56 protein-coding genes and 1 pseudogene (1 of these 57 running past the window's edge) are annotated in these 57671 nt (G+C 41.1%); 13 read left to right on the forward strand and 44 right to left on the reverse strand.

Translation table 11 applies throughout. The features are described from left to right. Positions 1–151: pseudogene (locus tag G589_RS22465) on the forward strand (IS110 family transposase); the annotation flags it as partial. 172 nt (positions 152–323) lie between these two features. On the opposite strand, the gene G589_RS0115180 reads toward G589_RS22465, so the two are convergent. The 23 genes from G589_RS0115180 to G589_RS0115290 all read right to left on the reverse strand — a co-directional run bounded on the left by G589_RS0115180 (position 324) and on the right by G589_RS0115290 (position 26673). Continuing rightward, on the reverse strand, positions 324–2606 hold the full coding sequence (locus G589_RS0115180) for a hypothetical protein (RefSeq protein WP_026522721.1): 2283 nt from the start codon (positions 2604–2606) through the stop codon (positions 324–326). 13 nt (positions 2607–2619) lie between these two features. After that, complete coding sequence (locus G589_RS0115185; RefSeq protein ID WP_026522722.1) at positions 2620–3297, reverse strand: hypothetical protein; 678 nt, start codon at positions 3295–3297, stop codon at positions 2620–2622. After that, positions 3294–5150 (reverse strand): hypothetical protein, encoded by a 1857-nt coding sequence (locus G589_RS0115190; RefSeq protein WP_026522723.1) that lies wholly within the window; start codon positions 5148–5150, stop codon positions 3294–3296. The genes G589_RS0115185 and G589_RS0115190 overlap by 4 nt, the downstream gene beginning before the upstream one ends. A gap of 2 nt (positions 5151–5152) precedes the next feature. Next, a complete protein-coding gene (locus G589_RS20205; RefSeq protein WP_035776291.1) occupies positions 5153–6958 on the reverse strand; it encodes an SH3 domain-containing protein in 1806 nt (601 codons plus the stop codon). A 12-nt stretch (positions 6959–6970) separates the two neighbouring features. Next, entirely contained in the window at positions 6971–8113 is a 1143-nt protein-coding gene (locus G589_RS0115200; RefSeq protein WP_026522724.1) for a protein kinase domain-containing protein, read from the reverse strand. A 2-nt stretch (positions 8114–8115) separates the two neighbouring features. After that, positions 8116–8613 carry an FHA domain-containing protein gene (locus G589_RS0115205; protein ID WP_026522725.1) on the reverse strand — a complete coding sequence of 166 codons (498 nt, stop codon included), beginning with the start codon at positions 8611–8613 and terminating at the stop codon, positions 8116–8118. Positions 8614–8618: 5 nt separating this feature from the next. Next, complete coding sequence (locus G589_RS0115210) at positions 8619–10112, reverse strand: VWA domain-containing protein (protein WP_026522726.1); 1494 nt, start codon at positions 10110–10112, stop codon at positions 8619–8621. Next, positions 10109–11731, reverse strand: coding sequence for a protein phosphatase 2C domain-containing protein (locus G589_RS0115215; RefSeq protein WP_026522727.1), 1623 nt, complete (start codon positions 11729–11731; stop codon positions 10109–10111). Before G589_RS0115215 ends, G589_RS0115210 begins: the two co-directional genes overlap by 4 nt. A 171-nt stretch (positions 11732–11902) precedes the next feature. Further along, entirely contained in the window at positions 11903–12178 is a 276-nt protein-coding gene (locus G589_RS0115220; protein WP_026522728.1) for a helix-turn-helix domain-containing protein, read from the reverse strand. A 220-nt stretch (positions 12179–12398) separates the two neighbouring features. After that, positions 12399–13544, reverse strand: coding sequence for a hypothetical protein (locus tag G589_RS0115225; RefSeq protein ID WP_026522729.1), 1146 nt, complete (start codon positions 13542–13544; stop codon positions 12399–12401). 10 nt (positions 13545–13554) lie between these two features. Beyond that, the gene (locus G589_RS0115230) at positions 13555–14430 is read right to left on the reverse strand and encodes a hypothetical protein (RefSeq protein ID WP_026522730.1); all 876 of its coding nucleotides are present in this window, start codon (positions 14428–14430) and stop codon (positions 13555–13557) included. Between the two features lie 5 nt (positions 14431–14435). Beyond that, a complete protein-coding gene (locus tag G589_RS0115235) occupies positions 14436–14732 on the reverse strand; it encodes a hypothetical protein (RefSeq protein ID WP_026522731.1) in 297 nt (98 codons plus the stop codon). Between the two features lie 3 nt (positions 14733–14735). Then, positions 14736–14960 (reverse strand): hypothetical protein, encoded by a 225-nt coding sequence (locus tag G589_RS0115240; protein ID WP_155832559.1) that lies wholly within the window; start codon positions 14958–14960, stop codon positions 14736–14738. Then, entirely contained in the window at positions 14932–15921 is a 990-nt protein-coding gene (locus G589_RS0115245; protein WP_026522733.1) for a hypothetical protein, read from the reverse strand. Before G589_RS0115245 ends, G589_RS0115240 begins: the two co-directional genes overlap by 29 nt. 292 nt (positions 15922–16213) lie before the next feature. Continuing rightward, the gene (locus G589_RS0115250) at positions 16214–16957 is read right to left on the reverse strand and encodes a DUF4230 domain-containing protein (RefSeq protein WP_026522734.1); all 744 of its coding nucleotides are present in this window, start codon (positions 16955–16957) and stop codon (positions 16214–16216) included. A 5-nt stretch (positions 16958–16962) separates the two neighbouring features. After that, a complete protein-coding gene (locus G589_RS0115255; protein WP_026522735.1) occupies positions 16963–17685 on the reverse strand; it encodes a DUF4230 domain-containing protein in 723 nt (240 codons plus the stop codon). 9 nt (positions 17686–17694) lie between these two features. Beyond that, positions 17695–20235: a hypothetical protein gene (locus G589_RS0115260; protein WP_026522736.1), complete on the reverse strand. Its 2541-nt coding sequence runs from the start codon at positions 20233–20235 to the stop codon at positions 17695–17697. Between the two features lie 101 nt (positions 20236–20336). Beyond that, entirely contained in the window at positions 20337–21983 is a 1647-nt protein-coding gene (locus G589_RS21710; RefSeq protein ID WP_242826462.1) for an EcsC family protein, read from the reverse strand. Positions 21984–22113: 130 nt separating this feature from the next. Beyond that, complete coding sequence (locus tag G589_RS0115270; RefSeq protein ID WP_242826463.1) at positions 22114–22374, reverse strand: Mor transcription activator family protein; 261 nt, start codon at positions 22372–22374, stop codon at positions 22114–22116. 230 nt (positions 22375–22604) lie between these two features. Then, positions 22605–23192, reverse strand: coding sequence for a hypothetical protein (locus G589_RS0115275; protein WP_026522738.1), 588 nt, complete (start codon positions 23190–23192; stop codon positions 22605–22607). Between the two features lie 123 nt (positions 23193–23315). Next, complete coding sequence (locus G589_RS0115280) at positions 23316–23987, reverse strand: SIMPL domain-containing protein (protein ID WP_026522739.1); 672 nt, start codon at positions 23985–23987, stop codon at positions 23316–23318. Positions 23988–24183: 196 nt separating this feature from the next. After that, positions 24184–25275, reverse strand: a complete 1092-nt coding sequence (locus tag G589_RS0115285; protein WP_026522740.1) for an aldo/keto reductase — start codon at positions 25273–25275, stop codon at positions 24184–24186. A gap of 81 nt (positions 25276–25356) precedes the next feature. Continuing rightward, on the reverse strand, positions 25357–26673 hold the full coding sequence (locus G589_RS0115290) for an ATP-binding protein (protein ID WP_026522741.1): 1317 nt from the start codon (positions 26671–26673) through the stop codon (positions 25357–25359). A 474-nt stretch (positions 26674–27147) separates the two neighbouring features. Here G589_RS0115290 and G589_RS21375 point away from each other — a divergent pair, with 474 nt between their 5' ends. Genes G589_RS21375 through G589_RS0115320 form a run of 6 tightly spaced genes read left to right on the forward strand, consistent with a single transcriptional unit; the run spans position 27148 to position 31424 of the window. Continuing rightward, a complete protein-coding gene (locus G589_RS21375; RefSeq protein WP_081669080.1) occupies positions 27148–27708 on the forward strand; it encodes a TetR/AcrR family transcriptional regulator in 561 nt (186 codons plus the stop codon). Between the two features lies 1 nt (position 27709). After that, entirely contained in the window at positions 27710–28639 is a 930-nt protein-coding gene (locus G589_RS0115300) for a hypothetical protein (protein ID WP_026522743.1), read from the forward strand. Between the two features lie 24 nt (positions 28640–28663). Continuing rightward, positions 28664–29512 carry an SDR family oxidoreductase gene (locus tag G589_RS0115305; protein WP_026522744.1) on the forward strand — a complete coding sequence of 283 codons (849 nt, stop codon included), beginning with the start codon at positions 28664–28666 and terminating at the stop codon, positions 29510–29512. A gap of 37 nt (positions 29513–29549) precedes the next feature. Beyond that, positions 29550–30356, forward strand: coding sequence for a DUF1295 domain-containing protein (locus G589_RS0115310; protein WP_026522745.1), 807 nt, complete (start codon positions 29550–29552; stop codon positions 30354–30356). A 24-nt stretch (positions 30357–30380) separates the two neighbouring features. Next, the gene (locus tag G589_RS0115315; RefSeq protein WP_026522746.1) at positions 30381–30998 is read left to right on the forward strand and encodes a hypothetical protein; all 618 of its coding nucleotides are present in this window, start codon (positions 30381–30383) and stop codon (positions 30996–30998) included. Positions 30999–31055: 57 nt separating this feature from the next. Continuing rightward, positions 31056–31424 carry a hypothetical protein gene (locus G589_RS0115320; protein WP_026522747.1) on the forward strand — a complete coding sequence of 123 codons (369 nt, stop codon included), beginning with the start codon at positions 31056–31058 and terminating at the stop codon, positions 31422–31424. A gap of 342 nt (positions 31425–31766) precedes the next feature. Here the strand turns inward: G589_RS0115320 and G589_RS0115330 are convergent, their stop codons facing one another. Further along, the gene (locus G589_RS0115330; RefSeq protein ID WP_026522749.1) at positions 31767–32378 is read right to left on the reverse strand and encodes a hypothetical protein; all 612 of its coding nucleotides are present in this window, start codon (positions 32376–32378) and stop codon (positions 31767–31769) included. Positions 32379–32633: 255 nt separating this feature from the next. Beyond that, the gene (locus G589_RS0115335; protein ID WP_026522750.1) at positions 32634–33830 is read right to left on the reverse strand and encodes an ATP-binding protein; all 1197 of its coding nucleotides are present in this window, start codon (positions 33828–33830) and stop codon (positions 32634–32636) included. Between the two features lie 135 nt (positions 33831–33965). Between G589_RS0115335 and G589_RS0115340 the strand changes: the two genes are divergently transcribed. Both G589_RS0115340 and G589_RS0115345 read left to right on the forward strand, forming a co-directional pair. After that, entirely contained in the window at positions 33966–35318 is a 1353-nt protein-coding gene (locus G589_RS0115340; protein WP_081669081.1) for a phosphodiester glycosidase family protein, read from the forward strand. Between the two features lie 34 nt (positions 35319–35352). After that, positions 35353–35730, forward strand: coding sequence for a hypothetical protein (locus tag G589_RS0115345; protein ID WP_035776302.1), 378 nt, complete (start codon positions 35353–35355; stop codon positions 35728–35730). Here the strand turns inward: G589_RS0115345 and G589_RS0115350 are convergent. Together G589_RS0115350 and G589_RS0115355 are read right to left on the reverse strand one after the other, a co-directional pair. Beyond that, positions 35690–36529: a damage-control phosphatase ARMT1 family protein gene (locus tag G589_RS0115350; protein ID WP_026522753.1), complete on the reverse strand. Its 840-nt coding sequence runs from the start codon at positions 36527–36529 to the stop codon at positions 35690–35692. The genes G589_RS0115345 and G589_RS0115350 overlap by 41 nt on opposite strands. Before the next feature lie 67 nt (positions 36530–36596). Further along, a complete protein-coding gene (locus G589_RS0115355; RefSeq protein WP_026522754.1) occupies positions 36597–37520 on the reverse strand; it encodes a prephenate dehydratase in 924 nt (307 codons plus the stop codon). Between the two features lie 93 nt (positions 37521–37613). Between G589_RS0115355 and G589_RS0115360 the strand changes: the two genes are divergently transcribed. Then, the gene (locus G589_RS0115360; RefSeq protein WP_051192439.1) at positions 37614–38339 is read left to right on the forward strand and encodes a DUF4272 domain-containing protein; all 726 of its coding nucleotides are present in this window, start codon (positions 37614–37616) and stop codon (positions 38337–38339) included. A gap of 38 nt (positions 38340–38377) precedes the next feature. Here the strand turns inward: G589_RS0115360 and G589_RS0115365 are convergent, their stop codons facing one another. The 7 genes from G589_RS0115365 to G589_RS20220 form a co-directional block, all read right to left on the reverse strand. After that, complete coding sequence (locus G589_RS0115365; protein WP_155832561.1) at positions 38378–39046, reverse strand: hypothetical protein; 669 nt, start codon at positions 39044–39046, stop codon at positions 38378–38380. A gap of 177 nt (positions 39047–39223) precedes the next feature. After that, on the reverse strand, positions 39224–39403 hold the full coding sequence (locus G589_RS0115370) for a hypothetical protein (protein WP_026519942.1): 180 nt from the start codon (positions 39401–39403) through the stop codon (positions 39224–39226). 280 nt (positions 39404–39683) lie between these two features. Then, on the reverse strand, positions 39684–39923 hold the full coding sequence (locus tag G589_RS0115375; RefSeq protein ID WP_026522757.1) for a CopG family antitoxin: 240 nt from the start codon (positions 39921–39923) through the stop codon (positions 39684–39686). Then, positions 39920–40240, reverse strand: coding sequence for a BrnT family toxin (locus G589_RS0115380; RefSeq protein ID WP_196811897.1), 321 nt, complete (start codon positions 40238–40240; stop codon positions 39920–39922). The genes G589_RS0115375 and G589_RS0115380 overlap by 4 nt, the downstream gene beginning before the upstream one ends. 179 nt (positions 40241–40419) lie before the next feature. Continuing rightward, positions 40420–40956: a histidine phosphatase family protein gene (locus tag G589_RS0115385; RefSeq protein WP_026522759.1), complete on the reverse strand. Its 537-nt coding sequence runs from the start codon at positions 40954–40956 to the stop codon at positions 40420–40422. A 30-nt stretch (positions 40957–40986) separates the two neighbouring features. Continuing rightward, positions 40987–41703: a metallophosphoesterase gene (locus tag G589_RS0115390; RefSeq protein WP_035776305.1), complete on the reverse strand. Its 717-nt coding sequence runs from the start codon at positions 41701–41703 to the stop codon at positions 40987–40989. Between the two features lie 25 nt (positions 41704–41728). Beyond that, a complete protein-coding gene (locus tag G589_RS20220; protein WP_051192441.1) occupies positions 41729–42340 on the reverse strand; it encodes a hypothetical protein in 612 nt (203 codons plus the stop codon). A gap of 685 nt (positions 42341–43025) precedes the next feature. Here G589_RS20220 and G589_RS0115405 point away from each other — a divergent pair. Next, positions 43026–44813, forward strand: coding sequence for a lysozyme inhibitor LprI family protein (locus G589_RS0115405; RefSeq protein ID WP_026522762.1), 1788 nt, complete (start codon positions 43026–43028; stop codon positions 44811–44813). Positions 44814–45450: 637 nt separating this feature from the next. Here the strand turns inward: G589_RS0115405 and G589_RS0115410 are convergent. The 5 genes from G589_RS0115410 to G589_RS0115430 all read right to left on the reverse strand — a co-directional run bounded on the left by G589_RS0115410 (position 45451) and on the right by G589_RS0115430 (position 50580). Continuing rightward, positions 45451–46443, reverse strand: a complete 993-nt coding sequence (locus tag G589_RS0115410; protein ID WP_026522763.1) for a DUF362 domain-containing protein — start codon at positions 46441–46443, stop codon at positions 45451–45453. A 72-nt stretch (positions 46444–46515) separates the two neighbouring features. Then, entirely contained in the window at positions 46516–47298 is a 783-nt protein-coding gene (locus G589_RS0115415; RefSeq protein WP_026522764.1) for a hypothetical protein, read from the reverse strand. Further along, entirely contained in the window at positions 47295–48638 is a 1344-nt protein-coding gene (locus G589_RS0115420; protein WP_026522765.1) for an MATE family efflux transporter, read from the reverse strand. Before G589_RS0115420 ends, G589_RS0115415 begins: the two co-directional genes overlap by 4 nt. 86 nt (positions 48639–48724) lie before the next feature. Beyond that, entirely contained in the window at positions 48725–50101 is a 1377-nt protein-coding gene (locus tag G589_RS20225) for an exo-beta-N-acetylmuramidase NamZ domain-containing protein (protein ID WP_196811898.1), read from the reverse strand. Further along, a complete protein-coding gene (locus G589_RS0115430; protein ID WP_026522766.1) occupies positions 50101–50580 on the reverse strand; it encodes a hypothetical protein in 480 nt (159 codons plus the stop codon). Before G589_RS0115430 ends, G589_RS20225 begins: the two co-directional genes overlap by 1 nt. A gap of 519 nt (positions 50581–51099) precedes the next feature. On the opposite strand from G589_RS0115430, the gene G589_RS21995 reads away from it, so the two are divergent. Both G589_RS21995 and G589_RS0115440 read left to right on the forward strand, forming a co-directional pair. Continuing rightward, complete coding sequence (locus tag G589_RS21995) at positions 51100–51252, forward strand: hypothetical protein (RefSeq protein WP_155832562.1); 153 nt, start codon at positions 51100–51102, stop codon at positions 51250–51252. 10 nt (positions 51253–51262) lie between these two features. Then, a complete protein-coding gene (locus G589_RS0115440; protein ID WP_026522767.1) occupies positions 51263–51739 on the forward strand; it encodes a pyridoxamine 5'-phosphate oxidase family protein in 477 nt (158 codons plus the stop codon). Positions 51740–51744: 5 nt separating this feature from the next. Here G589_RS0115440 and G589_RS0115445 read toward each other — a convergent pair whose 3' ends face one another. The 5 genes from G589_RS0115445 to G589_RS21380 form a co-directional block, all read right to left on the reverse strand. Beyond that, positions 51745–52503 (reverse strand): J domain-containing protein, encoded by a 759-nt coding sequence (locus G589_RS0115445; protein ID WP_026522768.1) that lies wholly within the window; start codon positions 52501–52503, stop codon positions 51745–51747. Between the two features lie 32 nt (positions 52504–52535). Further along, positions 52536–53366, reverse strand: coding sequence for a deoxyribonuclease IV (locus tag G589_RS0115450; RefSeq protein ID WP_026522769.1), 831 nt, complete (start codon positions 53364–53366; stop codon positions 52536–52538). A gap of 123 nt (positions 53367–53489) precedes the next feature. After that, positions 53490–55100, reverse strand: coding sequence for a sensor domain-containing diguanylate cyclase (locus G589_RS0115455; RefSeq protein ID WP_026522770.1), 1611 nt, complete (start codon positions 55098–55100; stop codon positions 53490–53492). Between the two features lie 128 nt (positions 55101–55228). After that, positions 55229–55966: a YwaF family protein gene (locus tag G589_RS0115460; protein WP_026522771.1), complete on the reverse strand. Its 738-nt coding sequence runs from the start codon at positions 55964–55966 to the stop codon at positions 55229–55231. Positions 55967–56071: 105 nt separating this feature from the next. Then, positions 56072–57671, reverse strand: partial view of a rhamnogalacturonan lyase family protein gene (locus G589_RS21380; RefSeq protein ID WP_051192442.1) — the end only. 6632 nt of this gene lie beyond the right edge of the window; 1600 of the gene's 8232 nt are visible here — the last part of the coding sequence; its start codon lies off the right edge, out of view — the gene reads right to left on this strand; the stop codon is at positions 56072–56074.

Here is a 57671-nt window from a genome sequence, read left to right on the forward strand (position 1 = left end):
CCATTGGGATTCGACATTCAATGCTTACCTTGCAAAAAAGCGAGCCGAAGGAAAGCACTACTATGTTGCTGTATCCCATGCAACGAAGAAGCTCGTGAGACTGATATATCAGCTTGAGAAATCTCATCAGTCATACAACAAAGCAGCTTAACTAATTCCATACAAATCTTCTTTCAAGAGCATCTAAAACGATGCTCTATTTGTCATGCAGTTTTCAAGGTGCTGAATACGATGAATAAGTCATCGTCGCTATATTTAAAACATTTCTGTTTTAAAACATTTTTATTGACTTTCTTTAATAGTTAGTCTTGTTAATAATATTATTAGTGATACATAAACGTCATAATAGAGCTTAACTCCTTATACCGTTCATCTCCATTATTAGAGAAATCTCTATTCTTAAAAAAATCAAAATTGTTTTTTAGGTAGGAAACTAGCTCAGATGTAGTTGTATCACGTTCTGCAATATGATTATAGTTGTTGAATAGCTCTGCCTTACCAAAAAGTTGTATGGAATCTATGGTGGCACCTGTATATGTCATACAGGTCTCCATAGATTTCTTACTGGCGTTATATGCATCATTGTTCTCTGCATTTTTTGCAATTAGAGCGATGTACTTGAAAATAAGCTCAGATGGATGTCCCATGAGTTTTTCAAAGGTCGAATTGCGCTTCCCTTTGGCTTTTTGATCATATTTTTTTATAGTTACTTCAATGTTAAGAAGCGAATTAAGTAGAGCATCTGATATTCTGTCTTGCTCAAAAAGATATACCCCTCTGACATAGACATATAATGCATATTTGTAGTTTATTATAGAGTTTTCCTTCAGCCCTTCTGTAAGCACATATTCAAAGCGCTTCTTTGCACTAGTCTCCCCACCAAAATATTCAGTTGCTTCACTTTCATATGCGTTAATATCTTTTATATCTAGATAGTAGTGCAACAAGTATGACTGTGTAATCTTATAATCCACTGAATTATTAGGAAGATTATCCAGCGCGTGTCTAAATGCCTCCACGCATTTATTATCCTGCTTAAATGCATATACCTGGGCAAGTTGACTATATGCTTTACAAAGGCCTAACGACATATCTTCTTTGTTTTCACGATAAATAGGCAAATCATTTCTAAGATCCAATAACAGCTTTTGATATTCAACATTTTCTTTAGCAATCTTCAAAGCTTTATCAATTTCGAAATTATCAACTAATGTAACTACAATTCTGTTTATCGTAAACATATACGCATCCAGGCTTGTTTTATAGGCATTTTTCTTACATTTATTGAAATATTTTAAAGCATTTTTACTGTCTCCAATGTGACAATATGCAGAAACTCCAATGTCATACAAATTATAAATTGCTGCTTGACTATCAGCTGATAAAAGTGTCGATTCAACATTGGGTAGCATTTTTTCTAATATTTGGAGAATATAAATAGTTCTTTCCTGATTTAAGTCATTTGTTGTCAATGTCTCATGCAGCTTATTAACTGCTGCTATAAATCTATTTGGATTAGTATTGTTAACTATTTTCTTCTCTATTCTGCCAAACCATTTCTGCTGATAAAACTTAGAAAACTCTCCATCAATGAGCTTTGCATCGTAGCATCGCTTTAATGCCTCATAATAATCATGTTCTTCAAATTTCTGCCATGCGCGCTGATAATACACGTCAATTTCATCGTACGCCATAATTACATTGTTCGATGAATTATTTATTGCATCCACTTTTAACTGTATCTTTCGTAGCCATTCCTCAGCAGAATCCCCTTTAAGTTGCCACCCCAATATAGAACAGATTGAATCAGCAAGATAGAGAAACTCCATCTTTTTATTTACATGATAATTGATAGGTTTTACCTTAAAGTTTGATATTTCCATCGAAGTCTTTCCCGAGCGTAGCATCTCTTCAGAAAGAGCAGTTCTGTAAATATCAGCATTTGATATCGAAAAATATACTTTTCCAGTATCACCGTGTGATGATTGACTAGCACTATATCCTTGCCTTTGATATTCAACAGCGCGAGTACTGTTTTGATCAAGGTCTTCACTTTTACGAGTAGCAATATCCAAAGAGACCTCTCGAATACTATCAATTCTTGGATTATGAAAAATCATCCTAGATATAACTGAAGTTGCCATATGAAAATAAAGATTACTAGCATAATTATCTCTCAGCAAAAAATTCACACTATCTGTTAATAGCTGTGACATTCCTGCATCACTTTTCAGTATGGCATAAATGTAATACTCACCTTGACGAGATTGCTTTATATTTAAAAGCTCCTTACCTTGGAATGTTCCGTTACATAAAAACTCTTTTATTGTCTTCCTAACCATTTCTTTAACCGGCTTGACAATGTTTCGATCATCATCCTTGCTCCCTACTGAATGTAGAGCAGCAGGAAAGGAAAAACCTTCTTTTCCTGCAGAAGCTTCTTTAATAACTGACTGATAATATGATGCTATTCTTTTTCGCTCATTTTCAGTATCAGTCCTATTGTTGTGATCATCATAAAGCACCCCAGCAATAAACACTGGTTCATTTTTCTCATCAGTTATCGATTCAAATTTCCCATACTCATCCAAAGAAAGTGTAATCATACAATCTCCTATCTTATGATATAAGCTCACTAATACTAGAAATAAGTGCTCTTGATTCATTAATGAAACTGTTATAACCAACAACACTAGTGTATTGGTTAAACATCAATTGATAATTCATAATTCTTTCATTAACAATTCCTCTTATCATTGGGAAATTGCTTGAGTTTCTTTCATTTTTTACGCATTCTCTTACGCTTTTCCAGTATTGAATATAGTACTTACTGCCCTCAGAGAGAAATTTTCCAATATCAGACATTGGATATTTAGCAGTCAAACCGAGATAAGCATTTAATATATAACTATGATCATTTTCAATTTTCTTGAGGCCTATATAAAACATTACCTGAGAAATCAGATTGCCATATTGGGGATCTTCTCTATAATATGATAGTTTTTTTATACTATCATAATCCATCTCTGTTACTGCTTTCTCTAAGGCATTAGCAAAGTTAATCTCATCTCTGTATTGCTTGGTAACATCATCATAATACGCCATTTCAGATGCCCTATTAATTTCTTCAGTTACCAGTTCATTTTTTTGATAATCTGCGCCAATGCTATCAAAGAATCTTTTCACTGATTCATTTTTCAGTCTTGGCTCTGTGGCCTCTTTTAATTCTTGCTCTGCTCTAGCTCTTCCTTCTATTATCATTATGTAGGAGTCGTACCATGGCATATCATTAATCATGATTTCACCTCCTCTAAGCGTTTCTTATTCATTATTTTTTTCCACTGCTTAAAGTACTCAGATTTACTTGTTTCATCAATAAACGTACATAGGTCAGTGAAATCTCTAAAATTGTTACTATCTTCCATGTATCTCTGAGCATCTTCCAACGACGACCATTTTTCCGGTTTTCTGTTTCTTCGCCCAAACCAGTAGTCATTCTTTTTTGTCATATAAAAGTATAGCAATGCAACAGCCCTTATAGTCTTTTTGAATCGAGAGTACATCTGCTGGCCTTTTGCATTCATAAATGAAATAACCATTGTTTCTACCTTGTCAGCTAGTTTTCTTCCCTCTTCATTATCACGAGTCTTGTAATATGTCTCTGCCAAAAGATGCTTTTCGCACCATGTTATTACATCTAATCCCTCAAATTCAGATTCATACTGTTCAATCTTTGATCTTAATGTTAGTGGTGAACGACAACGCAACATCACATATAAGAATTTTCTGGCAAATTCCGACTCTGAATACGCTTCTCCTTTCCAATAAATTTTGGCTAATTCTGGGTTTAGTGAATAGAGCAGGTCAAAGTAAATGCTATCTACGTTGCGTTTATCACCTTTCCGATACAGGTTGCGTAGCTCATTCCTATTAACTAGGTACGAATCTACGTATTTATCTGTTCCAGATAAACACACCTTGAAGAACTCATTTAGCTCTGGCATATCATCATTTGTGACAATTGTTAAATACTTTATGCCAGTATCCCAGTTAACAGCCATTCCCCTTATAAGAGCTTTGAAGTTATAATCTGGATCATTTCTATCATATAGTTCACCAGCAAATTCTAGAGATACCCCTGACTGATTAACATATAGAGAGTTAACTTGCTTTTGTACAAAAATTTTACAGCTGTCAAAATTATCTTTGCCCTCTTTTGCCTTGTAATATGGATCAAATAAGGCATTTTCTAAATATCTTAAGTCCATGACTTGAAGGTAATACTTAATATGCTCCGCCCATAGCAACAAAGGAACAGGATCAGGTTCCCATGTTCCAATTTCTGATATATCTATCTCGTCTTCAGTTCTATGGCCATATGCATCATTCCTAAGTATTCTCAAGCCGTCTAAAGCACTTCGTTCGAGTTTCTCTTTCTGCTTTGCTTTTCCATTAGCCTCAAAGTCAACCATGTTATTTATTTCAGTCTCTAGACGTTCCTTATATTGAATTGTCTTATCAAGTTGTTCTGTTATAGCATTTATATTATTAATTTTCTTAACGTGAGCCCTGAATAAATCCATTTCAGACATCTCTTCAACTATTTCTTCATCATCGTCGTCTTCGACATACTCACTTTCGTTATCTACCTGATCTATATCTATTCCTGTCAAATCATCATCGGTTTTTTTATCATCAAAAAACCGAGTGTCGCCATCCTGGTTTTCATAAGTTACATCTCCTGCCTTGAGCTCACACTCTCGTTCTTGCAAAGCTGCTATCATCACTTCACATTCAGCTATCTTATCCTTATTTTCTCTTTTTTTTGCTTCAATTAATTCTTTAGATTTAGTAAATGCATCACTAATAACAAAACCATTAAGAGCAGAATAGCAATTAGTAATATCCATTAAGCCAATAGATCCTTGCTCAATCTCAATTACCGGTATTCTTATCTTCCCTGATGTTTCTTCGGATTTTTGCCTCAAATCAGTAAGCATCCAGTCTCTTAGCTCTTTGTGAGTATACATTTCAATGGCATATTGCATTACCTTAGTCGTAGCCTCATATAAGTTCTCTTTTACAGTTTTTAACTTCATTCTTCCTATTTCAGAATCATTGTTATATATCTGTCTGTAATCTTGTCTCATATCTACTCCTGTATCTCAGCAATTAAACTACTAACCCATCCAGTTTCTGTTCTCTCTTCATCAAGATATATCTCATACCAAACACGTGAACTAGGTTTTTCATGATTTCCGGTATAAATATATTTTTCATTTTCGTGGACAACTGATATAGCATCATAACCCGTACCAGGGCCACTGCGAACATTTCCGTCTGGTACAATAATACTAATATATATATCAGTATCAGGATTTTCATCTTGTATATTTTCCTCAACACTCGCCGCTTCATCAGCAACTACGTCTTCTGTCTTTCCAAGTTTATTTACATCTAAATACTCTTTTCCTACAAAGAATCCTATCCCAAGCAAAATAACTAATATTATTGCAATAACTGGTTTGACTGTAGAAACAGAACTATTCTCCCCAACTTGATTAACAGGTCTTGGAGTATAATCCGGAGTTGGCGGGTTTGGAGTAGGTATTGGTGATGGAGTTGGCGCCGGGGTAGGCTTGGGACGTGGCACTCGAGGAGATTTTTCCGGCTCAGGAAGCGAGGGCTTTATGGGACAAGCATATTCAGTGAGTATGAATCTGCTCACAAAAAGGCTGCCATCTTCTCTGCCGCTCCCAATGAATGAAGCGATGCTGCCTTCATACAATCCAGGTCCGCGCCCCACTGGCATTTGGTCTATTTTGAAATAGTAAGAGCCGCCATAATCATCATCTATGAAACCAAAGCCTCTATCATATAAAATTTTTCTGATTCGTCCCCGAATTACTTTAGATACATTTTTCTTTGAATCAACTATCTCTCCAGAAATAATCAGTAATTGATTCTTAATCTCTGCAAAATCACAAAGTCTATTGCCTTGATCCAAGTTTAATAATTGAGTAAGTAACGCATCTAGTTGTGCGCCATGCTGTGGAGAGGATTTCTGTACGTATTCCCTAGTTTTTTTGTCATGCAAATAATCATATGCGCCATCTGTAATCAGGTTTTCATCAAAGGTATTTACCCCCGCTAAAATACTGGCAAGAATGACCCCGAGGTTAAACGCCATCACTTTTTTTACGCTAGCACTTTCTCCGAATCCAGTTTTTTCATTGTTCATTTCTGGAGCACTATAACCCAATAACTGTCGTCCAAAATTCGGATGTTTTATATCGAAACGGTCATTACGCACCTTACATATTCTGCTGAGTCCTACAAATCTTGGTTTATTATCAAGAAGTAGTACTATATGATCGGTACTTAGTGAAGTGTATGCATATCCCTTAGAATAGATGTCCTCAAAAAAGGCAATAATGTCCAAAGCAAGGCGCATTAACATAGGCAAATTAAGCCTTTCGCCCTTATCATCTTTAGTATAAAATGCTTTATCTTTCCTATATCCTATTCGTTTGGCTAAAACCTCTCCTGGTATGTAATCCAATACAAGCACCGGTTCTGCCTCGCGCACCTTCCTTTCAAATTTTGAAAAATCATCAACGTTATTAGTCACTTCAAAGTAATCCAAAGGTTCCGGAAGCATGCTCGAAGATATATCATTTAGAATTTGAACCTGTGTATTTATGGTTTCTCTGTAATTGAGCAACAGATCCAAATTGTCAGAACAATCCTTACTATAGTTTATGGACTTATAAATGACTGATCGTTCAATCCATTCATCATAGCCGATTACTGTGTTGGTTTTTCGTAATGAAGAATCCCCGCATTTTCCCTGTTGCTTGCGAAAATCCTCTTGAGGCACTATTTTCCAGCGATCATTTGTGTCAGAACTGTTTGGGGTAATATATTTAATTTGCTGTCCATTTGATTCAAATTTCATGTTAATAGTCCTTTATGCGTAATAATTGCGAATATGGCTTTTAACATCAGCAAAGCACTTGGTTATAATATCTGTCCTAAGATCTTGTACATTTGAATATCGTTTCTCCCTGTCACGCTGTAAACATTTTCTTAGGACCTCATACGTAGCATCTGAAACAATTCCTTTTAATGATTCTTCCAATGGAATCTCAGAGTCTTCATCAGCTAAAATATCAGCAAAATCAAACCCTGTAAGCAGCTGATACATTGTTGCGCCAATAGTATAGATGTCACATCGTCTATCTAACGCTTTAATTAGCGCGCTATTTCTTGCTTCAGGTGCTTGAAACCCAAACGTTCCAAGACCTGGACTTCCCATTCCAGTTTCAGTAACTTCCTGCATCTGCCCAATTTCGTTGTGTTTTAAGTGAACTTTAATCTTGGTGATCCCACCAAAATCCAACAAGGTTACAAATCTTTCATTAGAAACAATAATGTTATCCGGCTTTAGATCCTGATAAATGTAATAATATGAGTTTCCCTCAGATGTCCTAATGTTATGAAAGCTTGAAAATATGGTACAGATCTCTTTGATATATTCGAGTACTTGTTGCTCCCATTCGTAATAGCATTTATAGCCTTTATTAGGAACCATAAGGCTCATAGATTGTCCAGTTATTTCTCCAAGATTAATACCATTAATAACCTGCATAACTATGTAAGGCTCTTCATAGACATAATCATCGTCTATATAGTAGTCATTTCCTTCCATGTCTTTATGAGGGCCATAAATTGATGGAGAAAAACCCCAAACAATATCATTAAGAATCGGCATTCTAGATTCTTTTTTTTCTTTAAACATTTTTAGACATTCTGCTTCAAACAAAGTTTTTTCTCTTATTTTCTCTATTTTTGTTGCCCTAGACACATCTCCTTGGAAAGAAAAAAGCCCCGGCTCATTATCATATCGCCTCGCTTTAATCAGAACCTCGTGATTACCAATACGTCTATCTTTCGCTTTGTAAATGATGCCAAAACCTCCTGCGGCTGAAAGGATATCGTATAATTCATACCTTTCTTCGCCCACATACAACGGCGCCATAAAACTATTACCTTTATTATCTGTAAAAAGCTGGCGCTTTTCTTTGCTATCAACTTTCCTTTTGTATGGCATGATTACACCTCTTCAAATTGAAAAACAAGTTTTTTGCTAAGCAGTACCATGTCTCCGGATATCAGTTTTATCGGTGCATCTGACACTGCTTTTTCATTGACATGCACCGAATGTTTTTTTGTGATTTTGGTAATGTAATATGTATTGTCCTTTAAGTAAATCTGAGCATGTCTCCTGCTGATAAATTCTCGCTGGGTATATTGAGTCAGGTCAATGTCGACAGGACCTTTATCTGTTGACATCCCGATAGTATTTGATTGCTTCAATTCAAATGCTATTTCTTGGTCATCATCTAACAGTAATACAAGCTGTGCCTTTTTATTAGTTCTTGGCTTTTGCGGTCTGTTTTCAGGTTTGTTGATTGGCACAACCTTCTTCTCTGGAGCTGTATCGGAATCAACTAATAGTGCACCACAGTCACAGTATTTTCTAACTGGCGTTATACTATAGGTAGTCCCACATTGAGGTCTAACACATTTCTTTCCTTTAACATTTCCCATAAATCTTATCCTTTGCGCCTTATCTTTAGCCTTGCTGCAAATCCTGATAACTCCCCGTCATCCAAGTCATCTAGAATTCCTGCATCTTGTGCCTGTGAAGAGCTACTTGTTGCCTTGTTAAGAACAGCTTTGGAAATACTTCGATTCTCCATGAAATCTTTAAGCATTTCCTCATAAGCACTAGTTTCAATGGGTTTTTGAAGATCAGTATATATCTGAATAATCTTTTTGATTTCCCTTATAACGCCTTCGTCATCTCCGATGTTATAAGCTTCCTTTCGTTTTTCATCAAATTTTTTGACCTCTGCTAACCTAAATAGTACGTTTATATCTCCATTAATCTGTTTACTCAAAGCTGTATCTGATGTAAAGGTAATTGGTATATCAACTTTCTTGGTTATTATTGAATTACCATATTTCGATGGAACCTGATATGACAAGGTCACTGATGCCGTATTTATTAGTCCTTCATAATCAGAGGCTTGCCCAGGAACAGTCATATCAAAATAATACTTATACATCTGATTCTTTTCTATTTGCCCAATGTTAAAGTCAATGGAATTACCTTCGTTCAATCCTAAATAAACATTGTCTGGAGTGCCTCGGTAATAATCGCCCACTTTCGCCCCGGCTTTAACAGTCATTGAAAGACTAACATTTGTGATAACAGTTGTTTGTGCCCGCTGGAACATAGCATTAAATACAGATGCAAATTGATCGGGGTATTTAATTAACTGTGTAACACCCCCAGTTGGTATCGAAATTTCAGACAGATTCTCAAAATTTACATCTTTCTCACCAAAACCCATCGACTCTACAACAATATTTTTTTCTGCTAGCCACTTTCCAGTGCTTGCATTAGCCTCTACTGTATCTACACCAGTTGGCTCTCCATCGGTAAAAAACAATATTACTTTTGGTGAGGCATCCTGATACTTTTCAAGCACCTCTCCTGCCATCCTCAGACCGGCTGAGATATTAGTATTATTTCCTTTGTCAGAAATATGATCGATACGATTACAAATCTCCTCTTTGTCATTAATACCTAATGATTCAAAAAGTATAGCGGCTTCATCTGCGTAATATACACAGTCAACGGTATCTCCGCTCCTAAGCATTTCAGCAACTTTTTTTGCTGATGCACAAGCTATGTCAAGCTTGGATATTCCACCACTACCCAAGTTTCTCGTCACACCATCTTCTCCAACAACTTTTTTACCCGAGGCAACAAATCCTGTGTCATCCACAATCCAATACATAGAATCAGATGTATCAATAACCAAACATACATGGGAGTTCTGGTATTTATCTGAGCCAAACTCTTTTCTAATCTCGTCGCTTGGCTTGACTGAAAGGCATAGTTTTACATGCTTTTCTGCCCCATCGTTAAGTAATTGAGGATAATCAAAAGCGCTTTCTATAACCAAATCGTTATTCTGTATGTCGTTTTTTACATCTTCTTGAACCGAATCCAATCCAAAGAAATCTATTTCACTCATTGTTTTTCTCCTTTTATCAGTATTAAAGACATATTGTCTCCGCCACCATTGGCATTTCCCTGTCTTAAAATAAGTTCAGCTGTGTGTTTCAAGTCCTCATTATGCTTAATGATTTTACGTAATAGTATTTGCTCCTTATCCCATAGTGAGTCATGTAAGTTATTTGCCATATAATCGATAACACCATCTGAAGCAAGTAATAAACAGTCTCCTTCAACAAAGGGCAGGCATTCAACTTTTTTATTGTATGGTCCCCCCTCTATGGCATATTTACCGCCAACATACTGAGTTAGAGCCTCAGATCTATTACTCAAATCATTACCTGTATTTGAAATTAACGCATCGGTTATCACATTATCAGGAATAAGCAATGACGTAATGGTATTATTCCGTATCAAATACAAAATCGAATCCCCCAGGGAATAGTAATATAAGTTCCCTTGATAGATAATCAGCAGAATTATAGTACTACCCATGACTCCGTGTAGATTGTCTGAAATTCTTCTGGCTTCCTCCGCAATACGCTTATTACTTTCTTGAACAATATCAAGGAACACCTTGCTTATACTGGAAAAGGCATCACCCTGGCCCACATCAAAGGTGGAAATATATTCAATGAAGACCTCTTTTACAATGGAAGAAGCCTTATACCCGGATCCTACATCACAATTTGAGATGCCATCCGCAAGCAGATAGGCGCATAATCCATTATCTTTTTCTACTAGTTCAAGCGCATCCTCATTCCATTCTCCTTTGTCACGCTGCATTTCCTGCATAAGTAGTTTTTTCCCGCTTCCAATTGATGTCTTTTTAGCAGATTTAACAACGGTTGCTACATCAGGGCCAACGCTAGCATACTTTAAATACTCATCAAATGAGGAAATGCTATCCTCTATGCACTTATAACGCTTGCTTGGATACATGCTTAACGATGACCCAAACCAATAGTGGAGAAATAAAATCTGTTTATCATCATTTATCAAGCCTTGATAATATGACATCTTTAATTGCATATCTAGGCTTAAATCCCCGTACTTTGCTTTAAGTAATAGTTTGTTGGCTATAATTGCAAGTAAATATACATCACTTTTTTGTGAAACGCTGTCATAGTCTTGATTTTTGACTTCGGGAGCATAAATCTCAGCACATTCATACTCATAAGCATTTGATTTGGGCGTAAGCAATGGTCTTCTGATAATTAGCTTCATGAGTGAGTAATCGTCATCAATCGCAAAATCAGATAGATTGCAGCTACCAACAACAAACCCAGCTTGGTTGATATGGGCAAAAATACCAGCTATCCTTCTAATCAATTGTATTATTTGGTCATTAGTAAATGCTTCATCACAAGATAACATATCCAATGTTTTAGCAAATTCATCTTCATAAATCAGATTAAATTTATAATTTGAGTATATTTGTGCTTTGGGCTGAATAATAAACTCATCCAAGTTTTCATATTGGGGAATCTGAATAGAGGAAGTGACATTTGCAGAATCAAGAGGTTCACTAGCTTGCAATTGCGCACTACTACCAGCTGAAGACAGCGGTCTTCCACATTCACCACAAAACGATTCCGATTCCGGATTATCTGTCATGCAATATGGACACTTTATCATAAGCAAGCCACCTCTCTGGCAAAGAAGACAAATCTAACAAAAAGAGCACGCATATTAACGCATTATAAGAAAATTATATACTGCAAATAGAGATTCTTTTTTAATAAAAAATTAAAATTTCCTTAATTCAGGATACTATTTTTGCATTAATAAAGGGGAGTTCGCTATAAACTAATAGTTTAGTACCATTAATAACGGAAGGAGAGGACTTTCGTCCTCTCCTGTCCGTTCCATTATGATACTGTCCATAGGCGTATCAAACAGTCTCGCTAAAGCAAACAAATTGTCCACCTTAGGGAGGCTGTCACCTCTGAGCCACTTATAAACAGATTGCTCAGATTCAAAGCCCATATACTCAACGATGTCCTTGGTACGGACATTGTTGAGTTTCATGAGCTCACGGATACGCTTTCCGGTTTTAACCATATCTACTACTGGATAATTCATGATTTCCCCCTTCTGAAAATGATGCTATAATGCTTTTCTTGGCCTTGTGGGGAAACAATAAGAAATCAGTTAAATAGGTCAGATCCCCACATGTTACTTATGAAGTTGCGTACCATGTAGTCGTCTCCTTGTCATGCAAATTTAGAATTAAAAGATGGTACCCTGTTTTTGGGCAGGAAAGTAGATTATCATTAATCAATCATAAAAGTCAACATATTTTTCAAAAATTTTTCACCGTATTATATAGTCTTACAACTTTATCCATTGTTTGCCTTGGAAGGAGCATCAAATCGTTCTTACGTATAAGCTCATCCGCCTTGGTATTATTTTTCCTATCTATTCTGAGTACTTTCACCGACTCGAACGATTCAGTAAGTAACTGTAGTTCTTTCCTCTTTTTCCACGTACCATATGCAGCCGCGTTATCGGTATATATTATTAGATGTTTATCAAATCCTGACGCCGCCGCCTTTAAAAGTGCTGTTCCTATAGCCTCTACTGCAGTATCAGTTGTTTTCGGGGTTCGTCTTGCTATGCAAATAAGCTTTGCTACTGTATTTCCTTTTGTTATTTGCGCTTCATGGTGTATCTTCCCTTTACAGAGTATTACACTTAAAAGGTTCTGATTATTATCCTGAGTATCGTCAATCAGACAACCAGGGTTTAATCTAATGGATTCATCCACAAAGGCAGTCATATAATGAGCATCTTGATATTTTGGTAATGCCGCCTCAATTTCGCGCTTTCGCATTCTGATAACGCACGTACAGGGCTTAACCCCTCTGTCCATATGTCCCATTTCGGTATCAGCGCACAGGATTTTTCCATTACAATACGGACAGTCTGCAAGATGAAAGTGCCTGCCAGATCTTGTTGAATAGTACAGTTTTTGTGTCCCTATAGCGCACAGTTTCTTATTTTTCACGGCATTATCTATTACAAACGTAACAGGATGCTTCATTAGTTCTTGCACGTATTGCTTTACTGAAAAGATTTTTTCAATATCCAGATACTCATCTTCCTTTAGCGTCCAACAAAATCTTACTATCTTCTCAAGCTCTATCTTTACAAGTAAGTTGACCAATTCTCCAACCCTATCTATGAGCTGGTCTGTGTTCTCCTCTGGATGAGCTTTCATGAAAGCGCAGTAAGCCCTGTAAGCAGCTTTCCCTTTGACCAGTATATTGTTTTTTTCTCCGTCAGTGAAATACACATTCCCAGATACTAGAAGCGCTTTATCAATCTGTCGGGTGATATCCATTCTGACTTCCATGCGGTCTGCCTTGGCAACAGAATGCATATTCACCCAATGGATGCCTTTTTGATATGCTTTTCTTAATTCTTCTTTATAATATGCGTCAAACATAGTTTATTCCTCAATCCTCTGCACCGTCTGCAATATGTAACACTCCATCAGACAGGATGGCTCCTTGTGAATACATTGATCCTGTAATCTCAAATTTAATAAATGTTGCATCAGTTGTATCTATGTCTATAGGAACCTTTGCCATAAGTCGCTCGACGCGGATACTTTGAAGACAGGACCCATCATCCAGGTAAATATTTACGTTAAAGCCTCCTTTGCAGTCTTCGTGGCAGCTAATATTTCCCGTAAAGTGGTCATATTCTCCATTCAAATAGAATCCCACAGTCTCGTTGTAAAAACCTCCGGTAAGATAATAGACATTTTCAAGTTCCTCACCTACTGTGTTTATTGCTTTTACTCTTTTTTCTGAATTGGTTCCTCCTACAATGCGCAGATCATACAGTTCTTTTTCTGTCACAGGCTCTTCTGCTGCTGTATCTTCTACTATAGTTTCTTCCGTCCCGGGTTCTAGGGTCTCTGATACTATCTCTTCCATAGCGGAAGATTCAGTTTTTTCCTGGACAAATTCTTCTATTGGCTCGTCAGGCTCCGATTCGTCCTGTACTATTACTTCTGCTGCTTCTTTCTCTGATTCTTTTTCGCGTATGATATCCTTGTACCTGGCCACTGTCAACATCATAACAAGTAGTATAACCGTGTATAACGCTAGTATCCCTCCAACTATTACTTGAATTATATGATCATGGATCCACTCTTTTAGAAACTCAAGGTCAATCTTATCCAATAAAGAGCGATTTCCCATTTCGATGTTAACGACGTTGATGTTCTGCTCTACGTTTACGGTATTATTTGTCTGTTTATCCGTTTCATGGATAGTCCGGACAACTTCAGTATGGCTTTCTTCTATATAGCTGTTATCACTCATTATCCTTACCTCTTTTCTATATCCTGAAGCATTCTGCAGGCATCATCGTAATCGCGGTATCCCATCAAAATGGCGCCATTTCTGATCTGTACAACCGCCTTTTCAAATTTTTCTCTGTCTTTCTTTAGTATTCTGCATATGATCAGCATTAACCCGGATCCTTCTTTGGCATATTCCCAGGTCTCTTTTATTCTTACCCCGGCCTCTCTAAAAATCCGTGTATAAAGAAGCTCATTTACATCGACAAAAACGTACTTCTGAGAAAATATGGAAAAATCCTTAAGCATCAGGTAATTCTTCATTTGTCAGTCCTTTGCCTCACATAACTCGTCTTCTTCATCAATGGTATCTTTTATATCCTTACCGACAATCAGCAGCTGACAGGCTACTGCCATGGCTGCCAGGATATACCCTAGTATTTGCACCGGTTTACTTCCTTCGCACTTACCAGTCAGCATCCCCACTTCGAATAAAAGTATGCTGGACCAGTAGTCCAACGTCTTATTTGTCTTTTTTTGCTCTCTTACCATTTCCTGTAACTCTTTTCTTATCTTTTCCATCATGTTCTCTCCTTCTGTAATCAAATCTGTTTCCTGTTGCCATGATCACTATTGCTACTGCTTTTCTAATTGAAGGTAATATCCTGCTGCGAAAATCCATCTGCATCTCATCGCGAGAACAAATATTGTCTTTTTCTGCATCCAGTATTACAGAAAAAATAAAGACCTTCTGGCTAAGATGAGCTGCTTTCTCGTGTTCCATGTTGTCGAATAGCTTTTTCCTTGAGATTCCACTGATGACATCCATAGTGTTTACGAGGTCGTAATCAGACATCCCTTCTATCAGCTCTTTCGTTTCACCGATGGTCATCTTCTTTACAGCTTCATCTACAAACCTTGTCAGATTAAAAGCTTCTGACTGTGGGGGGATGGATATCTCGTTTCCATAGCTCAATGACTGGAGCCTGTCGTCAATCCTCTCATTCTCAAAATCCATGAGTACTTTAAAATGCATACCATTTAGATAATCAGCCGATATCACATCAGGTATCATAGTCATCAGCTTCTCATGCCTCTCCTGTAATCCTTCCCTATTCTTTAGGGAAATAAGTCCTATGAAGTATATCAGCAGGGAAAGCTGCAGCGCCGGGGACCTATCAGCGGTAAAGAACTTCAACAAGAAGATCTCCATAAGCCTATCATCACTTATATCTTTTGCTCCATTCAGCCTCTCGTGCTCGACAGATTGGGCATATAGACCTACAACTTCCTCAAAATCCTTATATCCCTGACGTCCTTTGTAGTCGCAGATCTTTACAAATACATCCAGAAATGAATCTTGCATAGCGACTATAGATATGGTCTGCAGCATGTCTATGGCGTCCTCTATGATGTTCATCGAACTTTTTTTTTCCTCGATGTCATCACCGTTCAGAATGATGCTTATGTCGTTATTGGCTTTTCGTAGTTCATAGTAGAATGCGTCTATCATATCCGTTCCTTTCTAGCCATGCCTTTTCTTTCTCTGTAATTTGTAAATTCAATGTACATCACTGCAAGAGATAAAACTATGAACTATAAGTTCAGTGTTAAAGCCACATAAAAAAGCCCTGAATAATCAGGGCTTTGGAATCTCTCTTCCTAGTTGTCCTCCTCGCCATACTCACTTATTCTACTGCCAGATGCAGTGTTAATTGTTTTCCAAATACTGTAAGCAACATTAAACAGCCCTCAGTAATTGAGATATCACAATACTGAGGGCTGCTAACTACAGACTACCATATCTAGTTTTCAAAGAATTCTACATCAACTAAAATATCATTCCTACCCGGATTAAATTTCTTTACCAAGTACTCTATCTCAGTTTTTGCTGCATCCTGTGCAGTCACATAAAAGTTCTGATTTGCAAACAATTCTTTTTTTATTAATAAGTCGGCCTCTTTTAATTGCTTTATCGCCTGCTCTTCACCAATTTTATAACTCTCATTGAATACGTCATTATCAAATAATAATTGCTTAACATTACTATAATCGATGGTTATATTGGTAAGCTCTGGATATGGAACCCTCACAAGGACATAATTCCTTTGAGAATCAGTGATAAACTCTGCTTCTTGCATGTCAACAACAAATGTCCCCTCGCCAGGGACCTCTAACCAAGAAGTAATGTTATAATCATTGTCATTTTTGTCATCAATGACATATTCAACATCACTAACGCTTAATACTTCCAGTTTTCCTACTTCTTTCATATCACCAATAGATATCTGAGCAACATTAGTTACAAGGTATTTATCTTTGGCAATATCAAAATATTTCTCATACAACTTCTGGTATGCATCATCTCGTTCATTATTATATGCAGCTTCATACCCATCAGCCAAAGCTTCAGCGCCTTCTTTAATAATTCTATTTGCTAAAAACACAGAAAGTAAAATCATTACTACCGCGGCAATATATAGAATCACTGTGGAGAAACTATTCCGATCTGCATTTGCTTTAATATTCTTAGTCTTATCTGCTTTCATTATTGTTAATCCTTCGATTCTAAAAATTCAACGCTAATAGTTTTATCATTTAGTGAACTTGATTCTGCTAGTCGTGCAACTTGTTTAACCGCAGACTGCTTAGCAGCATTAACAAGCGAATCGTAATTGTTTAAGGTTTCCGCAGTAGCATCTTGCATCTTCGCTAGTGTATTAAGCATTTCTTTCATTCCATCTTCAGCACTCCCCGCGCGTAAGTACCTTTCAAACTCAGCTTTCTTTTCAATTTTGTCTGGGTCAAAGATTAGTTTCCCTACTGGCTGAGGGATTGAAATAATCAGCGTATCATCTACTTCCTTGACTTCTGCTTTGCTTAAATCAACGGAAAATATCACTTCACCCTTTACTAAGTAGAGAGCCTTATAATCTTGTTTTACTCCAACGGTATGAACATCACTTACTTTTACGCTTGCAACCAAAACTTCCAGATTCTGCAGTTCTTTCATTTGAGTTGCAATTTCCGCCGTAGTATTTTCTGCACTTAGTCCCTCTTCTTTTCCGGCCTCTGAACCCTCTATTCGTCCAGTAGTCAGCCCTTCAAAAGATCCCATGATTTTTCCTGTAATTGCACCGATACTTTCTCCCGCACTACCACCAATAGCAACTGCATTACTCTTTAAATAAACGACATACACGAGGACTATTGAAGCAGCCAAGCAAATAAGAAACGGAAGTATTTGCTTTGTTATCTTTTTTGACATTTTTCTCATAACATATCCTCACTTTACTTCAATGCCAAAATTCTTTTTATCAACATTTTGGCCATCCAAATCCGAAGTAATAGTAATTGATTTTGATATCTTTTTATCTGTTTTTCCGATTCCCAAAAAACCACCAGCAGATTCTGATAAATGATGCTCATCATCAGTAATCTCATACGTAAGTTCTAATTTTTCATTGTGTTTTGCTTTTATCTTTCCGGAAACAACATCTCCAGCTAATTTGTATGAATACTTAGCAAAAGAATCACCTTCAAGAAGCGTAATCTCAACATATTTTTCTATACTGTGGTTAGCTATAATATCGCTTATATTCTTTTCAAAATCAGAGTATTTCATCTTATCAGTATAGATATTGTTACTTACCTTTTTTCCAGAAATATAAAAACCATCGTCCGGTGAAATAATCACCGTTACTTTTTTATCTACTTCAACCAATGATCCATTTCTCAGTGGCTTATTGTTTTCTTCATAGCGTACTTCTAATGAAGAATGTGCATTGTTTTGTGGTACAACAAACTCCTTTACTTGAACTTTTGATACTTTTACTGCAATTGTTTTGTACCAAGTAGTATCTTTGCCCAACGCATTTGGTGCATAAACATTTATCGGTGCTATATCTTCATCAGGATCATCAACGTATATCACATCTTTTTCGCTTTTTCCACTATCAGTCTCTTTAATAATCAATAATTTTATTGCAAATCCTTTTTCTATTGCCTTGTTACTAATATCAATCTGAATTGGCTCTGCTGTTCCAATAGGCTGATCCCTTATAATATCCTGACTATTATTGAGATTGTAATTTTTATTGCTTTCTTTATCCTTTCCAAAGACTTTTGTTATGTCCCATCCGCCCGAATGGGATTCTGCATCAATATTTACTCCAGCAGCCGAGAGGGAAAACTGCATATCCGTTCCAACATTTTTATCAATATTCAAAGTGAGTTTAGGTTTGTGTGCATCATCTTCAATAAAAATATTATCTTCATTGAGTGTGATGTCTTCAATCTTTACATCCTGGCTCTTCTTTTCAGACACCACATACTCTGCTGTCGCACTGTCATTGAAAGTTCTCCACCCTTCCCAGTGCTCCATCTTCACCTCGATCTTTGTTCCACTATAGGTTTGGTATATGGAATCTTTAATAGGCTTTCCATCTACAAAATATTCAACTTTTCCACCGTACTGAGGGTGAGGAAGATTAACTGACACCTGCATAATTTCAGAAAAATGAATTTCTTTGAGCTTTTTATCTGTTTTATCCGGATCTTCAACCTCAACAAAGTGATTATCGCCCGCAAGCCAATATCCTTCTTCTGCCTTTCCTACCTCATATTCTATCTTGCGGCCCTTAGCAAGATATTTTGGACTAGTTACAGGTTTTCCGTGATATTTAAACACAACGGTTCCATGTTCATAAGAATAATTACTAGGATCAAACAAAAAGCTACCATCTTTCTCAGGAACAACCAATGTATACTTAAATGGCAAATCAGCATTCGGATCATTATTCTTCACTTCTGAATTGGTCAATACCAACTCTTCATTGTTTTCTAATTCAGGCCACTCTTTATCCGTTTCGATTCGAATTCTATCACCATATTTTAACTTAGGAAGCTTAATCTCATCACTCTGTCTTACACTTTGAATGCTCTTTTCATCATTTACCCTTATTCTTCTTTGCTGATCCGAAATAAGTGGAACATCCAATAGTTTATGTAACTCAACAGAATAACTATTCGTGCCATCTGTTGCACTCTTTTGTTTAAAGATTATTATTCCATCGTCGTTATTGGCATAATATGCCTCTGGGTCTGAAGATGTACAAAAGTATTCCTTGCTGTCATACTCATAGCTTATTATGTATGAAGATATAGGGTTGATTTCAAAAGTAGCATCTTCACATTGCTTATCATTAATAGTCCATACACCTTCAAGTTCATGCTTGGTTCCATCATCATCTGTATAATAATCATCCAGTGTTATATCACGCATTTTAAATGCACCGCATGGCTCGATAGAAAAATCGCCACTACCCACATCATCGGGGATGTTTAACACAAGACCATCATCACTAAATTCATGTTCCAAGTCCACTCTTTCGACTCTATTAGCTTCATCATCGTATTCATATATCTGGAAGCCAGAAAAATCATATTCTGTTGTAGCAATGTCACTAGAAATCTGTATCTTCGCATAGATGCTTTCACCAGGATTGACCATTACATAATCTTCTTCAATCTTTTCAGCTTTTTTAGCATCTAAATAATACTCAACATCTAAGTTGTTATTTCTGGCGAAAGTAACCCTTACCGTTCCAATGCTTCTTTCCTCGATATTCTCCGTTTCCTGATAATACCCATCTGAATCCACGAGGCCTTGATCTAAATACTTTTTTGAAGTTACATATTCTTCATTAGTAGTTATTCCAGATTCATCAAGCATTTTTTCAGATAGAAAACTATCTATTGATGCACATCCTGTAAGGCTGCATATTGAAATAAAAATTGCGGAGAATGTAAAAGCTTTCGTTTTCATAACATATTCCCTTCAAGAATAAACACAGATGTAATAATTGTATCACTTTATCCTAATATATACTCTCAGTGTATTCTTAATCATCCGACGATAAACATTAATCATAATGTTATATTTTGACCTTGGGCCTTTATAAGATTAGAAAAAATATCCTTTGTTGTAACACCTTTTTCTGGTCCTCTTACTTCTGTATAAGAAACTTTGTCTCCATTTTCAAAGCTAATAACAAGCAATCTAGACATTCCATCTTCAGGATCGAATGGTCGACTTTCACCATCAACGATGCAATTCCTAAGTTCTTCAAACGTCTTTTTTGCTGTTTTCATACCCAAATCATATCTCAGCATTGAGCTTGTTTTTTTATCAACAATCAATGTTCCATCCTTATCGAGAGTAACTGTTATTTCTGCTGTTTCGGGCGAAACATCCTTGTTTTCATTGATCATTTCATTCAATGTAACTACTGTCACATAATATTCAACTCTTACTATGCCACTATCAGGTAAAGCTTTTTTCCACTTATCTTCACCTGCAAATAGAATAGTTCCAGCCGGAAACTCAATACTTTGATCTTCGAATTCAACAAGATATTCATAACCTTTTTTCTTATCTCTTGCAGGATTTCCAACAGCATCATAAATTGAATACTGATTACCATGTTCATCTATGAAATAATCCCAACTTAATAAAATGTTCGTTGGCGATGTAATTACATGACATTTTTTACCCGGATTGATTTTGTCTGATATCACCTCTTTAACTGTCATTTTCACACGCTTCTTTTCTGCCTGTGATTCATCATATTTTGTCCTAATAGTTGATGAAAATGACGAAATACCTCCAGTTACCTTATCTTTTGCTCCCAGCAATCCAGAGATAGAATTTTTTGCTAACGGCTTTGCTTTTTCACCGACAAATGCCATCGCCTTATTTATTCCATCTGCACTCTTTTCAGCAACTGGTTGAGCAGCATTTTTAATATTCTTTGCCGTTTCACCAACTTGTTCTCCAAAAGATTTGCGTTCTTCTGGTACTTCTCTATCAATAAAGATTGTTATAGCATTCTCAGCAATTATCTTTGTCGAAGCTACATCTATAGTTCCTCCAATTAAGCCTCCTGCTACTGGTACAAGCTGTACAAGATTTACAGCCCCCTTGCTACCAAACTTTGTAATCATTCTGAAGCCGACCTTTTGGTTTATTGCTGTAAGAACCTTGCCGGGAATCTTCGAAATTGCAGCTTGTGATATCTTGGTTCCGATTTTTATACCTGTTTGCTTGATAATGTCAGCAACAGCAGTTCCTGTCAGACATGCATATGCCATTGTTTGCACTTGATCTGAACGAATATCAAAGCCTCCCATCTGAGCAATAGCCGCAATCATACGTAGCTGAACATACAGAACGCTACCAACATTTGCAGGTATAGCTATCGGGAGAGTAATAATACCGCCCAGACCAGAAAGAAACCCAGAGGTACCACATTTTGCTATTTGATACTTAGCAAGTTCTTTCGCCGCATCCTTAGGATTATCGTATCGTGACATGTAATCTGATACCGTTTCTTCTACTGAACGGCTGACTTTAGGTATTCCATTTATAGCTTTACTGTATAGATCATCCATTATCTCCAGCATTTTTGCGGAATCCACATCATCCATTTTTTCTTTTTCAGAAAACATTTCTTCTTCAGAAATCGACTCTTCATTTAACTGAATATCATCTTCTTTATATTCGTCTCTTGCCATCTGATAATCTCCCTTTTTGTTTGCAGGCCACATCGTCCAACATTAATTCTATCATGATTGCGTTATATCAATTCCAAAATAACAATAAACAATCTCTATAATAATCATGCTGGATTTCCTTACTTCATAGTTACCTATCACTTTTTATCTCAACAATAATCTGCCTAATCCTTCTTTCAGAAAGTCCAAGCATCTTTGCCATTTCTGCTGGCTTAGTTTTATCCATATTTTCACGGATAAAATCCTTTTGAAATTCTTTTGAATATAGCTTCTGCGGAAATGTGACATTCAGACCTGAAAAGCGTTTCCAGATTTTCACTGTCGCAGCGTCTCCTAATAATTCGGCCAACTCTTTGTATATACCACTGTAACGCTCCGGATTACTGTTCATGTCCATCACCTCCTCAATATTCAATTGTAATGAACTCTTTTTGAAAATATCACTTGTTAAATGCCCTGTATTTTTCATGTGTAATTTACACTGCTGTTTTTCCGATAGACTTTGCAGTGCAATCCTCCTTTCACAATAGGGCATGAAATTTTCGCGAATTATTGAAAGCATGTCAAAAAGAAAGAGATCAAGTATACCTGATCTCCTTTCTAATATGCTCTATTCATGATTCATTGCTTTATTTCTTCCCACCTCTTTGCTTTACTACTATCTGTATACCCATTCCTTACCATAAATGGTTTTATTCTATAAAATGGATCATCCCATTTGTTTAGCACACACGGAGGATAAACTATTTCTTTATCGTTATCCATCAACGTCCTTATTTCCGAGTACAAAAAACGCTCAATACTCTCCCATCGGCTTTTAATCTTGTCGTAATCACTCTTGCTTTTGTATGTTATCGTTGCAAAAGCATCAAAATTATTATCTGACACTTCATGTGAAGCTCGTAAATATAATCGTGCCAAAAGCTTTTCTGATTTGTGAGTCAAATAGTATTCGATTATGTCATCATATAACTGTGGTAAGTACACTTCCTTCTCCTCAAAATTGATGTCTTCCCGGAGAAGCATATCAATGAGATCCAACGGCGCTCTATATTCAATTTCTCCAGAATCTTTCCTTATTACCGTAAAACCTTTATCTTTAACATATATATCTGACTTGTAATAATGTGGTGTTTCACTAAACATTAGCATTGGTGGTTCACTATGCATTTGTTTAAATACTTCATATGCTTCAAGCATGCTTACCATTGAGATTCTCCATTCTTAAATTTGACCATTAAGCTTTATTGTTTCACTTAATATTTCTTCAAGATAAGCTGAAATTTCAATATGAAAATTTCACTTTCACTCATTTTCCTAATAATCTGCTTTTCACCCAATCTCCCACACAACCGTCACAGTATCAGAAACATCAATATCATCCGGCTCAATATCCATATCAAATGCCCCAGCCCCATCAGACATGATTTTATTGCAGAACATATCTCTGTGCATTGGAGCATACTCAAACTGAATCTCGCCCCAGGAATAGTCGATGTTCTTGATGTCTTTTAGACTAACACCTGCTGCCTGAGTAAGAACTTCTGCTTTAGTCTTGGCATCTGCTACAGCTTTGCCGAGGAGCTGATTCTTGGATGCTTCAGGATCCTTGACTGTGTAACTGAGTCTGAAGTCCGGATGGATGTCTTTTGCGTTAGCGAGGGAAAATAAAATCTTGCCGAGCCTTTCATTGTCAGAGTCAAATTCAACCTTGACCATGTGCTTGAACTCATAGCCCACAAAGCGCTCTTTCCAGCTCTTGTCCCTGGCCTTGTAGCTCTCATATCTCGTGTCTACATTGAACATAAGAGTCTTGACGGCAGTTCTATCAAAGCCCTGCTTCTCCAGGATGTCTTTTAACGCTTCCGTATCCCTTGAAGACTGCGCAAGAGTCTTGGCGTATTCCTTATTCTGGCCCTCAAGGGTGATTGTGATCCTTGTCATATCAGGCTTTATCTTTAGATTGCCCTTGCCGGTTACTTTGATTATTCTTTCGTTTGTCATGTTCTTAGACCTCCTTCTGACGGGTTCGTTTTATGATCTTATGATAACGTTCAGGGCAATAAAAAAGGTCGCATGGCGGGCGACCTTAATCACTACTATTCATTTTAATCTCCTTTAGGGAACTTTTTTGCAATATAGCAATGCAAAAGTTCCCTAAATAATACTCCATTAAATGGAATTTAATCGCTCTACATTACTATTTAATGTAAGCTGCGATCTCTTTCATCCTTCCAATCTGATCTACGCCGAACGGACACCTGCTATTGCAGTGACCACATGAGATGCAGTCGGACGCATTCTTTTCCAAAGTTTTGTAATGCTCTATGGCAAGCGAATCGCCGACCTTGGCGAGGTCATAGTACTTGTTCACAAGGCCGATATCGATTCCTACAGGGCATGGCTTGCAGTGATTGCAATAGACGCACTTGCCTGCTGCCTGGGACGGAGCAAAGGATCCAATGATTGAGTAATCCAGTTCTTCCTCGGTTTTGTCGTAATACGAAAGCAGCTCATCAACTTCCGCTACGCTCTGAGCTCCCGGAAGAACCGTAAGCACTCCGGGCTTATCGAGGCAATACTTTATACATTGAAATGTAGTCAGCGCCTGCCTGAAAGGAGACCTCTTTGCATCAAGGAGCTGTCCTCCGGAAAAGGGCTTCATGACAGAGATTCCAACACCCTCTTTTTCACAGCGCTTGTATACTTCGGCTCTTTCATCCACACCACCATGAGCATAATCGCCCCGGCCATAGTCATAGCCCGGATTGATGGAGAACATGAGCATATCAATTTCAGCATCATCCATGATCTTCTGGATCACTGCCGGGGTGTGGGACGATAGGCCCACATGCCTTACGACGCCTTCATCTTTCAGCTTCAGAAGATAGTCATATACGCCATTTCTCTGATATGTTTCCCAATCCGAGAACTCGTCCTGGCAATGGATGAAGCCATAATTTATGTAATCGGTCTTCAGATCATGTAGCTGCTTGTCTAAAGATCTTTTAACCGTATCAAGGTCAAGTGACCAGCCATAGGTACCTTTGGAGTAATCTGCACCGAAATGGATCTGATACAGGATGTTGTCCCTGACATCCGAAAGAGCTTCTCCATACATGGGAAAGGCACTTCCGTCGCCGGCGGCCATATCAAAGTAGTTGATGCCACCTTCATATGCGTGGCGGATTGTTTCGACGGCGGTTTCGAAGCCGGACTCGAAGATGTAGGCGGAGCCGAAGCCTATTTCGCTTATTTTGTCATGGGTACGGTGGTTTGAACGGTAATTCATGGGTGGTCCTTTCTGGTGGGGGATAATCGTCAAAAATCTTTCGACCTCAGCACAATAGAAAGATTGCAAAAGAGACGTTTTTTAATCATATCTATCTATATTCCATGCAAGATACAGCGGGATGTTATATGTCGCAGTTTTTTCGCAGGCGTTCTCAGCGATGTTTTTCTCTGACATCTTAAATCCAACTCTGGGGGAATACTTTTTGCAGAACTGCTTATAGCTCTTTGCCTGAGTATTATCTGCCGCTTTAACTTCGACAGGAATAATTCCCCCGTCTGATTCGTAAATGAAATCTACTTCTGCCGAATTTCCTGAGCGCCAGAAAAACGGCACTTTGCCTATGGATTTAAGTTCATTTAAAACATAGTTTTCAGCAAATGCTCCCTTATATCTGATGAAAAGATCCGACTCGTTAAGTATTGTCTGAGGTGAAACCCCGGATCTGGCGCGTAAAAGACCTATGTCAGACATATATACTTTAAAATATGTCTTGTCAGCAAAACCTTCAAGAGGAATCTCGGGCTTTTCTACGAGCTCGGTCCTAATGATAAGTCCCGCATTTTCCAGCCACTGAAGGGCATCTTCCAGTTCAGCAGACCTCTTTCCCTCCTTAACATGGGAAAAGACAAACTTATTGTTCTCCTTTGCCAGCTGTACCGGAACCGAATCCCATATCCATCTGATCTTCGGAACTTCAGCTGATGGCGCATGTTTGGAAAAATCGTCAGCATAATCCTTTAGGATATCTTTTTGAACTTCTTCTACCTCTTCTATATCATGGGTATCTATCCAGGTCTGTACTACTTCAGGCATTCCTCCGACAATATAGTATTCCTTAAGTAGTTTCTTCATTGGAACTGAGTATATCTCAGGAATAACTCTGTCAACCGGCCACTCATCGAATATTTCTATAAGGTCTGCTCTGTCGTTTGCTATTACAAACTCCTTGAAGCTCATGGGATACAGCTGAAGTCGATTTACCTTACCAACAGGAAAAGAGATATTCTCCTCCTTGAGCGCAACTCCAAGAAGAGAGCCGGCACAAACAAGGTGAAGATCTTTCATGTTCTCGCAGAAGTATTTCAGTGCTGTAATCGCCCTGGGGCATTCCTGTATCTCGTCAAAAAATACCAGAGTCTCCCCGGCAACTATTTTTGTCTTAAAATGCCGCTCCAGCTCTATGATTATTCTTTTTACGTCGAAGTCATAATCGAAAATACCCGCCAGATTATCGGCGCTCTCAAAGTTTACATAGACATAGCTGCTAAAGCTTTCTTTGGCGAATTTCTCCACAATATATGTTTTCCCGCACTGACGTACACCAGTCAGCAACAGAGGCTTTCTTCTGGCTTTTTCTTTCCATTTTTTCAGATCTTTTATAATCTCTCTATACATAGCGCCTCCAAAGTCGTGCCACTTTTGCAATTATTATAACAAAAGTCCTATGACTTTTGCAAATAGCATCAGCAATTGTCATAGGACTTCTTATTCACATTTGTTCATTCTTCCACAAAGATTCCGGTCAGTTTTGGTACATTAAATCTGTTAATGAACAGATACGTCCGCGGAGTCGACAGCTCTTTTACCCTCTTCGGATAGAAGTGAATAAACTGTTCCGGCTATCTTGGCTCCATTAGTTATGACTGTTGCGACTAAATCCATGCCAACATATAAGGCGTCATCAATAGTGGCATGGAATAGATGTCCTCTCTTTAAAATTTCTACCAAAAACAGAACCTAATAATTGTAGACTTCTCTGAAAATAAGCGTATTTTCAGCAAAATATTGATTTTTTAATCAGAGATTGTTACCATTTAAACGAACACGTTCATAAAAAATTGAAGGCTGTAGCTACAGCAGCGCACAGCTATGGTTATTTTGATTTCAGGAAAGATAGATATGCCCAAAATTATAGAAAACATCAAGGAACAAATCATAGAAGAAGCAAAAAAACAGCTTTTTGAGAATGGTTATTCAAAGACGACTATCCGTTCTGTTGCAGCAGCCTGCGGAATTGGCGTTGGGACTATGTATAATTATTTCTCGTCAAAGGATATGCTGATTTCAACATTTATGCTTGAAGACTGGAAAAATTGTACTCTTCAAATGAAAAAGCTGGACACTTCAGAAGAACTTATATTTCTTGATGGAATTCATGATTATCTCAAGGTCTTTATAAAAAAATACAGCTTTCTTTTTAAAGATAAGGAAGCTGCATCAGTTTATTCCGCAGTCTTTACAGAAAGACACGCGCAGCTACGAAGAGTTCTGGGGGGAATAATACTACCGGTGTGCATTGATAAAGGCTATGATGAACCTGATTTTATGGCAAATCACATTGCGGAGTCTATACTTTTTTGGACACTTGAGGATGTTCCATTTGAGAAACAGGCGGGGATCTTTAAAATTCTTTTAAAACGGAGGGTATGAAATGAGTAGCTTTGAAAACTTGCGAATCGTAGACAATTTTTATCAGACATCACTGTTTTTTCCGATGCCTACCGTTCTTATCAGCACTTTGTGCGAAGACGGCTCAACTAATCTGGGACCCTATTCCCTGATCCAACCATATTATGTCGCTGGTAAGGATTATTACGCAATGCTTCTTAATTGTCGTAATTCATCTAACACAGCACAGAATATTTTGCGCACAGGAAAATGTGCGATCAACTTTATCGATGACAATCCCAAAAACTTTCATGAGGCAGTGAAGCTTTCATGGCCTGGCGATAAGCCATCCGAAAAGATGCCAAAATGTAATTTCAAATTGGAAAAGAGCCTTATTCAGGAGGAAAATCCAGAGGATCTGCGCCCAATGGTCATGACAGACGCAATAGAAGTGATCGAGTGCACATGGATGAGAGAGCTTGATGGAGCTTCGAACGATGCTCCGGGACAGCTTGAAGGTTATGAAGGCCCATATCACGATTTCAACGGAATAACCAGTAAGTTTGGTGCGCACTTTATCTTAAGAATCGACAAGATCCTTATGAAAAAGAAATATCGCGATGCCATAATAAACGGCGTGACAGCAAGAGATTTCCCGCCACTTCCTGTAGATTACGGTTACAGGGATTCAAAGAACTTCTGGTTCCACAGAAAGAGAAGAATGAGAGCAGAGCTTTTGCAGGTTCGCGAAGCGTCACTTGCTTCTGTTCGTTATGCTGCAGAAAGAGCTGATGACAAGATAAAGTTTACTGATGATGCACTTAAGTGCCTATTGGGTGTTCCAAGAGTCTTTTTACCTGCTGCTCTTAAGGGCTGTGTTGAGTGGGCAAGAGAGAATAACGTTGAACTTGTAACTGAGGAGCACATGAAGATAATCAATGACAAGCGTGCCCAAGAAAAGAAGAAAAAATAATTCATGACATGGAGGAGATAAAAAATGAAGGTTGTACTTGCAGGCGCTTATGGTAATTTGGGCGCAGATATATTTAAAGCTCTGTTAAAGGAAGGACATGAAGTTGTTGCTCTTGACATGATGCAGAGAGATATTGAGCTTAATGGCAAATATTCTTTTACCAAGGTAGATGTGACAAAACCTGAGACACTTGTGGGAACATGCGATGGCGCAGACGCAGTCATTACAACTGTGGGCCTCACCAAAGGATCTGCCACAATTTCCAACTATGATATCGACTATCAGGGGAATCTCAACATATTAAATGAAGCCAAAAAAGCGGGAGTTAAGCATTTTACCTATATTTCAGTAATAAGAGCAGATCAGGCTCCTGAAAAAGTACCTATGGTACACGCAAAATATCTTTTCGAGCAGAAACTGAAAGAAAGCGGCCTCTCATATGTTATTCACAGACCAACAGGCTATTTTTACGACATTGTAAAAGTATTCAGACCAATGGTCGAGAAGGGCGCCGTTACCCTTCTTGGAAATACACCTGTCAGCTGCAACGTTATTTCAACTGAAGATTTTGCTGATTTCATCGTAAAGCATATGCTTGATGACAACAAGATTTATGATGTAGGCGGAAAAGAGACTTACACATATGAAGAAATTGCAACAATGTGCTTTAAGGCAGCTGGAAAAGAACCGGTAATAAAGAAGGCTCCGACTTGGCTCTTTGATGTACTTGCATTTGTGAATAAGCTCAAAAAGAACGGAAAAGAAGCAATCATCCGCTTCTCAAAGTTTACTTTATCTCAGGATATGGTAGGTTCAACCAAATATGGAGATATGAGCTTTGCTGAATATATAAAAGACAACTTTGCCGTCTGATGAAAGTGGCAGGTATTTTCACTTGGAGGAATAATTTATGTATTGGAATTCATTACTTATAATCTGCCTTGTCTGCGCTGTACTAAGTGCAGTGGGCTTCTATAAATATGTGTATTTTCTATCTATTGGATATGGATTTGCAATTGCCGGTGGCGGCATAACTGTTTTAATTATGACTTTGAAGTATGGCTGGTCAGAAGGAGTTGTTGTTCTTGCTATTTTACAGGCTGCTTTGTTTATTGCCTATGGCGCACGTTTGTCCGGATTTCTTTTGATAAGAGAGATAAAAAATGCGGCTTATCGCAAGACATTGAAGGAAGCAACAGGAAATGACAAGAAAATACCTGTGTTTGTAAGCATTTCAATCTGGGTATTCGTTGCTATTCTTTATACAGCACAGGTGAGCCCAATGCTCTTTAGATATGCAAACGGATCAAAGGATGTTCTGGTTCCTGTAATTGGAATGCTGATCTCTGTTTTTGGTCTTGGACTCGAGTCACTTGCAGATAAACAGAAATCAGACCAGAAAAAGGAAAGACCTGATATGGTAGCAACCAAAGGACTTTACAAAATTGTCAGATGTCCGAATTATCTTGGGGAGATTATTTTCTGGACAGGGGTATTTGTTGCAGGAATCACAACTTATCAGGGACTTGGACAGTGGCTTATGGCCATAATAGCATATGTCTGCATCGTTTATATCATGTTCAACGGAGCTCAGCGCCTTGAAAAACGCCAGATGGCACGCTATGGCAATGACGCTGCATATAATCATTATGCGGATAAGACACCGATCATACTTCCTTTTATTCCTATTTATCATCTGAATAAAAAAACGAGTTGATAAGTGACATCATGGGGGTTACATATGAAAAATTATTCAATCACAATGGGGATCATAGATTTTATACCGGTTATATTTTTTGCCGTTGCAGCAATAATGTTGCAACGGAATCTGTATAACAAAATGAGCAAAGGCGCCTTCGCACTTTTTGCTGTGGGCACAATTGATATAATCTATGCAGGAATTGTCAAAGCACTCTATAAGCTTCTTTATGCCGCAGGAATCTGTGATTTCAAGCCTTTGAATGATATATTCTTTCCAGTTCAGTCCATTGGATTTCTTTTGGCAGGAATAGGCATACTTGCAATGCTTCTTCACAAACAGGGCAAAAACGCTGCGCTATCCGTTGCACCACCTGTGTTTACAGGCACAGCAATATTTGTAAGCTGCATGTGCATTGGACTTGCTATGATATATATTGCTTTGTGCATAATAGCAGTAAAGCTTAAAAAGCCATTTCTGATAGCGGTATTTGTTGTATCTTTTCTCTGCTCACTTACAATGGGATATCTTTCATCCAAAGATTTTACACAGAGCTACATGAACTGGATTGCCCAGATGATTAACATTGTTGGACAGGGACTTCTATTCTATGGCGTGATAGTCATGAATAAGGCCGGAATTGCTGACCTTGTACTTTGAAAGTGAGGCTGGCTATGACTTGTCTGGATAACAATCAGGAGAACAGGACCTAACACTATGGATATGCTCGGAGTTGATAAACCGAAGAGTAAAAAATATATAGGCGAGTACTACGACAAGAATTCACACTCCTTTAAAGATGCTTATGTCATTCACTTTATGACAGGCCCGGAAGGCGCAGACGTTATCATTTCCCTTGACTTCAAGTGGACAATGATATGCTGCTATGCCTGCAGGAGCCATTCTGCTGCAGGGTTTGACGACAGCGGAAGCTGCTACTATGATTTTCCCGGGACAGAATCAATAGAATACCTGAATATCATAGCTTTTATCAAGGAACATACCTTTGTAGGCAGTAGTTACAGTAAAGTCATGCCCAGAGATGAGTATGAGTCGATACTTGACACTATCGGCTATACAGAATGAGATTTCATCCTTCCGGTCAGCACTCTATCACCAATACCACAAAGAATGAATTATCGCCTTTCATGATCGATCATTGGAAGATAATAATCAGTGTTACAAGTTTAGTATTCCTAAGATTCATAGTCATAAAAAAATAGCCGGCAATTGCTTGCCAGCTATTAAGTAGCTCACTATCATGTTTTTCAACTCAAACCACTAATTCTTTTCCCAACCTCTTCATCTTCCGTGAGGTCGTAAACCATCCTGTAGCAATCCAGTGCTTGGGCTTTGTCTCCAGCTGTCATACGCAACTCCCAAAACATCTTTATTACATCAATTACATAGTCACTATCTTTCTCATCTTCAGGAGTATTTAATATTTTTTTCCATGAATTCATCATTCTCTATACCATAAATTGTTTTCACAAAATTCTTGATTTTTTCATCTGCCGAACCACTGCCACCAAGATGATTAAGTGTGCTTATTATTTTTTCTTCTGTATACTCCTTTTTTCGCTTACCATTTTCATCATCCTTCCACATTTTAGCTTTACATAGCAATGGATCAATATTCTTACTGCTGTAATAATCTCTAATTAGTTTAAGGAATATATCTATTCTGTAATCGTTTCCACATCTATTCTTGATAATTTGGAAATACCCTTGGCATGGCAACAGCGAAATGTTCTGAAAACTATATCGTTCAGGTATTTCTAAACATTTTTCTTGAAATTTCTCGCGAAGTTTCTCTTTCAGCTTTGCCGGCATCCTTTTCACATTAATAATTACATCTCCACCCCAGTAGCAATCAGGCAAATCTTTAATCGGATGTATAAGGCGATAACCTTGTTTAATCAAAGAATCATCTGACAGCCCTAACTCTTCATCATAAAACTGTAAATAGAAGCCCCATGCACGACAATTTGAATCACCCTCAAGATTAAATTTTTTCTCTCTTATTTCATCTAATGTCATATACAAAAAATCCTATCCTTCATTGTTACTGTTGAGCTTCCATCTCATCTAAATCCAGTTTATCTTTACACCTTCTAATTGTCTCTTCGCTAAATTCAAAAAGTCTCCGGGCAAGCACCGGATCATTAGAGCGTTTAGACAATCTGGCAATCTGTCGTTTGTAGAAATATTCACCCGAAATGTCTTTTACCAAATCATCAGTTGTAAGGAAAATGGCTGTGTCTGCCTGTTTCGTTTCGCAAATTTAAAATTTTATTATATTTGCGAATCAGAAAGCCATCTTGCAATATCAATAATTCTTATCCCTTCATGCTGGCTTTCTTCATGTTTTGTCCTGGCAATCAGCAATTTCAGATAAGCATCCTTAATACTTAAAAGCGAAGACACCTCACGCTTAAAAGTATCCTCTCTGGATATGTCGTCAGATACCTGAATGTAGACCTTTTCGCCTTCTTTTATTGCGACAAAATCCACTTCTTTTTCATATAACTTGCCTACATATACTTCGTAGCCACGTCTGAGAAGCTCTATTGCAACTATGTTCTCATACAGGTGTCCATAATCAGCATTTTTTGTTCCTATTTCAGAAAAGCGGAAAGCCAAATCAGACAGATAGTACTTCTTGTCTGACTCTAGATATCTTTTCCCTTTAATGTCATAGCGCTGGATTGGATAAAAAAGGAAAGATCGGCAGAAGTAATTCATATATGCACCTACAGTCTTGTCATTAGTCTTGTAGGTGCCGGAAGTCAGCTTAGAAGCCACATTCCTTATTGAAGTTTGATTCCCCACGTTATCCATAAGATAATTTCCAATCATTATCAAAAGATCTTCGTTTTCTATCTTGAATTTTCTTACAATGTCTTTTGTAATCGTGGTCCTATAGATACCATTAACATATCGTCTTGCATCTTCCTCAGTTTTATAAAGATAAGAACCAGCCATTCCACCCTTTTTAACATAAGAATCAAAGGCTTCATCTATATCGTTTGAAGGATAGTACATAAGATACTCTTTAAATGAAAAAGGATATAAGCTTATCTCATAAACCCTTCCACCAAACAACGTAGCTAAATCACTTGATAAAAGAAATGCATTTGATCCGGTAAGGTAAATATCATAGATTTCTTCTTCGTAAATACTATTGATCACGCGTTCAAAACCTTCACAAAGCTGTATTTCATCAATGAAAAGATAATTTGTCTTATCCTCAACATAATGCTGCTCTATGTAGTCATAAAGCTTGTCAGCATCCAATAGTTTCTCAAACTTCTTTAAGTTCAGCTTGATCCGAACGATATTAGCCTTATCATAACCGGATATCAAATCAATGAATGCATCCATTAACTTTGATTTACCACTTCTTCTTACTCCGGTTATTACTTTTATGTCCGGGACATCCTTAACCGCTAAAAGTTTATTAAGATAATAGTCTCTTTTTATAAGTTTCATCGCAGTTTCACCACCTTTATTAAATTGTATTCTATTTCGCAAATTTAATCAAATTTTAAATTTGCGAAACATAAAGCTTTTAAGTTCTTTTTAGGATATGCGAATACAATTCAGATTAAAGGAGATGAAACTGATATGAAGAGAATTGCCCTTATTCCAAAGGATTCATTCCTAATCTACCGAGAGATACTGAAGTTCTCAGCATCATCCTTTGTAAGCTTCATCATAGACTACTGCTTGTTCTGTCTGCTATCCGCCCTGGGATCATCCTTAGTCGTTGCAAATGTCGCAGCAAGGATATTCAGTGGAACCATAAACTACACCATCAACAAAAGGAAAGTTTTTAAGTCTCGATCAGGTGCAGCTTCTGCGCTCAAATATGCGCTTCTTGCTGTATTTATTCTTGTATGCAACACCTTGATCTTAGAGGTGCTAACCGGCATGAATATGCCATTCTATACAGCAAAGATACTCACTGAGATAGTTCTTTTTATATTCAGCTATCTCGTACAGCGAAGCTTAATATTCACGAAAGGAAGGGATTATAGCATGAAAAAGAATCTTTGGCCGGTAATATCAGCTGTTCTGCTAATGGCCTTTACAACCTATATTACTATGGACACCTTTGTAATAAGCAAAAGTTATAACACGAATGCCACGGAAATGAACACTGCAATGTTTGCGGATATTGAGAGTCCTTCCGTTACCTCTGATGAGTCTGCTGATGATACTTCAGCATCCTCCGAGGTTTCAGAGTCAGCAGCCGAGTATACCGGAGAGAATACCGTATCTACAGATGACTACACAATAACCCTGTCTGATTATTATCAGAATGATACTAAGATTTACGTTGCCGATGTAACCCTCTCTTCTGCCAGGTATTTAAAGACCGCTTTCGCCGATGACACCTATGGAAAAAATGTAACGGCAACCACTTCATCTATCGCAGAAGATAACGATGCTATACTGGCCATAAACGGTGACTATTACGGAGTTCAGGAAAGTGGATATGTCATAAGAAATGGTGTTGTCTATAGAAACACGGCAAGCGGTTCCGACGTACTTTGCATTTATGCCGACGGCACAATGGAAGTAGTAAATGATGCCGATTATACAGCAGAGGAACTTGTTTCAATGGGTGTCTGGCAGGCATTTACTTTCGGTCCTGCTCTTATAGAAGACAGCGAAGTTGCAGTAGATACAAACACCGAGGTAGATAAGGCCAAGACAAGTAACCCGCGAACTGCCATCGGAGTCATTGATGCCAATCATTTTGTTTTTGTGGTATCAGATGGAAGGACCTCTGAGAGCGAAGGCTTAAGCCTGTATGAGCTTGCAACCTTCATGAAAGATCTTGGGGTAACAACTGCTTACAACCTCGACGGAGGCGGATCGTCTACCATGTATTTCAATGGCTATGTCATCAACAATCCTACTTCTGGCGGAAGCATCAAAGAACGAAGTGTCAGCGACATTGTCTATATTTAAGGGCCGGCTATGAACTATCAGAAAGGATCTGACTATGGAAAAAGAATTAAAGAAAAACTTATTCTACAATACTGTATGGACAGCATTTCTTGCGCTCTTTGGCGCAATATATGAATTATTCAGCCATGGCGTAACATCTTACTACATGATCTACGCCTTTGCCATACCACTTATCATGGGTGTTTTGCTTTATGAAGTGATGCTCATTAAGAATATATTTCCCGGCAAAACCTTTGCTAACATATGGAATACAGCTATAGCCACATTTAGCATAGGCTGCGTATTTAATGGCGTTCTGGAAATCTATGGCACGACAAACCGGTTGGTAATTGTTTATCCTGTAGCAGGCGCAATACTAATGCTCATAGCCTTCATTCTTCCACAAAGATTCCGGTCAGTTTTGGAACATTGAATCTGTTAATGAACAGATCACACTTGCAAAGAAGCGCATAGAAAGCAGATCTGCCTTCACCGGCGAAGGATTCGTAGTTAGCCTGTCCCTTGGCGAGTATGACGTCCGCGGAGTCGACAGCTCTTTTACCCTCTTCGGAAAGAAGTGAATAAACTGTTCCGGCCATCTTGGCTCCGTTAGTTATGACTGTTGCTACGGAATCCATGCCAACATATAAGGCGTCGTCCATAGTGGCATCATTGGCCACTTCCCCGCCCCTTACCATGACGGTAATTGAAAGGTGCGGGAATTGCTTTTTGAGCTGTTCGAGCATCAGCTTATCCAGAACGATCTCTCCGCAGTTATCTGTGATGAGGAGAAATCTTTTTGCTTTGGCGCATTTATCTGTAAAGGATCTGTAAGTTTCTTTTTCCTCTTCTCGCATCTCTATATCACCAAAAAGCGAAAGAAAAGTATCAACATTAACTTCATTTAATGCAGCAAAGTCGATGTAATTGCCGATTCTTGCCATAACCAGGGATGTGGCGAGGGGATCAGAGCTTTTTCTGAGCTTATCCCTCAGATCCTCTTCCATTGAAAGCACCAGGTCGTTGTACTGCTTTTTCACGACCTTGAAACTTGGGAGAGGACCGATGTACTTCTCGTGAAGCTGGTTGAATGCAGCAACTAACTGGGGGCTTGTTATGTCATCCGGCCTGTTGTCGAGAAGACGCTTTATTTCGGCCAGATATTCTTTGTTGTCTGTTTTCAGGCATTGCCTGTCGTACATGCACTTGGCACAGGAATCATTGAATTTCATATATTTTTTCCTTTGGGTGATTCGTTTCGCAAATTTAAATAATTTTTAAATTTGCGAAATATTGATTTTAACGAAGGCTGAAACAGCCAAGGAATCTTAGTTCCATAGGGCTTTTGCCTTTCAAAGCTTCGAAGTCCTGATAATCGCAATCCGAACACTCAATGAGATAATAATATTCGCCCAACTCTGTCTTTCTTGGCCTGTCGTGCAAGGCTACAAGCGTCATATGGCTCTTTTCCATCTCCGTTAGTAACGCCGGGATGTCTTTTGCAGAACCTTCTGCGACAAATGACATTCTATCAGCCCCAGCAACCGGCGGATTCTCAGTGGACAGCACGTAGAATCTGGTCTTGTTACTGTCGTTTTCCTGTATGGCTGAAGCAAGAATTTCAAGGCCGTATACATCAGAACAGGCTGCTGATGCAATCGCTGCTATGGATTTATCCTGTGACTCGGAAACGAGCCTTGCGCCTTCGGCTGTGCTTGAAACCTCTATTACTTCTGCGTTCGGTAGATTCTTGGCAAGCCAGTCTTTTCCCTGGGCAATGCCCTGTTTATGGGAATATACGGTTTTGATCTCATTCAGAGTCGTGCCCGGAATGACAAGGAGATTCTGATTGATAGGAAGTTCTACTTCACCAACCACAGACACATCGGTATGCGATATCACGATATCTACATAGTCCGTAACTGCGCCACCAATGGTGTTTTCCTGAGGTATTACAGCATAGTCTGTTTGCCCGGCTTCCATGGCATCAACTGCATCACTGACAGTTTCAAAGGGAAGGTACGAGCCCTTCTTGTCGAAGAAAGTTCCGCATGCTTCCTGGGTGTAAGTGCCTTCAGGTCCAAGGTAGCTGACAGTGGCGCTATCGAAATCTATGGAGGATTCTTGATACTGCTGCGGATTCTCCAATGCTGATCTGCCACAGGCGGAGGCGGACAGTACAAAAAACATTATTAGGATTACAGGAATAGTTTTTTTAGTCATTAAATACCTCTATAATTCGCTGATTCTATTGAAATATATGTTAACATTAATCTGACAAATAAGAGTCACATATTATTAGTAAGGAGAATGCGCATGGGACTGTTCGATTTCGTCAAGAAATTAAAATCAAAGAATGCTAACAAGGATCAGCGTGGCTGTAAGTCTGCAGAACAAAGAAAAAGAGAGAGTATCGAATTTCTAAAGGAGCAGGGAATAGAATATCTGGAGAGTCTGCCTTTCATAGAGGATGCTTCTGAGGTGGAGCTTAAGGATGTTGATGTGATCTGCAAGAAAGCTATATCGACTTTGCTTATCATTCAGGTGGCTCATGACGCTCTGAATAATGAGTTTGAGAAATCAAAATCCTATTTCAGTGAGGAGTTTCAACGCTTCGGAGTGGAGGACTATCTGAACAAGGAAGAAAAAGAGCTGTGGAACGGGACCTACACGAAACAGAGCCTGTGCAATATAACATGGAAGTATGAGACGTTATGGGCTTTGCTGTGGGCGCTTGGCATTATAGGCGATGACGAATTCAAAGTACCGGTCGATGTGATGGACTATATGAAGGCTATCAAGATAATTCGCGAATGCAAGGATTATGATGAATTCAAGGCAAAGGTCAATATGCGGGGCATAGAAGAAATTCTGGATATGCTGGATCTCTTTTACAGGTATCATTGGACGACCGAAGATGCCAGGTTAAATCTTAAAAAGCTTCCGAAGATCAACGGCGAGGTTGTGGCCGAGCGCAGACGAGGCCTGGAGTGGCTTGTTTCTGAGGAAGAGGATTGGAACAATATATATTTAGACACATGATCACAAAAAATAGCCGGCAAGTACTTGCCGGCTATTTTTTAGCTCAAACCACTAATTCTCCTCCCGACCTCTTCATCTTCAGTGAGGTCGTATACCATCCTGTAGCAATCCAGTGCCTGGGCTTTGTCCCCAGCTTCCTGTGCTTCCTCTGCTGCCTTGTAAAGGAGGGCCAGGGTTATCGGATTGGCTTCGGTGGGAATGTTGTTTTCCTTCAATGTGTTTCGGATCTGAGAAAGGTCTTTTGCCGAAACCTTCTTACCAATGGCCTTCTCGAGAAACTCAAGCTCAGCGTCGGCTTGCTGGGATTCCTCGAAATACTTGCTGTAGAGGTAACAGGCTGCGGAGAGCTCGGGGTTGTACTTTTCGAGGTAGTACCAGCCGAGGTTCCTGTAATATGCTGCCAGCTCCGCTCTGGTGCAGCAGTAGTTATAGGACTCCGTGGTGTAGGAATACTCGCCCTCGGTGTCGCCAAGCTGCTTACAGCAGAGGATGATCCCCAGGATTGATTCCATGTCTACCGGATTCTCAAAGTGTGCGTCGAGCCACTCTTTCTGCGACTTCGAATAGTTGCCGGCAAGCATTAGCTCTTTTGCCCTCTCCTTGTGAGGTGTGAGGGTGTCCACGTCCGTTAATTCGTATTCATCATCCCCAAGGCAATAATACTCGTACAAAAAGACTTCGGATATGTGCCTGAGGCATAGTTTCAATTTGCTCATTGTTTATTACCTTTTCTCTTTCGATCAGAGACTATTGAGTTTCTCTATCATAATCCTCCATTTACTTTGAAGTTGTCAATCCTATATAGTGGTGTTGGCTGTTTCTTATGCCCACTAAAAAATGAGTCAATGTGAAACGTCCCCTATGACTCATAAAAAAACCGGCAATTACTTGCCGGTATCTTTTGAAAGCTCCTGTCTCAGCGCGTTCTCGAGCATTGATGAAAACGAGATGGATGAGATTATGGTGCTTCCGTTGTATTTCCTTTCCATGTCAGTTCCTGATGGTGAAATGCCACTAACGGCGCGGCGCATGTCTCTTTTTGCGGATACCAGATCAATGTTCATATGCTACCTCCTTGTAAAAACAAACATCAACCACAACATCTAGTATTCTCAATGCTATTATATACAATATATTCTTAAATGAGCATAAACAATTCTTAAAAAAGTGTAATTAAAGCTGCGAAATACCGGTAATGAGATTTAAGGTTCCATGGATAAAAAAAGAAAACCCTCTGCAAAGCTGCAGAGGGAGTGGGTTTGGGCACTACTCATCAATTCCATTCATATTTAAATTCAAAGCCTTCTTCCGGTTCACCTACATTTTAGATTATTTAGCATGGCTTTACTTCCATGTCATCTCAAGCTTCTTCTTGGATTTTGCACAGTCAACAAGATACAGATTCATAAGCTTCTGGTAAGGTATTCCGGATTCGGAAGATTGATCCTTGAAATAATTCAATGCATCTATATCAATATTAATAGTAATCTTCTTACGGAGTTTTTTGGCGTATGGATTCCTTACAGCTTTACTAAAATCAAATTCTTTTTCTAAAAACTCATCTCTTTCTTCTTCAGTTTTCATAAGCCTTTTCTCCTTTCTCGTTCATATCCGGTTTTCTCGGTCTCAGTTGCTTTTCGTGAAGATATCAGTCTAATAACCGATTCGGATTCTCTGGTACAATGAACTACAATCAACAGTCTTCCCTTTTTGCTAAGTCCAAGGATACGAAATCGATCCTCCCCCTTACTTGAATGTTCTACATCAAATTCCAAAAGAGCATAGTCATCATAGAACACTGTCTGTGCTTCTTCAAATGACACACCATGCTTTTCCTGGTTGATCAGATTTTTCTCTTCGTTCCATTCAAATCTTATTTCATCTATACATATATTATACATACTTTTACCATATCCGTAAATATATTGAACTTATAACAATTCAGTTCTGTCATTTCAGGCAAAATAATAATCTCATATGAATTGTCCTATAAAAATGACAGTTGATAAAAGCAGTATTTATGCGGAATTAGTCAAAAACCCCAGTAATGGGAGTATCCCAATACTGAGGTTTGCTCAATTTAGGTAAAATCATATCTCTTGATCTCACAATTCTTAATTCCACAGGAGGAAAACTCCTCATTGTCCATTTCTCTGAAGTATGACTCGACCATTCTTGTGATTCCGTTATGCGCGACAAGGATGACAACTTCATCGCCGCTTCTGATATCATCAAGCAGGTTGTAAATTCTCTGGGCCAATTGAAGCATGGACTCGCCTGTTCCAAATCGGCTTGCCATGTCTTTCTTGGCTTCATGGAACTCTGCTCCATCCCTTGGGGTTGATTCCCATATTCCAAAGTTCTGCTCCTTGAGCCTTGGCTCTATCTCCATGGGAATTCCTGTGATTTCTGAAATGTGTCTTGCTGTCTCAGATGCTCTTACTAAAGGCGATGACAATATTTTATCTGCTTTTATGCCTTCAGAGAGGATCTTCTTGCCGGTCTCTATGGCCTGCTCATGGCCTTTGGCTGTCAGCTCTATGTCTGTGGCTCCGCATATTTTGTTTTCAACGTTCCAGACTGTTTCGCCATGTCTGATGAAGTAAAAATGGTCCATAATGTCTTTTGCTCCCAAATACAAATTTCATCAATCAATATATCCCCAGGTCTTAGCGACCGTATCCACCCAGCAAAGTTCCTGATTCCCTATCGGAAGCCCACTGCTTGTGGTGGAGAATGTATCTACAGTGATAAGGTTTGGCTGAACGAAAATCTCTTTTACCGGAGTGTGACCTACGACCTGAAACAAGCCATCAGGGAACATGCCCTTTGCGAGTGTTCCATACTGTGGACGAACCCAGATGGGTGAGTTATCTTCCCACAACTCATCATAGCCATATTCGTTAATTATACCAATCATACAGTCGATGTCATCCATCATGTTATAAAGCTGCGCCTCTACAAATTCCCTTGTAAGGCCGGCGTGACTGAACAACGTGTTGTCCAGCCTATGGATAATGCCGTAATTCTCCGGCGTGCTTAATGTATCACGCAGTTCCTCAAGCTTGTCGCATACCAGGTCCGCAGCAACTATTGAATAGCCCGGGTGATCGTACTGGCTCCAAAGGTACGATAGATCGTGGTTTCCATAGCACCAATAAGAATCAGGATATCTACGAGCAAAGTCTATTGCTGCATCCAGTGTTTCTTTATAAAGCTCAAGATTGTACTGACAGCCCCAGTCATCGACAAGGTCGCCCACGAATACTGCGTTATTACAATCGGTGGTCTCCATGATATCGATGGCCTGACTGAAAATCCAGGGTTTGAGGTGTATGTCGGGGATTACGAGGGCTTTGCTCATTGCCTGTCTCCTTACTATTTACATTTCATGCCAAGTTTTCAGATGTTTTATTGGGTAGTGCCTGTTTTAGCTCTTTAGAATAAAACTTACTATCATAGTTCTTATGCTGATATTCATTTAGTATTGGAACCCCTTGTTCCAGGAGGTACTCTCCTATATACATTTCCACGCCGTTTCTGCACTGCAGAATATGGTCACAGCCATCAATTCCGGCGCCTTTGCCATATTTTCCAACCGGGCGAATTCCACTTACCAGGATAAAAATAATTTCTTTATCCCATTTTTGATCAAGTGATTTGAGAATCCTCCAATTAAGGTACTTATCATTTTCAGGAAATCCGAAATCATATCCGGCGCCGGCAACAACAATATGCCCCTTTGAAGAGAATTCAATGAAAAAGAGCTCACCGTTTTCTTTTTTCATTTTTCTTCGGAATTTAGCAAGGCTCTCATTCGAGTCTGGGGTTGGAAAGCTGTACTTTATCTGAGCGCCATTATATCCTTTGAGAGAGCAAAGCTGGTTAAGGCAAGGTACAAGATCTGTTTTGATATCTTTCTTATCCTTGAGCTTGACTGCTTCTGCGCTTATTTCCTTAGCTCTTTGTATCCTGCTGTCTATGTTTGATTTATCTATCATTGTATTATTATCCTTGCCAAAATCTCGACGGTGATCAGGGCCGATTCATCTTAGTTGTTATGCATTTTAATTCTAGCATAATCAAGGGCAATGAAAACGGACAGTTGGGCATAACAAGAGGCTTATATTCTGTGCGATGGTTGGAAACGGAATTTCGACCACCCCACAATTCTCTTCTATGTAAAAAATAGTTGGAAATTTCAAAAAGGGGTTTATGGGGCTCATTGAGTAATTGCATCACATGGAATCCGCAGGCCGGTAGTTGTGATGCAGGGAAGGCGCTAGGCATGAAGTTTTCTTTAGCTATGCTCTTGAAAAACTTTTGTAATTTCCAACTATTTTTCCATAGGTGGATTTTTGTGATGCTTTTCAAAAACAGACTCCAACCAGCACGCTCATATATAAGGTCTTGTGATGCTCTTTCCGTCGCATGATTCCCCGCGAATGAAAAAAGGGAGTCAAAAGAACCGTCCCCGTGACTCCAGTGAAAAAAGGAGTCAAAGAGAACCGTCCCCATTGACTCCCTGAAAAAATGAGTCAAAGTGAAACGTCCCCGGTGTCTCATTAGCGATATGGCTAATAGTATTGATTAAGCTTGCTTCTTCATTACATAAACTCCCTAACTCAACTCTTGTCGTCATTCTATGATAAGATAAATGTAAGTATTTAGAAAGGCGGGATCGATATGAAAAAGAAATTTCTTACAACCATCATGGCGATATGCCTTGGAACTTCTCTTCTGGCAGCGTGCGGAAATACTGCACCTGAAGCTGCGCAGGAAGGGGCTGAGGCTCAGGATGGCGATGGTCAGAAAGGCGATGGTCAGGGCGCTTCCGGTAGTGGCGAAGAATCCGGCGAGGCGGTTGCTTCCGGCATTGAGGGGCACTGGCAGCTGATGTGTGAGCTCAGCCACATTGAGTACTCTGATGGTGATTTTTACGACACTTCTTTAATGTACTGTGACGGCGAAGCTCCTGCGTCAGAGATGATCATCCGAAGCGAAGGCGATCAGTACGTTGTCGACTATTACTATACCGAATACGATTATTACGAGAAGAACTGCGGAATTCCTATGGTGAAGAGTGGAGACGACAGCTCTTTTACCTTCACATTGGCAGATCCGTTTGACGATTCCTCGAATGATCAGGAATTGAAGCTTTATTTGAACGATGAAGGAAGGCTCGTTGTTGAGAAGCAGTACAGATATGAGGACGAAAGTGATCCTGAGTACTGGTCAAACAGCACCTACACCAGCATCTATCTTCCCAAGGATTCGCCGCTGTTTGATGATCCGGAGAGCCTGAGGTACTTTGATACGGTTACGGTTTCCAATACTGCAGATCTTTTGAACAGCATTCAGAACAACCGAAAGATCCTGCTTGAGGCCGGAGAATACGACTTCTCACAGGTTGCGTCAAAGGCCATCAACAACTTCCGCATCAGCGAGAGCTGGGATGGAACCAAGAACGTTGTTTCGGAGGTCAGCAGCTTGTGCATCGAGGCCAAGGACGGAGCCAAAGTTGAGCTTTGTATCGATGAACCCTATGACCCTGTAATCTCTTTTAACAATAGTAAGGGCATTACGCTCAGGAATCTTACTGTCGGACACCACGTTGAACCCGGCTATTGCAGCGGAAGCGTTCTGTACTTCGAGGGCGTGGACCATCTGAATGTTGATAAGTGCAATCTGTACGGCAGCGGAACTTACGGAATCGAGGCTTACAACACCTACGATGCAAATGTGACCGACACGGATATTTATGAGTGCACTTACGGACTGGTTGCGCTTCATAATGTAGGAACGTTTAATTTTAAGAACTGCGTTATGAGGGACAGCAGCGATCTTTCGATGATTGACTGCGACAGCGCTTATGATGTTACATTTGAGGACTGCGTGTTCTCGGGGAATGATGCGACGAGCTTCGACACTACCAGCTTTGTTGAGGTTGGCGAGTACGACAGGGTTACGTTCAGGAACTGCGAATTCAATGACAACAAGTTCTATACATTCTCTAATAGGGAAGTTACGCTTGAGAACTGTACCGAGACGGGCAACAGCTCTGCGATGACTGAGTACATGAATGCGTCGGAGGCTAGCGCGCCGACCAAGGATTCACTTCTTGAGGGATACAATGCAGCTGTGGACAGGCAGGCTGAGATAGACAATGAGCTGTCGACTAATGCTCTGCTCGATCAGGCTACGCTCAATCAGCTGGCTTATGAGGAATTTAATCTGTGGGATTCGCTCATCAATCAGATGTGGACTTACCTCAGCGGAACGCTTGATGAGGAGAACATGACGAACCTTAAGGCTGAGCAGCAGAAATGGATCAAGGACAAGGAAGCTGCCATGAAGACTGCCGGAGCAGATTTTGAAGGCGGAACGATGCAGCCAATGATTGAGTATAGTACCGGTGCGAAGCTTACGAGGGAAAGATTGGAAGTGCTGATACAGAGATATATAGGTGATTAAAATGAAGCCCCCGGGTCAGAAATGATCCGGGGTTTTTTTGAGCCCTGGGGACGGAGTCAGTGGCTCATTTTTGGTCCCTAGGGACGAGGGTTAGGGACCATTTTTCTTCCGTGAGTCAAACTGTTACGTCCCTGGTGTCTCACAACCACATTACATGGATCCTATATTTGTACGTTGGTTGGAAACGTGATTTCGACCACCCCACAACTCTCTTCTATGCAAAAAATAGTTGGAAATTTCAAAAAGGGATTTGTGGTCAGGCATTAGTGTTTTCGAAAAACTACATCACATGGCACCCGTAGGCCGGTAGTTGTGATGTAGGGAAGGCGCTAGGCATGAAGTTTTCTTGAACCAGGCCCTTGAATGGCCTTTGTAATTTCCAACTAATTTTCTGTAGGAAGATTTTTGTGATGCATTTCAAAAACAAGCTCCAACCAACACGGCCTTATATAGGGGCTTGTGATGCACTTTCCGTCGCATGATTCCCCATACATAAAAAACAAGTCAAAAGAACCGTCCCCGTGACTCCTGTGAAAAAAGGAGTCAAAGAGAACCGTCCCCATTGACTCAAATTATGAGTCAAAGTGAAACGTCCCCAGTGACTCAAAATGAGACAAACTGAAACGTCCCCGGTGACTCATTTTCTGGCGTCGATCCTGACGAAAGGCTTGAGGTCTTTTACTGCGTCTTTCTGGGTGATCTCTACGTCGCCGTTGTCGGTGTCTATGAGTTTATAACGGTCGTTGCCCATGCCAAGTTCCTTCATGTAAGAGAGCTGGCGATGGCCGTGCCTTGTCTCGATTCGCTGAACGAGGGCTTTGTGCTCTTCTTCTGTCATGGCGTATACCAGGTCGATGCACGCCTGATCGATTGCCAGGATATCGGTTGAAGCAAGGATTCCTACGTTTGGTGTTACGACGGGCTCAGCATCCACGCCTTCGCAGTCGCAGGAAACGCTCATGTTTCTCATTACGTTTACGTAAGTGATGTTCTTGCCGAAGTGGTCGATGGTGGCCTTTGTGGACTCAGTGATCTTCTCCATGAGTTCTTCTTCGTTTACGCCCCAGTCGTTGCCGTTTTTGGCGTGGATCCACATCTTGCCTACATGTCCATCAGCACATCCGATTCCAATATTCTTGTTGCTTCCGCCAAAGCCGCCCATGGTGTGGCCTTTGAAGTGGGTGAGCACAAACATTGAATCGTAGTCAAGCATATGTGAGCCGTGGCTCATCTCTTTAAACCACTTACCGCCGTTAACGGGAAGGGTTATGGTTCCGTCGGCGTCCATGATATCTACTTCTGTGAAGTCCCAGCCGTTGATGGCCAAAGTCTTCCTGTGATCTTCAGTGGTGTATCTGTCGCCTTTATAGAAGGTGTTGGTCTCCACAATCCTGGCGTCTTTGAGGCAAGGCTCTTTTTCCATTACCTCTTTTACCCAGCTAGGAGGTGTGATATTGGGGCCTTTTGGCTCGCCGGTGTGAAGCTTGATCGCAACTTTTCCGGTGATGTTTCCGTTCACTTTCTCAAACACTTTCATGATGCCGGCTGCCGACAAATCTCTTGTAAAGTACACAACAGACTCAGCACCTGTTCTCTCGTCGTATGGGATGTATCTTGATCCGTCAATCATCTTATCTGTACCTCCTTTTTTGATGTAAGTATATTTTAACAAAAAATGAACCCCGGGGACGGAGTCAGTGGCTCATTCTTGATCATAAAAGTGGATTGCTGTTGCAAGTTCATCATAGCACTCCCCTCGGTTGCCGTAAGACAGATGATCGCCTGCGCTGAACAAGTAATGGAAAGGTTTCTCGTCACTGAAACGATATGGCAGGAATCCCCATAGCTTGTACATACTGTCGGCAAAAACCTCCAGCTCACTGCCTTTGAAGTATTCCGCAAGGACGCCCATAAGTCTTTTGCCAAATTCCGTCTTATCAAAATCGCGCTCTTCCATCAGCCTGAAAGTATGCAAAACTGCATTCTTGGTTGTCCGGTACTTAAGCTCAATCGCATCCTCATCTTCAGGATCAGCAATAAGTATCTCATCAAGAGCTTCCTTATAAAGCTCATCGTCTTGCAATCCCACACCGTATAAAAGCGCAAAGACATACAGATCAATGTAGGTATATCTGCTTCTTGATGACTCGTTGCGCTCCATGAACCACTTATGCTCCTGTTTGTGCTCAGTCATCCACTCTTTTACAATCTGCGCAGCAGATTTATAGCATTCAAGAGCCTTGTAGCCGCCTTTTGTCCACTCCCTGACATGATATTTCTCGGAGACCAAGGTGTAGCCATCAACCGGAAGGATTTCCCCAAACGTTTCTTCGCCTATGGTCACAGTGCAGGGAACGATAGGGCCAAAGCCATAATCTGACTCTGATCCGACATACTCTTTGCAAAAAGGGCATACTACAAGGTAGTTCGGTCCGCTCTTCAGGTTGTAAAATCTATCGCAGGTTTTGCAGTAGAACTTACTCATTTATTTGATACTCTCTTTCTTCTAAACCAATACAGGCAACCGAAGCACATGATTATCTGCACTACTGTTGAACATGGTGTAGCAAGTCCTATGTGGAACAGGGTGACCGGCTCCCATTTACTCATAAGGATCACGACAGGAATCCTGACAAGGAATGCACCGATGATGCCCTGCACCATGACAAATGTTGTCAGGCCGACTCCGTTGTAGAATCCTATGAAGCAGAACAGGAAGCATGTAAACAGACAATCGACGGCATATGCTTTCAAGTATTCAGCACCTGCAAGGACAACCGAATTGTCTTTTGCAAAAATGCCGGTTAGAAGGTCTCCTCTGAAGAACCCCAGGATGAACATCGCAAATCCGAAAGCGAAGGACACAACTATTGTTGAGCGCAGCGCCTTCAGAGCCCTGTCCATCTTGCCTGCACCTACGTTCTGAGCAACAAATGCAGAGATGGACTGCATGAAAGCTGCAGGAACAAGCATGATAAAACCGCACACTTTCTCTGCGACACCAACGCCGGCTGAAGCTGTAACGCCAAGCGTGTTCACTATCGCCTGAACAACCAGGAACGAGAGCCCTACAAGGAAATCCTGAAGCGCAATCGGAGTGCCGAGCTTCAGGACTCTGCCTATGATTTCTCCGTCGTAGCGGACCATCTTCAGATTGAATTCAAAGGAAAACTTCTGCCTTACAATGATAAACAGCGAAGCCACCACGCTCACCAGCTGCGCTGATACTGTAGCTATTGCCGCGCCCTTTGCGCCAAGCCCGAGTACCGCGATGAGTAGAAGGTCCCCGACAATATTTACTACGCAGGCTATTCCCACCGTTATCAGCGGAGTCTTGGAATCTCCCATGCTCCTGAATATTGCGCCGATAAGGTTATAGGACACGATGGCGATCATGCCCATTCCGCAGATTCTTATGTAACTTACCGTCTGCTCGAAGGCCGCTTCCGGAGCCTGCATCATTGCTGCAATTTGCGGCGATGCGATGGGGATTATGATTGACATGCACAGTCCTATTGTCAGGAAAAGAGCTATACTCGCCCCTATTATCTGTCCTCCGAGCTTAAGTTTTCCCATTCCTATCTGCTGCCCGAAATATATCGTTGTTCCCATGGCCAGCGATGAAATAAGATTGCCTATCGTAAGCATGATCTGCGATCCGGTTGAAACCGCCGATACTTCTTCGGGAACCGAAAACTTCCCGACTACCATCAGGTCAACTGCGCCGTACATTGCCTGCAAAAACAAGGCAAACATTACAGGCAGCGCAAACATCATAAGCGGTCCTATTATTTTTCCTTCTGTAAAGTTCTTTTCATTAGTCATCTGATGTGTTCCTCGCGTTTTGAGCCCTGGGGACGGAGTCAGTGGCTCATTTTTTTGAGCCTCTGACTCCGTCCCTAGGGCTCACTTTATTCATAGAGCATGTAGGGCTCGCGCCGGGCTTTGAAGGCCTCGATGTCAGACTGCCAGGAGGCTTTGATCTCCTCGGCGGAGTGGCCGGCGATAATCTGCTTGCGAAGGTCATCAGAGCCGCTTAAGTAGTCGATCCAGTTCTTGACGCCATTAGTCGGACTGTCAAAGAAATCCAGGTCCGGGTTAGCTTCGTGGAAATCGTTGTAGGCATCGATAATGTAGTTAAGGTCAATGCCTGCTGCCCAGATGTCTTCTAAGGGGATGTCCGTCAGGTCTTTTCCGTAACAAGTCTCTCCCTCGAAAGGCGGATTGTCGGCGCCGTCCATGTCCTGCGGCGTGAAGGTGTAGGGATTGGTCTCCTGCGGAAGGTATGGGCTTCCGTAGATCTCGAATGGCGTGTCAGTGCCTCGTCCCACCGAAACGTAGGTGTTTTCAAAAAAGCATGTGGAAGCATAGAGGTAGACAGCGCGCATGTCCTTAAGGTTTGGCGATGGTCTGCGGACCAGCGTTGTCTTCATGTCATGGGTGTAATTAAGGCATGGGATCACGGTCAGGTTGCAGGCGCCTTTCCCGGCATTCAGCCACCCTTCGCCATTGATCATCTGCGCAAGCTCGCCCCAGGTCATCCCGTAAACAATGGGAATCGGGAGCTGGCCCACGCCTGATTTATACTTATCCTGCAGAATCGGGCCGTCCACGTAAAAGCCGTTGGGATTGGGCCTGTCCAGGATGATCACTTCTTTGCCCGCCGACGCGCAGGCGTCCATCAGGTAGTACATAGAAATGTAGTAGGTATAGTAGCGAAGGCCCACGTCCTGCATGTCAACGACAAGGGTGTCGAAGGTGCCCATGTCCTCCTCGGATGGGTAATGCGTGTCGCTACTGTAGAGCGAGAGGATCGGGACTCCGGTCTTTTCATCAATTGAATCATTCACTGCTTCGCCGGCATCTTCCGTTCCGCGGAATCCATGCTCAGGTGAAAAGATTGCCGTGACATCGACGTCTCGCTCTATCAGCGCATCGAGGATGTGCTGGTCTTTGTCGCCCACTATGCCTGTCTGGTTGGAGAAAAGAGCTATCCTCTTGCCCTCAAGGAGCGGGATGTAGGCGTCGAACTGCTCGTCGCCGAGGGTTAGAGGAGCAGGTACAGGGTCGAGGGCTGTGGCCTCTGGCTCAGGATCTAGCTCAGCCTGGGCTTCAGGTTCTGCCTGTGCTTCAGGCGCCGGTTCCGAAAGGGACTCCGATTCCACCTCGGGTGAGGATATAGCCTCGGCCGTCGAAATCTCTTTTGCCAAATTATCTGAACTTCCGCATGCTAAGAAGCTGAGGGCCAAGGCGACTGTCATTAAGATGGTTAGTGGTTTTCTATACATTACAGATGCTCCATGAAGATCATTGGGTGAGCGGTGCAGAACGGAGTCTGCGCCATGTATTTTCCTAAGGTGTCGTCGTTGTCGTCCATGAGGACTACGGATTCAGGTGAAATGCCCGGAAAAAGCTCTTTTACCTTGTTAATGACAATCTGGGGCTTCTCGGCGGCTTCCAGGGTGTAGAAGCAGTGGTCGGCAGGGATCCCGTAGAGGCGTTCCACCATCTCCGACTTCCATGCTTCATGGCCGTGGGGTTCCCTTGATATGCAAAAGAGCCTTTCCACATCGTGACCTTTTATGTAGTTGTACAGGGGCTCGAGCCTCTTGCAGTCAGCGTATATGTTCACGGCGCGGAACTCCGGCGTTCCGTCCAGCTCGTGATGCGCATGGTGCCGGCCGTAGTTGTAGCTGGTAAGAGTGCCGTCGATGTCGAAGAATACTACTGTTTCGGGTTTATGAAGGATTTCCCATATTTCGCTCATGGTGGTGATGTCTCCTATTGTATGATGTAGAACAATTGCACGACAGCACTTCTGCTACTTAAGTCGTGCCAAAACTATTATAGCAAATTAGTGTGCCTGTAAGGCAAAATGGTGAAGGCTGATGCATTCAGCAGGGATGGAATCGCAAAGTTCCACTGCATTTTTCTAAATCATGAATTTGCAGTGGAAAGTTTTTTGCACTTGTTCTGCATGCCTCCACTGCATTTCTCTATTTTCTATAATTGTAGTGGTGATTTTTGAGCAATTAAAAGTCTGTTTTCCACTGCATTTCTTCTGGTCGTACATTTGCAGTGGATACTCAAAGCAAATACTGAGAACGTTTTCCCACTGCAAATAGCGCAAATTCTTAATCGCAGTGGAAAGTCTGCTACAATCGTCCCTAGATTCTCCACTACAAATAGCGTAAACTGATAATTGCATTGGAACAACATATGTTAATTTCAAAAAATTGCGCCGAATAAGGTCAGTACGATAAGGCAAAACCAATGGAGAGTCCACATGGATAAAGAATACCTATATCATGGAAGCCCGATAAGAGTTGATAAGCTCATTCCCAAACAGGCTTATGATACGGGCTTTGAGGAGATTGTACCTGATGAAGTTATTGAAATAAATGTTGATGATTACTTAGATTATTGCATCATTGAGTGAGGAGGATGTCATGTTTAGAAAAATGAGAAGATTTTCTCAGCAAATATCTGAGGAGAAATGTATAGAAATCCTGAAGAATGAGCCAAGAGGCGTGTTATCGGTTCTTGGGGATGACGGCTATCCCTATGGAATCGTGCTTGATCACTGGTACTGCGAGGAAGATGGAAAGCTTTATTTCCACGGTGCCAAGGAAGGGCACAAGCTAGATGCCATCAGGGCTTGTGACAAGGTCAGCTACTGTGTACATGATGAAGGCTATCGCAAAGAAGGTGAATGGGCGCTGAACATCAACAGTGTTGTTATCTTCGGTCGCATGAAGCTTGTGGATGATCCTGAGAAGACTAAGGAAATATGCACTCATCTCTGCCGCAAATTTACTGATGATGAAGAATATCTTCAAAAAGAGCTGAAAAATGCCCTGCCACGTGTCCAATGCCTTGAGCTGACACCCGAGCATATGACAGGGAAACTTGTTAACGAGTCATGAGTGCATCACAAGCCTTGCAATCTCGCAAGTATTTTCTCTCTATTCGAAACCGGGCTGTCTGCGTAGCCCTTTGGTATTGTCAGCTCGATCGTAGCTTTCATGCGGTCGCTGACGGTTCTGCGCGATTTGATTTCCGGGTTTTCTAAGAGGGGCAGGACCACGTAGTACAGCTCATCTTCATCAAAAGACAACGTCTCTCCCTTCACAAATCCTGCAAATGCGTAGGTTTCCGCGTTATCGTCTTCACTGATTTTCTTGCCGAGCTTTCGGGCGCAGTCACCCGGAAGGATGTACTCTTGCATCATGAGGTGGAAAATGTCTTTTAACAGATCAGGGGACATGGCGGCGTCATGATCAGTCATTGCTTCCTTGCAAGCTTCCAGGACGCTCTTGGAAAAGAGCCTGAACTCTTCCATGTCAGGGTCCCAGACAAATCTTCCACGGGCCATCTTGGATAGAGGCAGCTCTTCGTCGTACATCTTGAACTGGACGTAGATGTTGCGCTCGGAAAAAGCTCTTTTGTTCTCAAAGGCATCCCAGGTAAATTCATACGGATCGTAGCCGGAGTCGCCGTCTGATTCGCGGATCTTCCTATAAGCTTCAATGACCTGCCTTATCCGCTCGTCGTCTTCGGGGTCTCTCTCCCCGAGCGGATCTGAGTCCGGGTGGTACAGGATCAGGAGCTTCTTGTATTTGGTTTTTATGGTCCGGGGGTCGTCGGATTTGGTGGCGCCCAGGATCTTATAGGCTTCCTTAAGTGTCATGTTTCAGCCATTTCTCTTTTCTTCGAATTTCTTCACGCGAACCAGCTCTGAACTGTGGCGATTTCCTGAATGTAACCCTCGTCGTCGTTGGGGGTCTCAAGGATGAAGGGCAGGCCTTCAAAGGCCGGGTGCGTTGCAAAGCGCTTCATGCCTTCCATGCCGATAAAGCCCTGGCCGAGCTTTTCGTGACGGTCTTTGGCTGCGCCACAGGGGTTCTTGCTGTCGTTGAAGTGAACGGCCTTCAGCTTGTCCAGGCCGATTATCTTGTCAAACTTAGCCAGGACTCCGTCAAGGTCGCCCACTATGTCGTACCCGGAATCCCAGGTGTGGCAGGTGTCAAAGCAAACGCCGAGCTTGTCCTTCAGCTCTACACGGTCGATGATGGCCTTCAGCTCTTCAAAGTTTCTGCCGACTTCCGAGCCTTTTCCTGCCATGGTCTCCAGCAGCACTGTTGTGTGCATTTCGGGCCAGAGCACCTTGTTCAGGCCCTCGGCTATCTGCTCGATTCCTGCTTCTGCGCCTTGACCTGTGTGTGAGCCGGGGTGGAAATTGTAATATTGTCCGGGAAGCGCCTCCATCTTCTCAAGGTCTTTTGCCAGCATCTCGAGGCCGTTGGCCCTGGTGTCAGCGTTGGCGGAGCACAGGTTCATGGTATAGCTGCCGTGCGCTACAAGCTTGCCAAAGCTCTTTTGACTAAGGATCTCTGACAGCGCTGCGACGTCTGCCGGGTCTACGTCTTTGGTCTTGCCTCCTCTGGGGTTTCTGGTGAACCAGGCGAAGGTATTGCCGCCAAAAGAGACCATCTGATGGCCCATGGCTTCGTAGCCGTTTGTTACTGTAAGGTGACAACCGATGTATATCATTTCTTAGTTTTCTCCCAATGTCTGATGTAGTTTCGTTTATTATAACAAAAAACAGCCACAGATTTTTGCTCTGTGGCTGTAACTATCAAAATGAGTCAAACTGAAACGTCCCCGGTGACTCATTTATTCTTTTGCCTTCAGCCAGCGCTTGTTCTCATACATCTTTACGTCTGCCAGGCGCAGGATATCGTTAAAGTCAAAGCCTGTCTCTTCGGAGCTGCTCTCATAGCCCAGTGCGATTGCGATTGGCTCTGAAGGGTTGTCGTTATTGTATGCAGCTATTTCTTCGTTCATCTGCGGAATGAGACCGGCAACAACAGCGTCACTTTCCGGCTTTTTGATGATAACGGTGAATTCGTCGCCACCTACACGATAGCACTTGCCATCTTTTCCGAATACCTTGTTTATGATTTCGGCGGCGTTCATGATATATCCGTCTCCGGCCAGATGACCCTTGGTGTCGTTGACTTCCTTCAGGTTGTTCAGATCCATGGAGATAATGCTATAGCTCTTTTCCCCGGAAAGCTTCTTTAAGTCGTGGTTAAACGCGGTCCTATTGGCGAGACCGGTTATGGGGTCAGTGTTGGCGAGCTTCTTGTAGTACTCTGCCCTTCTGCCTTTCTCGATATCTTTAAGGGAATCGATGATGTTACGGTTGGCGAGAAGGACTATGTAGCCAAGGATCAGGACACGCCCCCAGACGTCGTTCTGGATGCGCACGCCGGTCCAGTAATAAGCGATCTCCAGGCCTGCGACAGCGATGAGGACCAGCATCGAGGCTGCGTTGAAAATGGCCATGCTGTCTTTTTCTTTTTTGTGGTTCATCAACGTGATTATGGCAGCTGCAACCACATAGATGATGGAGACTGCCCAGGTCAGGTGGGTTATGATGACCGACTGCTTGAGGTCCATGACGCCGGTGAGGGCAAGGACCATTACCACTACGAAATCAATGAGTGAGAGGCAGATCGGGATCCGGTATATGAATTTATCTCTTTTCCATAAAACGGCGCGAATGTACATTACATAAGGCGCGGGTATAAAGATAAGGATCAGGAAAGCGAACACGCCGGCCAGCGCGTTATTGTTGATAAGGACAACCATGGCGTTGGTCTCTCCTGCGGACCAAAGACCTATCAGAACAGCTGTTAAGCCGATATAGACGATCCTGGGTTTTCCGGGAGTAATGCGCCAAATAATATAGGAATAGACGATCATGATCAGTCCAAAGAAAACATCAAGTATGGATGTGATGAGTACCGGTGTGGAATTGGCTATGAGTGACGACTTGAGGTTATAGTAATCTCCCGCCGTAAATTCCGGCGTTGTCGTCGGCGCATAGCTGTCATATACGGATTTGAGTTTGACGGTCAGAGTTGCATCTACATCGGGCACGCGAACAAAATGCCAGGCATTTCCGTTGGAGCGAAGGAATGTCGAGCGGACGCCGATGCTCTCATAAATAATGGATTCGCGTGAATAGACCCGGACATCATTAAATCCGGATGTAAAAGAAAGGCATCCTCCGGCTGCGATGATCTCGGAAGAATCAAATGTAAGCACGCGTGTGCCTGTTTCGTCTATGCTGTCGGTGATCGGAGTCAGCACGACTTTAGTGTATTTTGGGTACATGCTGATCCGGTTCTGTGCACCACCATTAAAGGCATACACTGCAACAATGATGCATGCCACTGCCAGGAACAGGGTATAGATCCGGAGAATTAGTTTATCCATATCGACCTCGGTCACAATACTCGCATAATATTACACTTAATATCATATCAACAAATTATTAAATACAGATTAACGAAATATGATATTTTTGAGCCCTAGGGACGGAGTCAAGGGCTCATTTTTGACCCCTAGGGACGGAGGTTAGGGGTCATTTTGTAGACAAGGAGAAGGACAAGGATAGTCAGGATTGCGTAGCCGATGAGATATCCCGGGTTTCCCATGAATGATGCAAGCCATGACAGCGGGCTATTGGGGATTGGCCAGTTTACGAAGAAGTAGTTGCAGTTAAAGTGCTTGTCGAACAGGTAGATTGGCGGTACAACAAGGCACAGAAACAGCAGAACCCAGTGGATATGCCTGATGGACGGGGAGATTTCTTTTGACATAAAAAGGAGTGCCGGATACAGCACCAGCAGGCCGTGCCAGAGGTAACTGTGAAGGTTTATGAAGTTCAGGACAGGGTAATAGATTGTCCAGTCTGCGAAGATCATGGCGACGAGAGATGCCGGCATGATCAGGGCATATGCGACTTCGCCGAAGTAGGCTTTGGCCAATTTCCAGGGCAGAAACTCACGCAAAAGAAATACGAAGATGCCGATACTGCAGACGTGGAGGGGAAGATAGCCCAATCCGAATTTATGTATGGAGAGGAGAAAAAAGTCTTTTGCCACCTCCAGAACGAGCATGACAAGGGGAATGGCCTTGAGCGCTACTCTCTGCACCCTGCCACTCTTTTTTCCTAGAACGAATAATGCAATTGCTACCAGCGACAATGTTACCGCGACGCTGATGAGATGGGCGGCTCCAAAGAGCGGATAACCCATTTCCGGCGGTATGTCGTCCTGCTGCATCCAGAAGTATTCCATATTTCCATTATATTACTTCCGAGTCTGTCTTCACAGAAAAATGAGCCCTTGACTCCGTCCCCAGGGCTCAAAAAAGCTCCCCACCGGGGTGGGGAGCTGGAAGGATTACCATCTGCCGAAGATGGATCTCTGTGCAATTAGTGCGCCTGTGGTTTCATCGAAGTGGTAGACCTTCAGGAGTATCCATACGATACCTCTCTGGACTTCACCTCCGATGGCGAAGTACTGAACTCCGTCAACTGTGAACCATCCGGTGGTTGCTTTACCGGTCTTCTCATCGAAGTGGTACAGGCTCTCTTCACCTCTTACATTGATGGTCTTAAAGCCCTTGACCATTGCGTGGGTCTGAGGATCAAAGTAGTAGGTTGCCAGGAGTCCGATGAGGAATCCGTCGTGAATTGTGTAATCAAGATTTGCATAGTACTGAGCTCCGTCTACGCTAAACCAGCCTCTTACTGCCTTACCGTTTTCGCTAAAGTAGTAGGTCTTGCCCTTTACTGTCACAAATCCGGTCTGCATTACGCCGAGGTCGTCAGCATCTTCGCTGAAGTAGTACAGGGTCAGGCGGTCAGTCATAAGACCTGTCTGTGCAACGCCCTTCTTCACATAGTAGGTTCCTTCTGCCTCAGTAACGAAGCCGTTTGCCAGCTTGTCACCGTTCTTGTAAAAGACCTTGTTGCCTTCGGAATCTACTTCGTAGTACGCATTTACATGTACATTGATGAGCATTACTGCTTCGTTGTAAGCATCTGTCTCTGCTGCTGTAACTGTGATGATGGCATCACCTGTTGATACGAGGTTAAGTGTTCCATCCTCAGCCACTGTCACAACCTCTTCATTTGAAGAAGCATATGAAAGTGCTCCGTCGCCTGATGTAACTGCATCAAGTACATAGTTGTTTCTTGCAAGGCTTACATTATAACTTGTTGTTCCTGTGATCACCTGATCTTCCTTAGGTACAACAACCTCTTTCTCACGAATGATGATCGCACCCATTCTGCTGGTTGTCGCAGAATCAAATGTGAATGTAAGCTGTCCGTCTGTAACTTCTACATCTGTAAGAACAGCCCAGTTGTATGTTCCTGCTGCGTTGGAGACATTGTAGCTTACGCCCTCAACTGCTCCCTTTACGTTGCTCTTGTATACTGAGTTTGAAAGAACTTCTACCTGATATGTACCGTTCTTTACATCAACCCAGAATTCCTGACCTGCAGGAAGTGCAAAGTCTGTGTAAACATTTGCATCGAGCGCTCCATCAACGGTAAATCCTTCTGATCTACCCTGAGTGAACTGCTCATCATCGCTAAAGCCCCAGCCCTTCTCTTCGGTGTAGAAAGATCCAAGGTCTGAAAGCTTTGTTGTTCCGTTCTTAGGATTAACAACAACTTCTGTCCATCCATCTGCACTCACGCCTGCTTTGATACCAAAGTCAAACTTGTAAAGTGCCTGGTAATCAACTGTAACTGTAAGGTTTGCAACAATTACACTACCCTCGATGGTTCCTGTTGTCTTGTAAGTTCCTGCTGTACTTACATCAATGCCTGCAACGTCCCATGCTACCGGAATATCCTTAACGCTTCCGCTCTTATATGTAGCGCTTACTGTAGCAGGGAGCTTAGAAGCAGCATCAGCATCTCCGATAACAAGCTCTGTAAAGCTGTCTGCAACTGCCACTACATAGTCAGCAACAACATTTACTGTAAGT

This window comes from Butyrivibrio sp. VCB2001, from assembly GCF_000423965.1.
Lineage (GTDB): Bacteria > Bacillota > Clostridia > Lachnospirales > Lachnospiraceae > Butyrivibrio.

Excerpts from the sequence above, each read along its gene's own strand:
- G589_RS0115180 (WP_026522721.1), bottom strand. The coding sequence starts at position 2,606 with ATGATTACACTTTCTTTGGATGAGTATGGGAAATTTGAATCGATAACT.
- G589_RS0115185 (WP_026522722.1), bottom strand. The coding sequence starts at position 3,297 with ATGATTAATGATATGCCATGGTACGACTCCTACATAATGATAATAGAA.
- G589_RS0115190 (WP_026522723.1), bottom strand. The coding sequence starts at position 5,150 with ATGAGACAAGATTACAGACAGATATATAACAATGATTCTGAAATAGGA.
- G589_RS20205 (WP_035776291.1), bottom strand. The coding sequence starts at position 6,958 with ATGAAATTTGAATCAAATGGACAGCAAATTAAATATATTACCCCAAAC.
- G589_RS0115200 (WP_026522724.1), bottom strand. The coding sequence starts at position 8,113 with ATGCCATACAAAAGGAAAGTTGATAGCAAAGAAAAGCGCCAGCTTTTT.
- G589_RS0115205 (WP_026522725.1), bottom strand. The coding sequence starts at position 8,613 with ATGGGAAATGTTAAAGGAAAGAAATGTGTTAGACCTCAATGTGGGACT.
- G589_RS0115210 (WP_026522726.1), bottom strand. The coding sequence starts at position 10,112 with ATGAGTGAAATAGATTTCTTTGGATTGGATTCGGTTCAAGAAGATGTA.
- G589_RS0115215 (WP_026522727.1), bottom strand. The coding sequence starts at position 11,731 with ATGATAAAGTGTCCATATTGCATGACAGATAATCCGGAATCGGAATCG.
- G589_RS0115220 (WP_026522728.1), bottom strand. The coding sequence starts at position 12,178 with ATGAATTATCCAGTAGTAGATATGGTTAAAACCGGAAAGCGTATCCGT.
- G589_RS0115225 (WP_026522729.1), bottom strand. The coding sequence starts at position 13,544 with ATGTTTGACGCATATTATAAAGAAGAATTAAGAAAAGCATATCAAAAA.
- G589_RS0115230 (WP_026522730.1), bottom strand. The coding sequence starts at position 14,430 with ATGAGTGATAACAGCTATATAGAAGAAAGCCATACTGAAGTTGTCCGG.
- G589_RS0115235 (WP_026522731.1), bottom strand. The coding sequence starts at position 14,732 with ATGAAGAATTACCTGATGCTTAAGGATTTTTCCATATTTTCTCAGAAG.
- G589_RS0115240 (WP_155832559.1), bottom strand. The coding sequence starts at position 14,960 with ATGGTAAGAGAGCAAAAAAAGACAAATAAGACGTTGGACTACTGGTCC.
- G589_RS0115245 (WP_026522733.1), bottom strand. The coding sequence starts at position 15,921 with ATGATAGACGCATTCTACTATGAACTACGAAAAGCCAATAACGACATA.
- G589_RS0115250 (WP_026522734.1), bottom strand. The coding sequence starts at position 16,957 with ATGAAAGCAGATAAGACTAAGAATATTAAAGCAAATGCAGATCGGAAT.
- G589_RS0115255 (WP_026522735.1), bottom strand. The coding sequence starts at position 17,685 with ATGAGAAAAATGTCAAAAAAGATAACAAAGCAAATACTTCCGTTTCTT.
- G589_RS0115260 (WP_026522736.1), bottom strand. The coding sequence starts at position 20,235 with ATGAAAACGAAAGCTTTTACATTCTCCGCAATTTTTATTTCAATATGC.
- G589_RS21710 (WP_242826462.1), bottom strand. The coding sequence starts at position 21,983 with ATGGCAAGAGACGAATATAAAGAAGATGATATTCAGTTAAATGAAGAG.
- G589_RS0115270 (WP_242826463.1), bottom strand. The coding sequence starts at position 22,374 with ATGAACAGTAATCCGGAGCGTTACAGTGGTATATACAAAGAGTTGGCC.
- G589_RS0115275 (WP_026522738.1), bottom strand. The coding sequence starts at position 23,192 with ATGGTAAGCATGCTTGAAGCATATGAAGTATTTAAACAAATGCATAGT.
- G589_RS0115280 (WP_026522739.1), bottom strand. The coding sequence starts at position 23,987 with ATGACAAACGAAAGAATAATCAAAGTAACCGGCAAGGGCAATCTAAAG.
- G589_RS0115285 (WP_026522740.1), bottom strand. The coding sequence starts at position 25,275 with ATGAATTACCGTTCAAACCACCGTACCCATGACAAAATAAGCGAAATA.
- G589_RS0115290 (WP_026522741.1), bottom strand. The coding sequence starts at position 26,673 with ATGTATAGAGAGATTATAAAAGATCTGAAAAAATGGAAAGAAAAAGCC.
- G589_RS21375 (WP_081669080.1), top strand. The coding sequence starts at position 27,148 with ATGGTTATTTTGATTTCAGGAAAGATAGATATGCCCAAAATTATAGAA.
- G589_RS0115300 (WP_026522743.1), top strand. The coding sequence starts at position 27,710 with ATGAGTAGCTTTGAAAACTTGCGAATCGTAGACAATTTTTATCAGACA.
- G589_RS0115305 (WP_026522744.1), top strand. The coding sequence starts at position 28,664 with ATGAAGGTTGTACTTGCAGGCGCTTATGGTAATTTGGGCGCAGATATA.
- G589_RS0115310 (WP_026522745.1), top strand. The coding sequence starts at position 29,550 with ATGTATTGGAATTCATTACTTATAATCTGCCTTGTCTGCGCTGTACTA.
- G589_RS0115315 (WP_026522746.1), top strand. The coding sequence starts at position 30,381 with ATGAAAAATTATTCAATCACAATGGGGATCATAGATTTTATACCGGTT.
- G589_RS0115320 (WP_026522747.1), top strand. The coding sequence starts at position 31,056 with ATGGATATGCTCGGAGTTGATAAACCGAAGAGTAAAAAATATATAGGC.
- G589_RS0115330 (WP_026522749.1), bottom strand. The coding sequence starts at position 32,378 with ATGACATTAGATGAAATAAGAGAGAAAAAATTTAATCTTGAGGGTGAT.
- G589_RS0115335 (WP_026522750.1), bottom strand. The coding sequence starts at position 33,830 with ATGAAACTTATAAAAAGAGACTATTATCTTAATAAACTTTTAGCGGTT.
- G589_RS0115340 (WP_081669081.1), top strand. The coding sequence starts at position 33,966 with ATGAAGAGAATTGCCCTTATTCCAAAGGATTCATTCCTAATCTACCGA.
- G589_RS0115345 (WP_035776302.1), top strand. The coding sequence starts at position 35,353 with ATGGAAAAAGAATTAAAGAAAAACTTATTCTACAATACTGTATGGACA.
- G589_RS0115350 (WP_026522753.1), bottom strand. The coding sequence starts at position 36,529 with ATGAAATTCAATGATTCCTGTGCCAAGTGCATGTACGACAGGCAATGC.
- G589_RS0115355 (WP_026522754.1), bottom strand. The coding sequence starts at position 37,520 with ATGACTAAAAAAACTATTCCTGTAATCCTAATAATGTTTTTTGTACTG.
- G589_RS0115360 (WP_051192439.1), top strand. The coding sequence starts at position 37,614 with ATGGGACTGTTCGATTTCGTCAAGAAATTAAAATCAAAGAATGCTAAC.
- G589_RS0115370 (WP_026519942.1), bottom strand. The coding sequence starts at position 39,403 with ATGAACATTGATCTGGTATCCGCAAAAAGAGACATGCGCCGCGCCGTT.
- G589_RS0115375 (WP_026522757.1), bottom strand. The coding sequence starts at position 39,923 with ATGAAAACTGAAGAAGAAAGAGATGAGTTTTTAGAAAAAGAATTTGAT.
- G589_RS0115380 (WP_196811897.1), bottom strand. The coding sequence starts at position 40,240 with ATGTATAATATATGTATAGATGAAATAAGATTTGAATGGAACGAAGAG.
- G589_RS0115385 (WP_026522759.1), bottom strand. The coding sequence starts at position 40,956 with ATGGACCATTTTTACTTCATCAGACATGGCGAAACAGTCTGGAACGTT.
- G589_RS0115390 (WP_035776305.1), bottom strand. The coding sequence starts at position 41,703 with ATGAGCAAAGCCCTCGTAATCCCCGACATACACCTCAAACCCTGGATT.
- G589_RS20220 (WP_051192441.1), bottom strand. The coding sequence starts at position 42,340 with ATGATAGATAAATCAAACATAGACAGCAGGATACAAAGAGCTAAGGAA.
- G589_RS0115405 (WP_026522762.1), top strand. The coding sequence starts at position 43,026 with ATGAAAAAGAAATTTCTTACAACCATCATGGCGATATGCCTTGGAACT.
- G589_RS0115410 (WP_026522763.1), bottom strand. The coding sequence starts at position 46,443 with ATGATTGACGGATCAAGATACATCCCATACGACGAGAGAACAGGTGCT.
- G589_RS0115415 (WP_026522764.1), bottom strand. The coding sequence starts at position 47,298 with ATGAGTAAGTTCTACTGCAAAACCTGCGATAGATTTTACAACCTGAAG.
- G589_RS0115420 (WP_026522765.1), bottom strand. The coding sequence starts at position 48,638 with ATGACTAATGAAAAGAACTTTACAGAAGGAAAAATAATAGGACCGCTT.
- G589_RS20225 (WP_196811898.1), bottom strand. The coding sequence starts at position 50,101 with ATGTATAGAAAACCACTAACCATCTTAATGACAGTCGCCTTGGCCCTC.
- G589_RS0115430 (WP_026522766.1), bottom strand. The coding sequence starts at position 50,580 with ATGAGCGAAATATGGGAAATCCTTCATAAACCCGAAACAGTAGTATTC.
- G589_RS21995 (WP_155832562.1), top strand. The coding sequence starts at position 51,100 with ATGGATAAAGAATACCTATATCATGGAAGCCCGATAAGAGTTGATAAG.
- G589_RS0115440 (WP_026522767.1), top strand. The coding sequence starts at position 51,263 with ATGTTTAGAAAAATGAGAAGATTTTCTCAGCAAATATCTGAGGAGAAA.
- G589_RS0115445 (WP_026522768.1), bottom strand. The coding sequence starts at position 52,503 with ATGACACTTAAGGAAGCCTATAAGATCCTGGGCGCCACCAAATCCGAC.
- G589_RS0115450 (WP_026522769.1), bottom strand. The coding sequence starts at position 53,366 with ATGATATACATCGGTTGTCACCTTACAGTAACAAACGGCTACGAAGCC.
- G589_RS0115455 (WP_026522770.1), bottom strand. The coding sequence starts at position 55,100 with ATGGATAAACTAATTCTCCGGATCTATACCCTGTTCCTGGCAGTGGCA.
- G589_RS0115460 (WP_026522771.1), bottom strand. The coding sequence starts at position 55,966 with ATGGAATACTTCTGGATGCAGCAGGACGACATACCGCCGGAAATGGGT.